The sequence below is a fragment of the Gillisia hiemivivida genome, assembly GCF_007997295.1.
In the GTDB taxonomy this organism is placed as follows: Bacteria; Bacteroidota; Bacteroidia; order Flavobacteriales; family Flavobacteriaceae; genus Gillisia; species Gillisia hiemivivida.
Genome location: NZ_VORY01000017.1, coordinates 1 through 57,671 on the forward strand (window position 1 = coordinate 1; position 57,671 = coordinate 57,671).

A 57,671-nucleotide genomic window follows, 5' to 3' on the forward strand; every position below is an offset into this window, starting at 1 on the left:
TTAAGAACTTCGTCTCTTAAAACTTACATCATATTCTCACTAATCAAGGAACTTTTTGTGCCGCTAAACGCGGCTGCAAATATACCAACTTTAAATTCATTCCGGCAAACTTATTTTAAACTTTTTTAAAGTTAATTTCTAACTCTAAAAACGCTTGAATCTCCCAGTATACAATGAACTTAGCCTCCAAATCAACTACTCGTTGATCGCTTAGCGGGTGCAAATATACGCCCTCTTTTTTCTTTACCACAAGCTTTTCTAGAAGTATTTTTGAAAATAATTTTAATCTTTTCTTAATAGTTTGGTACAACGGGAGTTACCGGGAAAGTTTTTTTCTTCATTTACGGGACTGAAAGGTTTTTAATATAATAAAAGGTATCAGTGATGCCCGCGCGTTAGGGATTGAAGCGGTAGCTCCCAATGGAACTTTGTGGAATTGGGACTACAAGCATAAAGCCCGGCCCCGAGTTTTACGAGGGGAAACGCCCAAAGAAATATGAGAAATAACCATAAACTACCTACCTGCAGTCCATTTATTGGTAAGCTCGTGGAAATTAAAATCCAACAGACTAGGTTGCGGCTCTAATATTTTAGATTGAAAAGAGCGTTGTAGGATATCTTCTATTAAATAGTCTTCTTGATTGGATTCTGGATGATACTCTTCTTTTAACGATATATCGAATAAACTGGCAGTGGAATTATACCAGAAGGCACGCCAACCACTTTTTAGTTCTTTAATAAGACTGTAGGCCGTTACTCCGGTTTGCCTATGGACAAGTTTAACCAGGATCTGACCTTCGGTGTGGGTCAACTTTTTAAGTTCTGCAGAAAATTGATCATCGATATAATTCTGCACTATTTTAGTATACCTCTTTCTATCTCGTTTAGATTTAATTTGATCCAACCTAGATTCCAACTCCAACAAACGTTCTGAAGCTAATTTGGCATAAGGATATACTTTTCGAGTCTTTCTCCTTAATATAAGGTATTTCCTGCGATCCAGATCTGACTTGAATTTTAGTTTACCTAGAATAAGCACCTCATCTAAATCTATTGTTTCACGGACTAGTGTATCACCCACAACAATAAAATACTCCTTTTGTATAGTATCTTGTTCTTGAATAGTGTCTCGCTCTGGATTCTTAGTTTGACTCCATGCATTTAACAGAAGAAAAAAGAAAATATATGTTAGCTTAAATTTCAAATCGCAATCTTTTAATTTTGAATACCATTTACTAAAACCATTCCAAATTTACAATTATTGCACTTGCATAAAATTTTATTCTTATTAAATTCGTACTAAATATTATGTATTCTAGCTCTTTTTAGCTTATACTACGAAGGATACTAGTTTCCAGAAAATTTTTAAAAACGGTAATTTAAAAGAAATAATAAAACAAACTATGACAAAGAAAGATCTGCTTGATGAAAAATCTATGGAGTTCCTTGAGAAATATCTAAACAACGCCTCCCCTACAGGTTACGAATGGGAAGGACAAAAAATTTGGATGGATTATCTAAAACCCTATGTAGATGAATTTATAACCGATACTTATGGTACAGCAGTGGCTGTTATTAATCCTAAAGCTAAATTTAAAGTTGTTATTGAAGGACATGCCGATGAGATCTCATGGTATGTTAATTACATTTCTGATGAAGGCTTTATATATGTAATAAGAAATGGAGGAAGTGATCATCAAATAGCTCCTTCTAAAAGAGTAAATATCCACACCAAGAACGGTATTGTAAAAGGTGTTTTTGGATGGCCTGCTATACATACCAGAAATAAAGAAAAAGAGGAAACTCCCAAATTGGATAATATCACTATAGATGTTGGTTGTACTACCAAAACAGAGGTTGAAGAATTAGGAGTGCATGTTGGTTGTGTGATCACTTATCCAGACGAATTTTTTATTCTTAATGACAACAAGTTTGTATGTAGAGCATTAGATAATAGAATGGGTGGTTTCATGATTGCTCAGGTGGCAAAACTTTTAAAGGAGAATAAAAAGAAACTTCCTTTTGGACTTTACATTACTAATTCGGTTCAAGAAGAAATTGGTTTACGTGGAGCCGAAATGATCACTCAGCTTATTAAACCAAATGTGGCAATTGTTACAGATGTAACTCACGATACCACTACCCCAATGATCGATAAGAAAACAAATGGATTTGCGAAAATTGGTGCCGGTCCAGTTATTTCTTATGCGCCTGCTGTTCAAAATAAATTAAGAGAGCTTATAATAGATACGGCTGAAAAAAAGGATATTCCTTTTCAAAGAAGCGCGTCTTCTCGTGCCACAGGGACAGATACTGATGCTTTTGCTTATAGCAATGGCGGAGTGCCATCGGCTCTTATTTCTTTGCCTCTACGCTATATGCATACTACCGTAGAAATGGTGCATAGAGACGATGTAGAAAATGTTATCAGATTAATCTATGAAAGTCTTCTAAATATTAAAGACGGAGATACTTTTAGTTACTTCGAATAAGAATTATTAGTTCTCTAAATCTTTTTAAAACGGTTGCTTCTATTATAAAGAAGCAACCGTTTTTGGTTTATTGAATTTTCACATATAATTATAATCTGTTTGTTTTGAAACCGTTTATATTTAAATAAAAAATCAATGACTTTAACAAAAGATGAAATTGATGATCTAATAAATGATCCTGAGGAGGCTGCAAGCATTGCAAACCTCATCTATATCTCTGAAGCTAATCTTAGTGTGACGCGAAAAAAATGTGGTCGCGGCTATACCTATAATAGAAATGGGAAGAAGATCATGACTGGCCGGGAATTAGATAGGTATAAAAGCTTGGTTATTCCGCCAGCATGGAGAAATGTGAGAATATCCCATCTCAAAAACGGACATCTACAAGTAGTTGGTTTGGATGATAAAAGTAGAAAACAATATATGTATCATCCCACCTGGTCTGAATTACGGAATAAAACCAAATTCTTTAAAATGATCACTTTCGGAAATGCATTAACCAAAATCAGAAAAAAGGTAGATGAAGATCTAGATCAATCTATCATGAATGAACGTAAGATCTTAGCTTTGATAATTCGCTTAATGGAAGAAACACATATTAGAGTTGGAAATGAATACTATGCTAAAGAAAACAAGACTTACGGATTAAGCACACTAAGAACCCGACACGTAAAAACTTCTAAAAGCAAGATGAAATTTGAATTCGTTGGGAAAAAAGGCAAGGAACATTCAATTACAATTACCGATAAGAAACTGATAAAACTGGTAAATCAATGTGAAGATATTCCAGGCTGGGAACTATTTAAATTTTATGATGAGCATGGAGAGAAACATTCAATTGATAGTGGAATGATAAACAATTATATTCAGGAAATTAGCGGGGATAGCTTTACAGCTAAAGATTTTAGGACATGGGCGGCTTCAAAAATATATTTTGAGACGCTGCATGAAATCGGATATAAAGAGAATGAAAAAGAAAATGCAAAAGCAATACTAGAAGCTATAGATGCAGCAGCAGAAGGGCTTGGGAATACAAGGGCGGTTTGCAGGAGCTATTATGTACATCCATTTATAACTGAAAATTATGAAAATGGAGAGATCGTTCCCTATTTTGAGAAAGTGAAAAATACAGATAAGAAGAATGATATATCTCTTTCCAGTTCAGAAAAGGTATTGTTAAACATGATAGGTAAATATCAAATAGAATTAAACGACATATCCCCATAATTTTCTATATATAAATCAAGAACCTCGGGGCAAGCCCACGAGGGATGTCCCGATGGTTCGGGAGGAAAATACTTTTAAAAATTCGAGGTAAGCCCGCCTGAATGAGATTCTTCTCGGGCAGGTCTCGGGGAATTAAACCCTCAATGAGGGATTAAAATATATTTGGCTGGCATACTTTTAGCAAGTTGAACTATTCAAAATCAAGTCTGGCATGTCAAAATATTTATATTTTATTATATTAATTTCTACTACTATGATCTCCCAGAACAGAAATTTAGAATGGACAGAAGAGTTTAATGGAAAAAAGATAAATACCGATATTTGGAATTTCAAGAAAGGCTTGGGCCATAATAACGAAGAACAATATTATACCTCCAGAGCTAAGAACATTCGAATTGAGGAAGGAATGCTAATTATTGAAGCAAGAAAAGAAAAATTTAAAGGATCTAAATATACTTCTGCTAGAATAAATACAATCGGCAACAAACTTTTTAAATATGGTAGAATTGAAATAAGAGCAAAATTATCTGAAGGAAAGGGAACATGGCCAGCAATTTGGATGTTAGGAGAGAACAGGCAACGAGATGGTTACCCTGCATCCGGTGAAATAGATATAATGGAACATGTAGGAAAATCTCCAACCGAGATTCATGGAGCTATTCACTATCCAGAATTAGATAATAAGAAATTGAATTCTTCAGTAAGTAGTTTTGAAATACCTTCTTCTAAAGACGGTTTTCATAGGTATGCTATTGAATGGGACCAAAAAAGTATCAATTATTTTATAGATGAACAGCTGTTTCACTGCTTTACTATTGAAGATGCCGAGAGAGAAGGGCGAGAGAATATCTTTAAAAAACCATTTTATCTTATTATAAATTTAGCTCTTGGAGGAAATTGGGCCGGAGAAATAGACGATTCCATTTTTCCAGCCCGTTTTTATGTAGATTATGTAAGGTATTATCAGTAGATAAACTTTGAAACCTATGTATTTCTATGTTTTAAGTAGTCCAAAACGTTGCTTTCTATGCGAGCTTCTATATTAGAAAGATCTGCTTTCTCGAATGGGAATCCTGTGATCTTTTCATAGAGTTCTATATACCTTTCTGAAACTGTATCTATATAAGCATCACTCATTTCTGGAACTGACTGACCTTCTAAGCCTTGAAAGTTATTTTGAATAAGCCATTGTCTCACAAATTCTTTAGATAATTGTTTCTGGATCTCTCCGTTTTTCTGAAGCTCTTCATATCCTTCAGCATAAAAATAACGGGAAGAATCTGGGGTATGAATTTCATCTATCAAAACAATTTCTCCATCTGCAGTTTTCCCGAATTCGTATTTAGTATCTACAAGAATTAGGCCTCTGGAAGCAGCAATTTCACTTCCTCTTTGAAATAGTTTGTTAGTATAATCCTCAAGAAACTTATAATCTTCTTTAGAAACAATGTGTCGCTTTAGAATATCTTCTTTTGAAATGTCCTCATCATGATCGCCCATTTCAGCTTTCGTTGCTGGAGTTATAATAGGATCTGGGAATTTGTCGTTCTCCTTCATTCCATCTGGCATAGAAACTCCGCATAGTATACGTTTTCCTGCTTTATATTCTCTTGCTGCATGGCCAGATAAATAACCGCGTATTACCATTTCTACCTTAAAAGGCTCACATTTTTTTCCCACCGCCACATTAGGATCTGGAGTTGCTTCCAACCAATTAGGAACTATATCTTGAGTTGCAGCCATCATTTGTGTTGCAATCTGATTTAAGATCTGACCTTTATAAGGAATACCCTTAGGCATTACCACATCAAAAGCAGAAAGCCTATCTGTTGCAACCATAACCAAAAGGTCATTTTCTAAATGATATACTTCTCTAACCTTTCCTTTATAAACTTTTTGCTGTCCTGGAAAATTGAAATTGGTATCTATTATAGTATTCTTCATGAAAATTATAAAATCTCAACAAAGAGATCGTTTTATTATTCTATTGAATTAAATTGAATTCTGAAATTAATTTTCAGCGTGTTCTATTTTCTTGTATGCTGCAATGATGCTTTTAACCAGCTTGTGTCTTACAACATCTTTATCATCTAAATAGACCATTCCAATACCTTTGGTATCTTTAAGTACAAGTAATGCTTCTTTTAAACCAGAAACTGTCCTCCTTGGTAAATCTATTTGCCCTGGATCGCCCGTGATCATAAATTTTGCGCTTTTCCCCATCCTAGTGAGAAACATCTTCATTTGAGCATGAGTGGTATTTTGCCCTTCGTCCAAGATCACAAAGGCGTTATCTAAAGTTCTCCCACGCATAAATGCTAAAGGAGCAATTTGAATAATTCCTTTTTCTATAAAAACCTCCAATTTTTCATGCGGAATCATATCTCTAAGCGCATCATAAAGAGGTTGCATATAAGGATCTAGTTTCTCTTTAAGATCTCCCGGTAGAAATCCTAGGTTTTCCCCTGCTTCAACAGCAGGTCTGGTTAGAATAATACGTTTTACCTGCTTCTCCTTAAGTGCCTTTACGGCAAGTGCCACGCCCACGTAAGTTTTTCCTGTACCTGCGGGACCAATAGCAAAGACCATATCATTCTTCATGGCGAGTTCTACCAACTTTCGTTGATTGGCAGTTTGAGCTTTTATTAGCTTACCTCCCACTCCATGTACTAAAGTTTGTCCGCTCTCTGAAGAGGATGAATACTCATCTCTTCCATTACTGGAAAGAACGCGTTCAATCACATTTTCATCTAGGGCGTTGTACTTAACAAAATGATCCATTAACATTGTAAATCGCCTATCAAACTCCTCTAGCATGTCTTCATCGCCATAAACCATGATCTTGTTACCACGAGCAACGATCTTTAATTTTGGATAATACTTTTTGAGAAGTTCAATGTGTTCATTTTGTTGTCCAAAGAAATCTCTTGGACTAATTTCGGAAAGTTCGATAATGAGTTCGTTCAAAAGCAGTAGGTTTAAAGTTAGATTTTTAAATCATTTATAGTTTTTACTGGAGTAACAATGTAAGATTTTACTTGATGAAATTTGTCTATTTTTATATAAATTTAATCAGGATTTGGATGAAATAAATTTATCTTCGCCTGTATTACAAACTTACAATAAATAACAAGCTTCACCTTTAAAAAAATATCAACAATTGCCTATGGCTATCATTACTTTAACGACAGATTTTGGGGAAAAAGATCACTTCGCTGGAGCCGTTAAAGGTACTATCTATTCAGAAATGGATGATGTACGTATTGTTGATATTTCGCATTCTATCTCGCCTTTTCATATTACAGAGGCTTCCTATATTATAAAAAATGCCTACAGATGTTTCCCTAAGGGAAGTATTCATATAATCGGGATCGATTCAGAATTAACTCCGGAAAATAAGCACCTTGCTATATTACTGGACGATCATTATTTTATATGTGCAAACAATGGTATTCTTTCTTTGATCGCTTCAGAAATCAAGCCTGAAAAGATCGTAGAGATCAATATCCATAACACGGTAGAAACCAATTTTCCAGTTCTGGATGTTTTTGTGAGAGTAGCTTGTCATATCGCTCGCGGAGGCACCTTGGAAGTAATTGGAAAGTCTATAGAAAAAATTAAATATTTAAAAGAGATAGAGCCTTATATAAATTCTGATAAAAATCAGATTGTTGGCCATGTGCTTTATATAGATAATTATGGGAATGTTGTAACCAATATTACACGGAAGATATTTGAAAATGTTGGGAAAGGCAGAAAATTTAAGATTATGGCACGAACGGCAAAATTTTCTAATATTTATACCACCTATAGTGATGCTATAGATTTTAAACAGGAGAAAGATAAACGCGAAGAAGACGGAAAAAAATTGGCCATCTTCAATTCTGCTGGATATATAGAACTTGCCATTTATAAAAGTAATCCTAGCACTGTAGGAAGTGCCTCTACCCTATTTGGACTAGAGCTTAGGGACACGGTAACCATAAAATTTGAATCTTAGATGTTTATACGAATAGTAAAAATGGGCTTTCAGCCAGAAAAAGTTGAAACCTTTTTAAGCGATTTTAAATCTATAAAAACCAAAGTGAGAGGTTTTGAAGGTTGTCTTTTTTTAGAACTTTACAGAGATAAAAGCAATACAAATCAGTTTTTTACGTATAGTTATTGGGAAAATGAACAAGCTCTAGAGAATTATCGAAATTCAGATCTTTTTAAAGTAGTCTGGAAAAACACCAAACAATATTTCAATCAGAAACCAGAAGCCTGGAGTGTAGACAAATTAGTGAGTCTAGACTAAGAATATAGGTTAGAAAAATAAGCAGCATTGATAGCCATCCTCAACAAAGAAATACGATCCTTTTTTTCGGCTCCAACCGGCTATTTAGTAGTTGGAATGTTTTTGACGCTTTGTAGTCTATTTCTGTTTGTTTTTACTGGCTCTTATAATATTTTAGATAACGGATTTGCAGATCTTAAACCATTTTTTGATCTCGCACCCTGGATCTTTCTTTTCTTGATCCCTGCCATCACCATGAAAAGTTTTGCTGAAGAAAAGAAGCAAGGCACCATGGAACTATTGCTTACCAAACCTATTGGCACCTGGAATCTAGTAACTGGGAAATTTTTTGGAGCTTTTATAGTGACCTGTATTGCCATTCTTCCTTCTCTATTATATGTTTTTACAATTTATAAGCTTGGTGATCCATCTGGAAACTTAGACATTGGCGCTACTTTAGGCTCTTATTTTGGGCTTTTGCTATTAGCTGCAACTTATACCGCCATAGGTGTATTTGCTTCAGCTTTTACTAGTAACCAGATCACAGCTTTTATAGTCGCTGTTTTTCTATGCTTCCTATTATTCTTTGCTTTTGAAGGAGTTGCCGACTTTAAAATATTTGGAGATTCCACTTATGGGATAGAGTATTTAGGAATGAGTTATCATTATAAAAGCATGAGTCGTGGGGTAATAGACACTAGAGATATCATCTATTTTATCAGTCTAATACTCCTGTTTATCTCATTCAGCTATTTCAAGATCTATTCAACAAAAACTAACACCTAGCTCTTGAAGAATTTGACAAAATATAAGTGGATTTTTATAGTGATCTTAGGATTGCTATTTGTGAATATCATTGCCTCCAAAGTCCATTCCAGGTTCGACCTTACTAAGGATCATAGGTACACCCTATCTCCTGCTGCTAAAACTATTATAGCTAAAATTGAATCGCCTATAATAATCGATGTTTTCTTAAAAGGAGCTTTTCCACCTGAATTCAGAAGATTACAAAATGAAACCAAGCAATTTCTAGAGGAAATGGCTGCTTATAATTCCAATGTAAAATTCAACTTTATAGATCCATTGGCAGAAGGTGATGATGCGAATGCTGTGGCTCAGGAATTTTACGAATTAGGAATGACGCCTGCACGTATTAGTGTGATGGAAAATGGAAAAGCAAGCGAATCTATTATTTTCCCCTGGGCAATAGCTAATTTTAATAACAAGACTGTAAAGATCCCATTGCTTAAAAATAAGTTGGGAACAACAGATGAGGAACGCGTAAATAATTCGGTTCAGCAAATGGAATATTCCTTTGCAGATGCCATAGGGCAATTGGTAGAGCCCAAAAAGAAAAAGATCGCCATTATGCGCGGAAATGGAGAGTTGGGAGATGCTTATATCGCCGATTTCATTAAAACTATTAGACAGTATTATTTTGTTGCACCATTTACTTTAGATTCTGTTGGCAATTATCCTAACAAAACTCTGGAAGATCTAAAAGAATTCGATCTTATAATTGAAGCTAAACCCACACAAGCGTATTCCGAAAAAGAGAAGCTGGTCTTAGATCAATACCTTATGAGTGGAGGGAAATCCCTATGGTTGGTAGAGCAAACTGCTATGGAAAACGATAGTTTGTTCAATCCGCGTGGAAGTGCTTTTGCATTGCCAAGAGATCTCAATTTAAATGACTTCTTCTTCTCTTACGGCTTACGCATTAATCCTGCCTTGGTGAACGATATTTATTCGGCGCCCATCGTTCTGGCGAGTGGAAATGGAAATGACACTCAGTTTTCTCCTTATCCCTGGTTCTACAGTCCGCTAACTACTTCTCCAAACGCACATCCAATAATCAATAATATAGAAGCGGTAAAATTTGAATGGGCCAATCCTATAGATATTTTAGGAAACGACATTGAAAAGACCGTACTCCTTTCTAGTTCTCCTCAATCCAAAATAGAAGGAACTCCACGAGAAATAAGTTTAAAATTATTGAATACTCCACCAGATCTTTCCACTTATACCGCAGGGGAATTACCATTGGCTGTATTATTGGAAGGAGAATTCAAATCTGTTTACAAGAACAGGGTAAAGCCTTTTGATCTGAATGAGGCTATAGATAATGGAAAACAAACCAAAATGATAGTCATCTCAGATGGTGATGTTATAAAAAATCAGCTTCAGAAAGGGCAGCCTTTAGAGTTAGGCTTCGATCGATTTACAGGAAACACCTACGGAAATAAGGAGTTTTTGCTGAATTCTGTAAACTATCTTTTAGACGATTCAGGATTAATAGATATTAGATCTAAAGAAATAAACATCGCTTTTTTAGATTCTGAAAAGACAGCTCAAGAGCGTGAAAAATGGCAAGTTATAAATCTTGTGATTCCGTTACTATTGTTAGGAATTGGTGCTTTTGTCTTTACCTACTTCAGAAAAAAACGCTATTTAAAAAATTAGACTTTTGGTTCATAACTATTAGTCAAGATTAAATATTAACAAAATTCTATACAATATTTTCAAGAAGCCTTTAATTTCAAGGAGTTGACATAAATAATTTCATTTTTTCTGTTAATAAAATATCACCTATTACACTTCAGTTTTTAAAGGATTAAGATATATTTGTATTGATTAAATAACCGTTAGATCCATGAAATTTATAGTATCCAGTACGTATTTATTAAAACAGCTTCAAATATTAGGAGGCGTTATTAACAATAATAACACCCTTCCTATTTTAGATAACTTTTTATTCCAATTAAAAAAGGACGAATTAACGGTATCTGCTTCCGATCTAGAGACTACTATGTCTTCAAAATTGAAAGTAGAATCAGATTCTGAAGGTTCTATCGCTGTTCCTGCAAGATTGTTATTGGAAACCTTGAAAACGTTCCCAGAACAACCACTTACTTTTGTAGTAGAAGATAACAACACCATAGAATTAAGCTCCAACCACGGGAAATATGCCTTGGCGTATGCAAATGGGGAAGAATTCCCAAATGCTGTGGAATTGAGTGATCCAAGCAGTACTATTATTCAAGGAGATGTACTAGCTATGGCAATTAGCAAGACCATTTTCGCTTCTGGAAACGATGATCTTAGACCTGTAATGAGCGGAGTGTTCTTTCAATTCTCTACAGAAGGTTTAACTTTTGTAGCTACAGATGCTCACAAATTGGTGAAATATTCCAGAGAAGATGTAACGGCTTCTCAGGCAGCAGAATTCATTATGCCTAAAAAACCTTTGAATCTTTTAAAAGGAATTTTAGCAGGAAGCGAAACCGATGTACTTATTGAATACAATGAGTCTAATGCAAAATTCATTTTTGAAGACACTCAATTGATCTGTAGATTGATCGATGGGAAGTATCCAAACTACGAAGCGGTTATTCCAAAAGAGAACCCGAATAAATTGGTGATAGATAGAAGTCAGTTCTTGAGCTCTGTAAGAAGGGTATCAATTTTCTCAAATAAAACTACTCACCAGGTTCGTTTAAAGATCGCTGGTGCCGAGTTAAATATTTCAGCAGAAGATATAGATTACAGCAACAAGGCTGAAGAACGTTTAACTTGTTCTTATCAAGGTGACGATATGCAAATTGGGTTTAACTCTCGTTTTTTAACCGAGATGTTGAATAACCTAAATGCAAATGAAGTTCAGTTAGAAATGAGTTTACCAAACCGTGCCGGGATCTTAACTCCGGTAGATGGATTGGACGAAGGTGAAAAGATCACTATGCTTGTTATGCCGGTAATGTTGAATAGTTAGAGGAGTGAAGAGTGAGGAGTGATAAAAAAAGTAAATTAAAAAAAAGTCTGCCTTTGTGGCGGGCTTTTTTTTAATTTAAATGTGAACTTTTTCTTTTCGTCATGCTGTCCCGAAGCTTCGAGAGTTTCAGTATCTCAGTAATTTCAGATGAGATCCTGCAATGAATTACCATTGACGTATTTTTCGTTGCCCCAAATAAGAGACCCTGAAACTAGTTCAGGGCGACGATACTGTTTTAACTGCCGTCATGCTGAACTCGTTTCAGCATCTTTCAAACGTCAATTTACTACGCTAGATAATTTTTTTTATCATGGGTCTACCATTTGACGTATTTTTCGTTGCCCCAAATAAGAGACCCTGAAACTAGTTCAGGGCGACGATACTGTTTTAACTACCGTCATGCTGTCCCGAAGCATCGGGAGTTTCAGCATCTTTCAAACGTCAATTTACTACGCTAGATAATTTTTTTTATCATGGGTCTACCATTTGACGTATTTTTCGTTGCCCGAAATAAGAGACCCAGAAACTGGTTACCATTGGCGTAATTCCAAGAATCTGAAATATACTCCCTTTGGTCGGTATTGATTTTTTTAATATTTGAGATTGTTCATTTTTTTGTTTGTCCAAATCCCGATAGCAATCGGGAGAAACAAAAGAAAAGGACACTTTTTTGTAGGTGTTTCCAATTACGCTGCCGCATAATTGGAATCGTACTTCCCCGGCTAAATTTTCTCCAAGCCCGCCTGAACGGAACGGGCAGGGCTTCGAAAATTTTACGCCAGGGAAGTACTACACTTGCAAAAAAGAAGTTTTTAAAAAAATAAATCAGCTAGAAACAATCATACGTCAAAAACCTACGCTAGATAATTTTTTTATCATGGGTCTCAGTATGACGCTTTTCTACTTTTAGAAATTGTTCTTTTAAGTTTAATATAATTCTGAAAAAATTACTTTATAAACTCAATAGAAAGTGGATAGTTAGGTATTTCCCCATTGCTAACCTTAATAGCATTTAAGATCGGGAAAAGGATAGCTACGATACCAATACCAATTAACAGAAATATACCTAATCCAAATAATAGGATCAATGGAATACAGAAAATGGAATAAATAAATATACTGATCTGAAAATTAAGGATCATTTTGCCATGGGCATCCATCCCAAAGACTTTATCTTTTTGGGTGAGCCAAATTACTAAAGGCACTATAAAACCACCTATCAATGTAACCAGGTCCAGTAACTGACTTAAATGTGTTAATACTAATAATTGATTGTCTTCTCTCATGATGTTTGTTTGATTGATGAATATATCCTATAAGTAGTGAATTTAAGAAATATGTTACAAGCTTAGGATTAAACAAGCTCTCATTTCTTTACTATCTTTGCCGCATGATTTTAAACGATACCATAGTAGCTTTGGCTACCCCATCTGGTTCAGGGGCAATTGCAGTGATACGTGTTTCTGGTCCAGAAGCAATAAATATAGTTTCCCCACTTTTCGTGGCAAAGTCTAAAAAAGAATTAAAAAAGCAGCCTACACATACGCTTCATTTAGGAAATATCATTGACGGAGCACGTATTATAGATGAAGTCTTGGTATCTATATTTCATGGGCCTAAGAGTTATACGGGAGAACATACAATTGAGATCTCTTGTCACGGAAGTCAATATATCCAACAAGAGATCATTCAGTTATTAATTCGGAATGGGAGTCGCTCTGCGGAAGCAGGGGAATTTACTTTAAGAGCTTTCCTGAATGGAAAAATGGATCTTAGTCAGGCTGAAGCTGTTGCAGATCTTATTTCTTCTGAAAATTCTGCGTCTCACCAAATGGCAATGCAGCAAATGCGTGGTGGCTTTTCTAATGAAATTCAGAAGCTGCGTCAGGAACTTTTAAATTTTGCTTCTCTAATAGAACTGGAGCTCGATTTTGCTGAAGAGGATGTGGAATTCGCTAACAGAGATGAGTTTCAGAATTTAGTAACTCGTATCCAACAAGTGCTTAAAAAACTGATCGATTCCTTTGCAGTTGGAAATGTGCTAAAAAACGGAATTCCTGTTGCTATTGTTGGGGAGCCGAATGTGGGTAAATCTACCTTGCTGAACGCACTGCTAAATGAAGAGCGCGCCATCGTTTCAGAAATTGCAGGAACTACTCGTGATACTATTGAAGATGAAATAAGTATTGGCGGAATAGGTTTCAGATTTATAGATACCGCAGGAATCCGTGAAACTCAGGATATAATTGAAGGCCTTGGAATAAAAAAGACCTTCGAAAAGATAAGTCAGTCGCAGGTGGTAATTTATCTGCTAAGTGCAGATAAGCTCGGTCATGCTGAACTTGTTTCAGCATCTCAAGAATCAGAGACCCCAAAATCTCCCGATGCCTCGGGACAGGGTGACGTTGCTTTTACAAAAAATATCCAAGTAGAACTCCGAAAGATCCATAATCAGTTTCCACAAAAGCCATTGCTTATTATTGTAAATAAAGTGGATACGCTAGAACCAAAAGAGTTAGAAAATTTACAACAAGAATTAGAAGTCATCTCTCGAGGAGTTGAGAAATCTCAATACCTACTGCTATCTGCTAAAACGGGAATGGGCGTAGAAGAACTACAGCAAAAATTATTGCAATTCGTGAATACTGGCGAGTTAAGGAACAATAATACTATTGTGACCAATAGCAGGCATTATAATGCGTTGCTTAGCGCTTTAGAAGAGATCAACAAGGTACAACAAGGATTAAATGATAATCTTTCTGGAGACCTTATGGCAATAGATATCCGCCAGGCTTTATATCATTTTGGAGAGATCACCGGAGAAATCACCAACGATGACCTACTAGGAAATATCTTTGCTAACTTCTGTATTGGCAAGTAAACAGTAAATCTTACTTGTATTCATTTGATATCAAATGACATCATATTCTTTTAAACAGGGGCTTCACAGCCTCTTCACTATTTAATTAGTTTTCTCATATTAATCTATTGTGCACCCCGTTATTAAATTTTACATACAAGAGTTACAAAGTGCATTCTAATTCCAGGCCATTCCATTAAGAAACTAAGTTTGAAATAGTAAAATACCACATAGCAGCTGGTTGATTACTTATTTCCTTTGTTTAAATCAGGTTTTTCCGCTGGAAAATAGAAATATTGAGAAATTAGTTTTAGTATATTTACAGAAATCCCTTAATAATTCATTTTATTCTATGGAAAAGAAAATTCTTATTCCTACCAATTTCACCAAACATGCATGGAATACCTTGGTGTATGCTTTAAATCTTTACAAAAACATTCCCTGTACTTTTTTTATTCTGAATGTTTATGAAGCTCCAGCAAGAATCTCACTAAGTAAAAACAATAACACCGAACTGGAAGCAGCAAAGGCTGAATCGGAAAAAGGATTACAGAAGATTCTTCAAGGTTTAAATTTCAGACAAGAAAACGAGAAGCATCAGTTTGAAACAATATCGCGAAATAAAGATCTCGATGAAGCCATGCAGGAATGTATAGATACGCACAATATAGATTTGATCTTAATGGTTTCCCGGGGCGAAAATGTTTCGATAAACGCCTCTTTTGAGAATGAAATTTCAGAAGTGACGGAAAAGGTAGAAAATTGTCCCTTTTTAGTTCTACCCGAACTAATGCAAGAATTACCAGAATCCAACAGAGAAATAGTTTTTCCAACCACTTTTAAATTTGCGTTTAAAAATAAAGATGTTGTAGCGCTTATAGATATGACTATTTATTTAAATGCCAGCATCAGGGTCTTGTATATTGATACCGATGGCAGGCCGCTCACTACAGAGCAGGAACAAAACAGAGAAACGCTGAAAACCCATTTTGCTGAAGTTGATTTCAGCTTTCATAAACTCACGCAAACTACGGCTACTATGGGTGTTCATTTATTTATTGAAAGTAGGGCAAGTAATTTTCTGGCACTTTATAAACGAAAGCAGGGGTTTTTCCGCAAACTCTTTCCAAAGCGAATTAAAGAAGACATCGATTTTAATCCAAAGGTGCCGGTATTGATTTTAAAGGAATTGGAATAGGTATTGAGTCGTAAAAATGAAATTTGAAGCCGCTAAGCTTGAAGAATATATATCCCTGGTTACATAGAAATAGCTTCTAAAATCTTTTTTTAGCTGAAGTGGTTAGAGTTGAGATATTTTTTTAGCTTTACTAGCTGATGTATCTTGCTTATTCGAGTTTCCCCTACATTTCGCGATTTCCAAGAATTTTTAAAATTTCATCATAAACTTAATTATCCATTAGATATATCATGAGTTCCTTAATTTAAACCGAGGTAATTATTTGGTTTTAATTATTAATTAAGGTTCATTAATCAATCCAACGCGAAGGTTTCAAAGATGAATTTACTTTCAAAATTAAATATCCTTAAAGTTTCATGTGCAATTATTGAGATGGAGGGTAAAATTCTTTGTGCGCAACGAAGTGAAATTATGAAACTTCCATTAAAATGGGAATTTCCCGGTGGTAAAAAAGAAAAGAATGAAAGCTATAAAGAATGTCTTAAAAGAGAAATTAAAGAAGAATTAGATCTTGAGATTGAAATAGTGGAAAGACTTCCATCATTTACTTATAGGTTTTTAAACAAGGAGAGAATCAAATTAATCCCATTTAGATGCAAAGCACTATCCCGGGATATCAATCTAACCGAACATCAAGAAATTAAATGGCTTGGTAAGGAACAACTTAAAAAATTAGATTGGGCTGAGGCAGATATACCTATTGTTAATTATTATATACAAAATTATAAATGAGTTTTGAAACAGGTCTCTACGAGCAATTAATAAATAATATTGTATCAAGTAATTTAAATAAAATTGATTCCGAGAAATTTCATATTAGTGAAACATTTCTAGATAAAGAGGAGGCAGCGCAATATTTAAGCATGTACTTAACGGGAATTATTAAGTATGCGCTTAATGACATTAAATCTCCCGATAAGATATTAAAGCAGATTGAACTAGCGAATAAAATAATTAACCTACTAACAGAAGAACTTGGGGATGTTGAATTCTCAAACAATTTAATAGTAAACGAAGGTAGAATTTTACAAGCTATATTTTCCAAACTTGACTTCCCGTATTCCAATCTAAATGATCGTTTAAAAGAAATCACACCATATACCCGATTAAGTCAAAGTGAATTATTTACTGGAAACAATGTTGGAATTTCTTTGGAAAGCGAATTAAGAAAAGAAATATTATCTGCTGATGAAATATATTGGTTAGTTTCTTTTATAAAATATTCTGGAATAAGAATTTTCAAAAAAGAATTAGAAGAATTTACAAATAGCGGAAAGAAATTAAACATCATTACTACATCTTATATGGGTGCAACGGATGTTAAAGCAATTGAATACCTTTCTACTCTACCTAATACAAGCATTAAGGTTTCATATAATTCTGAGCATGAAAGGCTACATGCCAAAGCATATTTATTTATTAGAAACTCAGGGTTTAATACTGGATATATTGGTTCATCAAATTTATCAAGGTCAGCATTAACAAATGGACTAGAATGGAACCTAAAGGTAACCTCTCAAGAAATTAGTCATATTATTGAAAAGTTTCAAAAAACCTTTGAGACCTATTGGGAAGATCCAGAATTCGAATATTACACCCAAGGCTTGGATAAATTAAAATTAAGTAAAGCACTTAAAAGACAAAGTAACTTTGGAACAAATCAAATCACAAGTTTCTTTGATTTAAAACCTTACCCCTATCAAGAGGAAATATTATCTAAACTGCAATCTGAAAGAGTTATTCATAATAGAAATAAAAATTTATTGGTTGCAGCTACTGGAACTGGAAAAACAGTTGTCTCTGCTTTTGATTTTAAAAGATTCAACAAAGAGAATCCTAATTCTAAATTTTTATTTATTGCTCACAGAAAAGAAATATTAGTACAAGCCCAAAGAACTTTCCAACATGTTTTGAAGAATGCAAACTTTGGGGAATTATGGGTAGATGGAATTGAGCCGGTAACTTATAATCAGCTTTTCGCCTCTGTTCAAACCATGAAAAGCAGAATGAGTAATTTAAATTTAGATAAAGATTTTTATGATTATATAATAATTGATGAAGTTCATCATATTAAAGCCAATAGTTATAGACCCATTTTAAAGACTTTTGAACCTAAAATACTTCTTGGATTAACAGCAACCCCTGAAAGAATGGATGGCGGGGATATCACTGAAGATTTTCATAACAAAATTGCTGCTGAAATTCGCCTTCCCGAAGCACTAAATCGGAAGTTGCTTTCGCCATTCCAATACTTTGCCCTTTCCGATACTGTAGATTTAACTAATATAAAATGGAATGGAAAATATGATATATCTGAGTTAACCAAGATTTACACGGAAAGTGACCGTAGAGTTGCTGATATAATAAAAAATTGCGAAGAATATTTGACGGATATAAGGGATGTACAGGCCTTGGGATTTTGTGTTAGTCAGGAACATGCAAAATATATGGCAGAAAAATTTGTGTCAGCAGGATTAAAGGCAGAGTATTTAGTTAGCAACAATAGTTCTTCTCGAGAAGCCATTCGAAATAAACTTTCTAATAAAGAAATCAACTATCTATTCGTTGTAGATATATTTAATGAAGGAGTAGATATCCCAGATATAGACACAGTTTTATTTTTAAGACCAACCGAAAGTCTTACAGTGTTTTTACAGCAATTAGGCCGCGGGTTGAGGCTTGCAGAGAATAAGGATTGCTTGACTGTATTAGATTTTGTGGGTAATGCTCGTCCAGAATATGATTTCGAGCATAAGTTTAGAGCCTTAGTAGGGAAAACTCATACGTCCATTATAAAGGAAATTGAAGATGAATTTCCTCACCTGCCTTTAGGTTGTTCTATTGTCCTAGAGAAAAAAGCTAAAGAAATCATCATTAGAAATATAAAAGAAGCGACTGAATTTAGAAGACCTCAGTTACTTCAAAAGATTAAGAACTTTAAACATGTAACTACCCTTCCTTTAACCTTATTTAATTTTTTAGAATTTCATAATCTAGATATCAGACAGGTTTACAGAAAAGGAAGCTGGAAAAGATTGTGCGCAGACGCAGGCGAAATAAAAGATTTTAAAGACCCACAAGAAAAAGAAATTACCAGCTGTTTGCAGAAAAAATTAATTCACTGTAATTCAATTAGTTATTTATCATTTCTTTTAAAATTAATTAAGGAGAATTTTAAGGATACTATTTATTCTAAAGAAGAAGAAATTATGCTTCTTATGTTTCATTACGATATATGGCAAGAATCTGGTTTGAAACTCAGATTTAAAACCATTCAAGAAAGCTTACAAACATTACGTAATAATGAAACTATGCTTCAAGAGATGGTTGAATTTGTAAAGCACTTAATCGATAAAATAGAATTTATAGAAAAGGACATTGATTTAAAATTTCCTTATCCACTTAAAATACACAGCAAATATAACAGAGAGCAAATTTTAGTTAGTTTAGGTTTGAGCACTTTTGAGAAGCAATCTTCTAATCGAGAAGGTGTTGCACTTCAAAAAGATCTCAATCTTGAAGCGCTTTTTATAACCCTAAAGAAAACTGAAAAAGACTACTCTCCGACTACGATGTATGAAGATTATGCATTAAGTAACCAGCTTATACACTGGCAATCGCAAAATAGTACCGCACCATTATCTCCAAAAGGAGCATCTTATATAAATCATAAAGTAGATGGTAAAAAAATTTTTATTTTTATAAGGGAACAAAATAGTGATGAATACGGATTCACAATGTCATATACATTTTTAGGAGAAGCAGATTTTATAAAATCAAAAGGAGAAAAACCTATGAATATAGAATGGAAATTAAATGAACCAATGCCTTCCTTTCTTTTAAAAGAAAGTCAGAAATTGGCAGTTGGATAATTTCCATTAGTTAAGATAATCCTTTATTCAAAAGAACGATAGTGGAAAAATTATGGTGGAAAACCTGCGTATAATTTCATCCAAATCCAAAACACCTAAACCAATAAGGTTATTAGGTGGTATAATTTCAATTTTATCTCTGAAATCTTTTAGCACTCCTAAATATTCCTGAAGGCCTAATAGTTTAATGCTGAAGAATCTTACAATAACAATAAGGGAGCAATAAAGCCAAGCCTTACTTCATTTCTGTTATAATTAGCTGCACCAAAATTTTCTATAGCATAATTGGTATGATCATAATACCTGCCGATATAAGCGAAGAAAAACCGGACATCAATATTTTTAAATGGACTGTAATATACGGTAGGCACCATTCCATAGCTCGTTCTAAGGTGGTTTCGGTCGCTTGTGAAGTCACTATAGGCGCTGCTGGTCATAAGACTTAATAATCCTGTAAACTTTGGACTGATACGGTATTCTGCTCTTAACCAGTTTTCTATATATCCCGAATCTTCAGCCACTGTATCGCTACCGAGAATATTTGTAACAATACCCTTCGTATCGATCTCTTCGTAGCTGTAATTAAAGTCATACATCAAAGTCAGGTTACGGTTTTGATATTTGTTACCTAAAGTAAAAAAATAGGTGCCTCTTTTTTTTACCTGATTGGAATAACTCAAGCTATAAATGGTTTGAAATTTTTCATTGAAAAAGCTTCCTCGCCAGTTTCCAACAAGTGCCACCGGCCAGTCAGGTTCTTGGATATTTTCTGCAACTACATCCCGATAAAGGTCGTCATAAAGCATGGTACGCGAGTTTAGCACCTGGAATCCGAATTTGTGATGTTTTGAATTTTGGTAAGTAATTCCGACTCCGGTAACAAAAGCCAGGGCATTGCTTTGAATATCATTATATTCCAGAACATCCATAGCCTTGAACTCGTATTCATAACCCCCGTAAAACGCATAGGTCTTTCCCAGTACAATATTAAGGGACGGACTGGCTTTAATGTCTATATAAGCCAATTCAATATTACTGCCCAGTCGATCCAAGGATTGCACATCGCCGCCTTTATTAAAGCGGTTTCTAAAATTAAAGTCCACCCTTTCGTGTAGTTTTGCAGAAATTCCTAGGGCTGTGAACCCATTTTCAAACTGTAAGCCGTTGTAATAAAGATCACTGCCCCTAAAGGTATATGCCTGAAACTCCATTCGCATATCGAATGTGATATTTATATTTTTTAAGAGCTTTTCCTTTTCTATGGAGATAACTGGCTCAGCCAGACTGTCGTTTACCTGCGAGGATCCCATTAGAGGAGTTAATAAAAACAGGCCTATAAAAAATGACTTTATCATAAAATAATAGCTATTTACGATTAAAATTTTAGCATCATTGTGGGCAGAAGTGTCAGCATTCTTAGATGCGTTTGGTTAAATAGTAAAACCTTAATTCTGAAGCACCCATTTAAATTTACTAAATTTTATTGAAATTAGAGTAAGCCAAATAATCGCTTCTTCATTTTTCTGAAGGCTTTTGTTTCCTTTTTTCGATCTGGTATCTAATGTTTAGGGCAATTTTTTTTAGACATAACATCTCAGGTTATGAGTTCTAGTTTAGAAATATTCTGTTGAAAGTCTATTACAAACCCTAGTTCCTCAATCTTTTCTTTGAGTTTCTTGATCTCGTCTTTCTTACTCATCCCAGGCTTCTATAGTTCTAAAGTACTGTGATTTTTGAGCCAGCAATCATAGGATGATCTGGAAACTTGATGTTTACAGGAAGTATGAATAATGGAGATATGTGCCGCGGTTTAACTTCGTAAAATTTTCGATTTCCTGCCAGCCAATTTTAGAAAAAGAACGTGCTCCCGGCTCCATCAAAACGCGGATTGACCACATTATTGAAAATAGACCCAAACCTGTAACGGATCCCAAAACTAGTATAAAATGAATAATTTGAATCGAGCTGTCTCCTTCTGGTTAAAAGATCTTCATTAGAAATATCTCCTTTAGCTATATTCAACTGGTCCCGTTGCAGCGCATAATAACCGCTAAAGTTAAGCGACAGACCCTTGTAAAGACGGAGATCTGCATAACCAGAAAATGTGAGCCTGTTCTTGGAAACATCATGAAAATAATGGCCGTAGGATGCTGAACCGCTTAGTTGCCCCCACTTTTTATTTAAACTTATATCCAGGGAAAGGTTGTGCTTAAACCTCAATTCTTCGGTTTCTAAATAAATGGTTTCTTCGATATAATCGAAATAGGATGGTCCTACTTTATACATCAAACCAACATAATTGCTGTTAGATTCTGAATAAGGAAAGAAATTATATTCTATTGCAGGAGAAAGAGTCCAGGAGGATCTATAATTGCTAAAATCTGATCTAAGAACTTCGATATAACCTCCGGCAGACCAATGATCACCAAGTGACCATACAGTAGTATTGTTTGCCCGGTAATTTTCGTTTGAAAATTCAAAGGCATCTTCCCCTTCCCCAAAACGATTTTTATTCACACTGTAGTTAAGAGATGTTGTAGTTTTAAACTTTTCAGTAATTCTGGATGCTGAAAATCCTGTGCTGAAACTGTTCCTAAAGTAATTCTTATCCCCATTAAGATAACCGTTAAGTCGCGCATTAAATACCCAAAGATTCCACGGATCTTCTTGTTCTTCTTCTGTTCCTTTTCCTGCTTCTCCCTCTTCTTCCTTGAAAGTTATTTGTAAATTTTTTCCTTGCTCTGTTCGGGCAAGATACTTTACAAGACCCAATTTTAGGGTCTGCACCATTTGTTGTCTTTCTTCGTCATCGGTAGCGGTTGCCTGCCTTACGAAAGAAAGTGTATCATTTACCCCAGTGAAAACTTCCCTTCCTGTAAACTGTAAGGTATATTCAAGGCCTCCACTTCCCGTTACCTGAGCATTCGATAAAATAAAAACATTAGACTGGAAACGGTCATTTACATAATCTACAAAGGGAATTTCACGTTTTATAAAATCTTGATCACAATAAGATTGACAGTCCAGAAAAACGCGGATCTTTTTATTATTGCTTTCTACCTGTGAAAAAGAGTATGACAGAGAAAATAAGGCAAAAGCCAGGATGATATATTGTTTCATTAATAATTTTGAGGGAAGTGATAAATTTTTATTTTTATACGAGTAAATATATCAAAAATGCATTAAAACCATCGATTGTATTGAAATTTATAATAAATCTTCAAAAATGGGATCTGCTGCTTAGAGTTTGATCTCTTAAAGCTTTTATTTCCTTACTTCGCGCCATATTAAAACCCAAAAAGTGATAGGAAGAGGATTGCACTTTAACTGGGTTGAATTTTTGATCTCCTGAATTCATGTTAGGATTATGATCGAGAGCTATGATTATGAGGAAAATTATGGACTTATTGTGTGAAATACTTACCGATAGAGAGCATTTCAAGAAATCTGCTGACTTCCCTGAAGATTTTTTTGGAGATTTTAATAGTCTTGGATTAATGAAAACCTTATGAGAAAGAGTCTTCGGTAGCCGGTTGCTGTCTAACGTCGTCTAAGGTTTTACTGCGTTGATTACATGTGAGTATGGATGTTTGAAATATTTTCTTTGCTCTATGATATTAGAGATTATTGAAATTTAAGTTTCTGATGTTATTATCTCTTTTATTGTTTCGAGAAATAAAGGCAATATAAAAAAGCCCTGATTAGAACAGGGCTTCTTTTCATTCATAGCAATTGTCTCTTGGAAATTATTCTATCGGACTTATTACAACGCTCATTATGGTTGAAACATTTGGATAAGTAAATCCATCATCAACAAGATGTACTACTCCATTCTCAGTTGGTCCTGTATTTGGAGCTGGCTGTCTCGGTTTTTGGAATTCCCCTACTCCCGGCTCGGCATTTACCTCAGTACCGGCATCCCATAATTTAAAATGTGACGTAATGTCTCCACTTATTGGCTCCTTATTGGAGTCAAATAGAGCTATCCCTTCTGGGTCCGGAGAAATAAATAAATCGTTGGACTGCACGAACATAGTGGCAAGGTTTAGGAAATCATTATGTTTTGCAGTAATAGTAAATTCGTAAGAGTCCCCAGGAAAGATTGGCCCTTTTGCGTTATCCCCAACTGGTATAGCAAAAATTCCCAAGGAACGAACCTTAGGATCATTTTTTAAGCTCATCGTCAACAATTCCGGAAAACCGTCCTCAGCAAGATTTTCCAAACCTTCTCCAGCTTCAACGCCTACCATAAATAGAGGGGCGCTATTCTTTTTTTGTACTACAAAGGTCCCAGGTGAAAGGATATTAACATATTCTTCTGTTCCTCCAAGGTTGGTAATCGTTACCTTAAATTCAGTAAACGCATTATTCTCGTTGGGTTTAGCTTTGGATTTAGCCTTGGAATTAGCTTCGCTCATGGTGCTGCTTTCTAATGCATCTTCTAAAACTGCGGTGTCTTTGCTGCAACTAAAAAAAAGAGTGCAAATAAAAAAAATGCTTAATAACTTTTTCATAATTTATTTTTTAATGGTTAATAACATCCTTAATTTACGAATCAAATGCCTCATTATAATGGCTTTAGCATCAATTTAGCACCACTTTAATATTACTTTAGCATAAAAGCTTTATCACAATCCAACAAAGATCTAACCGAGAGGAAAAATATTTGACTGTTACATTTATAACTTTTAAAGTTCTGTTTTTAACTTAAAAAAACATTGAGCCTTGCAAACAAATATTTTAAAATAAAGTATGAAGTAAATTTTGCCGAGCTATTAACAATAAATCTGGATGATGATCCTACTAAAGTCTTTTGTTGTGAAGACGTGACCAAAGGATATGTAAAAGCTTCTAACAAGGATCATGAACTTATAAATATAGTAGGCCTTTTTTTAGAACTTCCCTTTTCTATAATATTGCGATGATGGCTATGGCTGTCACTAATTGTAACAGCTTTATACGAATACTTAACTTTTTTCTGAAGATGCCATGAGTTCTAACTTATGTAAAAGCATAGGCTAATATGAATAAAAAAAGTGGCTATATGTGAATATATTTCTGCATCAGTTACAAAAACAGGAATTTCTAATTGGTTTTTTGTTTCATGCGTTAGAATACACAGTATTTCTGTTCGCAAAAAAAGATACATTTTTATTGTTTTTTTGGTGCGTTTTGTTAAGAAAAAATAAATGTGCTGTTTGTGCGGTAGACTTTTTTAGTTCGGATTTTTTTCAGCTTGTAGATAACGGACTTGATTAAAGAAAGTATCGTAGAGTTGGTTCTACTCCCGTCTATTGGTATTATTGGCTTTGTTCTTTTTTAATTGATTTCTAAAATATCACTTTTTTCACAATTACCCGGTATTAATCTAAGTCTCCTTTATCTTTTAAGAAGTCAAATATTATTTTATCAACTGCGGAAACTGAATTAATATCGGCATAGTTCAGCCATTTTATTTCCTCAATTTCATTATTCGCTTTTAGAGTTCCATTAAAGTCTGCCGAATAACAAGTCATTTTAACTATAATTCCATCTTTCATTCCATCAGATTGAGCTTTGAAAGTACCCAAGTATTTATAGGAGTCTGGAATGATCTCCACACTCAGTTCTTCTCGTATCTCCCTGATCAAAGTTTGTTCATCGGTCTCACCTACTTCTCTTTTCCCTCCCGGGAAATAATAGTTGTTCTTCCCTTTAGATCGAGTGCTTAAAACTTGACCACTTTTAATCTTTATCAGGGCTATTTTATCAATTTCCATGTTCATAGCTATATTTTTCAACTACCTATCTACAACAAATTATATAGTAACAAATATAATTTTTAAGATGGCTAATTCCCTGATACACCCTGTAGTTTATTTTCAATATACAGAATCAGCTCTATATTATTTGTGTTAAATAATACGAGTTTTTCTTCCTTTAGTATTTTACACTTTAAAATACTAAATGCTTCTTCTTAACAAGAAAAGAGAAATCACTAATACAAGAGCTTAACAAAGCGGAAATTACAGCAGAAATCCTTACCTTTGCATTTAATTAAAGGAAATGCTGATTTTTGTGAGACTTTCTTAGTCCTTTTGTAACTCAAAATCCATTTAAGCACTTAGATTGGCTGTCCAAAGAATAATTATTGGCTTGAAGAGTAATCATGTTCAAAAAAATTTCTTTTCCTCCTTTTTTTATTATATGTTTAATTATTAAACCTTTAGGCTACATAAATTGTAACCATAGAAATAGCAAATATGGGAAGACCTTCCACTAAACCAAAAGATTTAAGAGACGGATTTTATATAGAAGTTCGAAATAAAAATCAAAGAACGGCCATAAAAATCCGTAGAGATACTAAAGAGCAACTTATACTTGCTATAGAAGAGTATCGTAAAAACAAAGAAGTTACGGTTCTTGGAGAATCCAAGAAAGGTAAAATGATTGAAATTCCTGGGGTAAGCTAGAAGTTATTATTCATTTTTGGAGGTGTACATTCAAATATACACATACAATAAAGGAAGTGCCTTAAAGCGAATTCTTTATTTTTAGACCAAATTGAATCTATACCAAGCAAGATCAAAAAACCTATAGCTTTTCTAGCTTCTGCTTTTTGTAAATCAGCTCCGTCCCTGTAAGTTGCGGTTTCATCTTAAAACTGGAATCTCACGACCAAATAAATTTTGCTGATAAAAATAGCATTATATCAATTTCTGGTACTTAAAAAACAGCTTACAATTAAAAGATCATATTTGATTTAAAAATGATCACGAAGCGGGATGATGGATTTATACTTAAAGGTGCAAATCAAGAACCTCGAAGCAAGCCCGCCCGAACGGTACGGGCGGGCCTACGAGGTATGTCCCGATGGTTCGGGAGGAAAATACTTTTAAAAATTCGAGGCAGGCCCGCCTGAATGTTTCGGGCAGGCCTCGGGGAATTAAACCCTCAATGAGGGATTAAAGATCCTATCATTTAATCTAAGGTCCCATTTGCAATTTAGGATCTACTGTGAATGTTCTCGGTATCTCTTCATTGATCCTGAAGACAACACTATAATTTTCTATTCCTACAACCTTTTTGTTTTTAATTTTTGCGGTTACCACTCCTTTCTTACCTTCTTCTATATAAATATCTTCCATGATCTCTGCACCCGCATCTTCTTTTCTAAAGATAGCTAATACGTCTATGGTCAAACTACTGTTTTCATCTTGAGGCACTGCACTCCACTGAATTTTTTTATTCTTATAAACTTTAGTTAAAAAGTTCTTTGAATAACCAGACCGATTCTCTGTAGTATCTCCCACATTTACAAAAAGCACTTTAGAGTCTAAATTACTATTATTTATACCATCTGTATCTATCACTAAAACTACTTGTACATCTTTTCGCTCCACTTCTATGGTATTATTTTTTACAGTAATAGCCAGGTTATAATCGTTCACATTGTTCAATACGAGATCTTTAGATATCTCTAAAGAATTTTGTGATTTTGGTTTCTCATGTTTGAAGGAGATCAAAACGAGAAGAATTGTTAAAAAACTGGCAGTTCTAATTGTCCTTTTTAATAATGTAGTTGTTTTCATAATATTTGATTTTTGTTGGTTTTATTTTTATAAACAGCTATTAAAATTATTAACTCATTGCAGTGGGTATTCCATTAGTACTTTTTGTACTAAGATCCTTGACACACTCTACAAAATACATGGGAACCATCCCCTTATTCTTTACTTCTATCTTACCTCGTTCTATACAAGAAAAATCACCTTTAACCAATTGATAAGTGTTTTCTGAAATATTTATCTTCCCACTCTCAGAGCATGATTCCATTCGAGAGGCCATATTTACTGTATCTCCCCAAATATCGTAAGCAAATTTTTTGCTACCCACCACTCCAGCGATCAATGAGCCACTATTAATACCAATTCTAATTTCAAATTGAGCATCAAGTCCTTGGTGGTCTCTTTTTGATTTTTCTACAAAATCTAAAATTTCCAGCGCTGCATACATGATCTTTATAGCATGATCTTTAATAGGGAATGGTACTCCTGCTGCACACATATAGGAATCGCCAATTGTTTTTATCTTTTCCAGACCATGCTTTTCAATAATTTTATCGAATTTGGTAAAATAGAAATCTACACTCTTAACCAGTTCTTCTGGAGAGAGGCTTTCAGCATATTGGGTGAACCCTTCAAAATCTGTAAATAAAACACTTACCTCCTTAAATTTTTTGGCTTTTACTTTCCCGGTCTCCATAAGCTCTAATGCTGTTCCCTCCGGAAGAATATTTCGCAACAAACGTTCAGATCTATTTTTCTCTTTTTCTATGATCAAATTAGTACGTCTTATAAAATTGTTTCGCCTATACAATCCAAATACTAGAAGCATTAATAAGAATAATGCTACTAAAACCCCAATCACAATATTTTGTTGATTTTTTTTCTGCTGACTCAGTAGATCTACTTCGGTTTGTTTTTGTGAAATTTCAAAATTGGTACGCAAATTTGCCATCTCGCTTATAGACTCTAAATTCCTTACACTATCACGGTACGTGATAAAATCTTTATAATATTGAAAGGATTTTGCGGTATAGCCTATTTCTTCATATAGTTCTGAAAGTTTTGCGTAGGCAGCGGCTATATAATTCTTAAACCCATATTTCTTTGAGATCTCTAAACTTCTCCTAGCGTATTCAAAAGCTTTTTCTGTGTCTCCTTTTTCAGAATATACATTAGAAAGAGAAACAAGGAATTCTGCTATGGCATTATGTGCATTCAACTCTTGAAGTAGAACGATAGCAGTGTTTAAATTCTCTTCAGCCAGATCATCATTACCCAAACCAGCATTAATTCTACCAAGATTTCCTAAGCTATAGGCTCTTCCTAAAGGATAGTCTGCTTTTTCAAAAATAAGCTCGGCTTCTTTGGTGAAAATCTCAGCTTTCTCTAAATTCCCTAATCGTAGGTATTCGTCTCCTGCATTGAAAAGAGCGCTACCAAGCGGAATTGAATCCTTCCCTTTGCGCAACTCATCTATTCCTTTATTATAATATAGATCGGCATTAGCAGTATTTCCACTTAGGGAGTATACATTACCTATTTCTATATTGGTGTATGCAATTGCCTTGTTATCCCTAATTTTATTTGCATAATTCAGACTCTTGAAATACGCTTTTAAAGCTTCTTTAAAATCACCTTGTAAACGCAAGCCATTACCTAGTTGATGATAACCTGAGTATATCATTTCATCATCTCCAAGAGCCTTTGCATTTGTTATTAATAATAAAGAATATTTAGTTACACTATCAGGATCTACTTCATTATCTGCAATATTGGAGAGCATTTCCAAATCTGTCTGATTCTCTGAATTAGAGTAATAGACGCTTTTTAAACTATCCGATAACTCTGGATTTTGGGCGAAACTGTGCCAGTAACAAAACAAAACTGTTGTAAGAACCAAAAAGTAATGTTGTCTTCTCATCTTTAACAAATAAATTGTTTCCAGTAGATTGATCGCTTCTTTAGCATTTAATAATACATTCAAAATTCTAAGAAGTAGCATGTTTTATTTTATGCTTATAATGCTAATATATTATCATTAAAAATGTGGGGATGAGTTCTCAAAATTTCTTAGGGTATTTTAAATAGGTCGTTCATTTTTAACTTTCAGCCATAAATGGAAATTATAAAATATCTCAACCCTATCAAACATACTGACTCTCAAGGTAGTGAAGTTATAAATATGAAAAAAGAGATTTTCGGTAAACAGCTTTAAAACACTTCTAAATGCACGCTTGTTACTAATAAAATTTAAAATTTTAATATTTCTGAACTATTTTTATTACATGTTTTGATAGATAACATCAGTGGAACTGACACTTATAATATGAATTAAATTAAATTATAAAGCAGTTATTGTGGTAATTTAGTTACATTAGAAGTAGATATTCATGTGTTTTAGAAGATATTTGAACAACCCTATAGTTTAAATTCATTTTCAAGAGCTCTTAATTAGGTCTTTTACGAACCACATATTGTTTATACTATTTCAATTTCATATCTTGTTTATAAAAAAATTGGGACGCATAACAAAAGATTCGGTTAATGGATAAGTTTCTTCCTATTTATAATAAAGTGATTTCCAATTTGGAGCATAATTTACCTCCTTGGTTACATTATCACTGTTTAGAACATACACAACGTGTGTTAGAAAAGGTTATTTATATAGCAAAAAAGGAAAACGTAGGAGAACATGATCTATTTCTATTGAAAATTGCTGCGCTCTATCATGATATCGGATTTATTGTAGATAGAGAAAACCATGAAGAATTAAGCTGCATAATTGCTTCAAAGGAATTGATGGAATTTGAACTGAAAGCAGATGAAATTGACCAGATCTGTGAGATGATGAAAGCTACTAAGATCCCTCAAAATCCCAACTCTCATCTTGCTGCCATTCTTGCCGATGCCGATTTGGAATATCTTGGTACAGATGTTTTCTTGGAATGGAGTGAGAAATTATACAAGGAACTATTGTATTATCAGCCAGACCTAAGTGAGGATAAATGGAATGAAATTCAATATAATTTTATTTCTAATCATCATTACCACACTTCTTATTGCAAGCAAAACCGTGAGCCAAAAAAATTAAAAAATTTAAAGTTGTTAAAAAAAAAACTGGAAGGAATTAAGTAAAACACTCTTTTCCTTTTCTAAAGATTTCCTCTAGGTTTCTAACTCACTTATATAAAAAATGCAGCACTATCGTACTGCATTTTTTATTTAACTCTTTAAATGAGTATTATTTCTTTGGTGGCAAAGCAAATGCAACGGCTTCATGCTCAAAATGGTTTCTGTGTGCACCATCGCAAAAAGGCTTGTTCTGTGAAAGCCCACATCTACAAAGAGAGATAACATCTCTACCTGCAAGGTCATACACATTTCCTTCTTTATCTACTATTTCAAAATCTCCTGTAACCTTAAGAGATCCGTTATTGTTTACTTTAAGTGTTGTTTTAGACATAATGTTTATTTAGGTTGATTAAAACTCTAGAGGATTCTATAGTCCCTATTAAAAAATCAAAGAAAACGAAAATAGATTAGATTTTTACATCTAGCTTCTTAAATCTTGAATTCATTAATAACTTCTCAATTTTGGCTCCAGCCATAGAACTCCTATACTTATTAAAAATACTAAATAAAAATATAAAAGGGTAATAGGAATAGAATTGGTGTTTTTCGTATTTGTTGCGCCTGCCGAGTTAGAAATCCGATGATTTTGCTGAATCCTCTCATAAGAATTCAAAGTCTCCCAATCTTCTATGTTATAAACATAATAGTTGTACACACCAGTGCTATCCTGTTGCAAACTTAATTTCTGCCATCCAGATTGCTTAGGATACGTAGTCCCAGTCCAAAGCTTTGGGATATCAAACTCTTGGCGCAATGCCATCTCTGTTTTTTCTGAATTTAAAACAATCGGTGCTTTTTCTATAGTTCGCACTCGAAATTGAAAAGGTTCATTTGGGAAACCCATTTTTGATTGTGAAGACCACTCGGTTGAAGCGACAGCACTTTTGCTGAGTGCATTGATTATTTTTGTCCATAGTTGCTGATATGCACTTGTATTTCCATCCAATAGCAGTTCAAAAGTGTTTTCTAAAATACTACTCCCAACCTTCCCCTGCCCTATTCTTTTGTAGGCAGATAGAATTTGATTTCCAGGTTTCAGAATTGGTTCAAGTGTCAAGCTTTGTTTAAAAGTGAATGGATATTTAGTGACTTGCAAATTTCCATTTAGCATGGTTTCCTTGCTATTATCTTGAGTGTAATCAAATGAAGCTAAACCAGAGCTTGATCCGAATAGGGAAACATCTGGTTGAATAAAAAAGCCTAAGCCATAATCCCTCACCGATTTTTCTATTGCATTCTTTTGTGAAGTCGAAAGTGTTTTGAAAGAGTTAAAATCTATTATTAAAAGGTCATAACTTTCGAGTAGTTTTTCTGAAATGTTTCCTATAGTTGACCGTTCTGCATTAAAATATTCATATTTATACTTCCCCTTGGTAACTTGACTTCTAACAATCACTTTATGATCCATTTCTGCCAAAAAGTTTTTCAAATACTTCGTTTCAAAAGTTGGAAACCCGTTGATCATCAAGATATTTAAAGCCTCTTTTTCGGCTACTTTTAACGGAATTGGATTAGAAGATATTAAGTTACCCAAAGAATCTTTTTCAGTGATTCTAAAAATAAAATTTCCGGCAGATTTTAAATCGGTATTTAGCGAAAATTGTTGTTCAGTTTTCTTTAATAATATAACAGAATCAAGAACTTGTCTGCCTGCACCTTCTAAGACCAACCTATTTCCTTGAGTTGGATTTGAATATAAACCCTTAAAAAGGGTCTTATCTCCTACTGCCTGTTCTAAATCGTAATTGAATTTTATAATTCCGCTGAGAGGCTCCCCTTCCAAATACTTTACAGATTTCCCCTCTAATTTCCATAGATCGTAACTCTTAATCCCATGTCCAAGGATGAAGACTGAATCTGTGCCAATCAATTCTTTTATAATTGGAGTATCCAAAGTATAATTTAAAACCTTGATATTCTCGTGTTCTTTTTTAAGACTATCTAAAGAAGTTTGAGTGTAGTTTTCAGTTAATAAGATAAGATTACCCGAATTTTCAGTATTTAGAAGTGCTGGTCTTAAAGCGATCATAGCTAACGATAAAATGGCCAAGAAGGCCACCACAACTTTAATATAAAAACGAATACTTGAAAATTGAGAGCTTTCTTTCCAAATAAATACCACAAATAAAACAGCTGCTCCCAAAAGAACAGGCCAGCTCCATGTATCATTTAAAAAAGTAAATCTATCTATCATGCAGTTCCAATTCTTTTAGAAATATTTTGTTGATCTCACTTTCAAAACTCTTGTTCTTTGCAGGATTAGGGCTTGGTCTAGGCAAGGCAGATAATAATCCTTTTTGAACTTCATCAAAGATTGCTGATCTATCTTTAAAATCTTCTGCCAGCCATTTTAATTGTTGTAATGTTTTTAGATATTTCCCAGGCTCTTCAATGGCTTTCCCAGCCAATTCGTTTCCAGCTTTTTTAAAAAGTTGACGATCCTCATTCGTAATCTTATTTTTCTCTATTATCAACACTTCCAATCTCCGGATACTTTGTTTGATAAAGGGATATTTTTCTTCTAATCCAATCTCCTCGCTTTTTCTAAAGCTTAAGACATCTTCCAGTTTTCCAGTCAAACGTTTATCTTCTTTTATAGGTGGCGGATCAAAACCTATTCTATGCACATAAATTCTTGCGCTATTTTTAATTTCTTGGAGAAGTTTTAGAGCTCTATGCTGAAAAGGCAAAGATTTTTTAGGTTCATACAACCTCAAATGAAGTTCTGCATCCCACATTTCTGTCATCGCCTGCCTCAATTTACTTTTTAGAGAATTGCTGAAAAGTGTGGATTTCTCGGGATCATCGTGATTATGCACATATTCCTCTAAAGGAGTTTTGCTTTCCTCTTCTTTATTTTCAACAAGATTATGCTCGTTATTGCCATCATGGTCATGAGAATATTCTGCCAATGGATCCTCTTTTTCGCTATTCTCTGCTGTTTCTTCAGGCTCGATCGTAGAACCAGCTTCGGTTTCATCTCCCATAAACTCCCCATATTTTATCCGAAGTGCTTTCTGATCGAAACCAAGTGCATTGCTCTTAGCCTTGAATTCCTTTTTAGATAAGGAGCTGCGTTGCTTGATCAATTTTTCGGTATCGATAATCAGTTGCCGCTGACTTCTAAAATAAGCTGGCATTAAGTCGGCTCCCAAGGTGCCTTCCACTGCGAAATCGTAGGTTGTGGTATCTTTAATTACCGCAAAATAGGTTTCGCTTCTCGTTCGATTAGGCGTAGGCTCTTTAAGATCGGTTGCTTCTACATAAAAGTATAACTCATCCCCGGCTTCCATTTCTAGTTCATCAAGATCGATGGTTTTTGTAAGATCCAGTTTCCGGCCACCTTTTTTTAGCACTCCATCAAACTCCATTTTTTGTTCCCTGAATTTCACCGATTCTCCACTTCCTTTACTTACCGTTGCTATAATGTAAGCTTCCGAAATTCCATAATCATCAGTAATCGAGGTATTAAAACTAAGCACTTTGCGCTCCTCCAATTCGAAAGCTGAAAATTGATCTATTCCTTGAATTTCCACTACGGGCTCTTCATCCTTAATCATTTTTATAGCATACAAATTAGAAACATAAACTCCTTCCAAAGTATCTTCAAATCTAAAATTATAGAAACCGGAAGAATTCAGTTTTAGTGAATAAGTATAAGAAGCTTCTCTAGATACCATCTTGTAAATAGCTCCCGTTGTTTCTATAACTGGATTTTTGATTGATCCATCAAAAGAAAGTTTCCATGAAATTCGGGAACCTTCCAAGGCTTTAATATCCATTTTTGAGGTGATTCCCGTAGGGATTCCGGTATATGTTGGATAAGTGATGCTTACAAATTGTTCTTTTATCTTTGGGGCTTTAGTTTGCCCTGTAGTAGAATCTACCTTTTGAAAGACGATCTCTGTTCCTTCTGAAGGTTTATAAGGAATATTGTTCTTAGACATACAATTGAAATAAAAAAATAGAATTCCCAAAGCAATCATTACGAAACTACTAATCCCGGACTGCTTCAGCCGATTAGGTGTTTTTATTGTATCTATCTTTTCTTCTAATTGCTTCCCTACCTTTTGTTGCTGAAGTTGCGCTAAGCCGGATAATTTTTCAGAAGAAAGCAAAAGCAATCCTGAGCTATATTCCGCAGATTCCATTTGATGGTCTATATAACTACTTACTTTCTCTAAGCTGAGCTGCCAAGGTTTCTTCAGAAATGATTGGATAGAAAAGATCACAAAAAATATTAGAATGCTACCTAGGTAGTTTTCACTTAGAAAATAGATTAATATAGATGCTCCTATTGTAAATATTAAGATCTCTAACCAAAGCAATAATTGCCAACGTTTTCTGAAACTGATTAATATGTTTTTCCCAGCACTGCTCATTGTTTTCTATATCTGGCAAAAATTCGTTCGGTGATTATTAAGAAAACTAACAACAGCCAAAGCCACTTTGAAATACTAAGCAATCTTGGTTGGACATTTTCAGACACTATTTCGGTAAATTGAGTAGATAACTCCTTCTTGTCTCTAGTCCGTTTGTCTAAAGTTTGAACTTTACTTTCCAGATCCTTATTGAGATCCAAAAACTTCAGCAATTGTTCAGGAAAGTTTTCAGCTAGAATAATTTCAGTAGTTAAAAGCTTAGTAAGGTGAAAAGTTTGTTTTGAGCTACTAGGTTCAATCAAGGAATTTGCGAGACTATCGGGAAAATATAGTAAGGATCGCTGAGATGTGTTAAAACGAGGAGCTTCGCTAAGCCAAACAAGAGAATGATAGGAACTAAAATCTATGCCTGTGGTATCTTGAACTGCAAGCACCTCTAAAGGTTGCTCTAAATATTTGGAAATAGCCTTAAAAGAAGATTCCAAAAAGATCTTCGATGCTTCGAATTCCTCATCATAATAGATCAAAACAACTATGGAATCTTTTGCTTTTAATGGATGCCATACTTGTTCTTTGTTTGCAAGAAAGAGCAAACTGTCCTTATTTTTATTTAGCTGAAGCAAATCGCTATTTAAGGGAAGAATTTCTTCATTAAAACTTATTTTCTTTTGATCGCTTACTAATTCTAACACTACTACCTCATCGCCCTTTCTTACAACTTCCAGGATCTCATTTGCTTGAACTTCAGAATCCAAAACGATCCATTCTATATCTCGATTCATTAGAGGTCTTTTCCCTTTAAAACCCTGCAAATATCCATTTGTAAATACCACAATACTATCTGATCGTAAAACCTCCATTTCATTTGCTAGTTGCCAATAGTTAGGAATCGGAAATTCTGTATTTCCCTCTTTGTAAGTATCTAAATCAGGAAAACCCGTTTGTAATAATCGGATTGAAGAATTTTGCTGCAAGCTATCCACCAATGAATTAAGGCTCTCATTTTTCAACAAAGAGGGTTCAATTAGATAAGTAATGGGAATATTTTCACTATCTCTTTTAATATGTGGTTCTGCTAGAATAAAAACCAAGACCGTTATCATAAGCAGTCTTAAAAGCAATAATAATAGTTCGTTAAGCTTGATGGAGTTGGTTTGCTTAACATCTGAATTTTCTAAAAATTTGACACTTCCAACCTTGATCGTTCTTCCTTCCTTATTACTCCAAAGATGAATAGCCACCGGAACAACCAGTCCTAATAAAGCCCAGAGATATGAAGGATTCAGGAAACTCATACTAGATTAGTCTATTTCTAATTTTTAGAAAGGATTGTAAAGCTTCTCCTATTGGATCTTCCAGGTTAAAAAGATGATAACTAATACCATTTGCCAGCAAAGTATCTTTAGTAGCTTTCATCATGTTTTCCAGCGATTTCAGATAGTGTTTTTTTGCTTCTTTGGCATCTACTTTTATACGGTTTCCAGATTCCAGATCTTCAAAGGACACTGTTCCTTTATAATCGAATTCCAGTTCCTTCTTTCCCATGATCTGCATTACAATTACTTCATTCCTCGAAGTTTTTAACTGCTTAATAAAATTGGTGATTTCCAAATTATCTTCGTAAAAATCTGTTATAAAAAAAATGAGCTGCTTATGACTTCTATCATGCAATTTGTTGAGCGCCGTTTGATCTTCTGGCCAATGCCCTTCACTTTTAATATTAATAAGCTCTAAAAGGATCCTGTTATAATGCTGCTTCTGAATTTTTGGATACAGATTTTGTAGGTGCTTATTATTCAAAGTAAACAAACCCACAGCATCGCCTTGATTTTGGGAAAGATATGCCAGTGATGCTACAAGTACCCGAACATGATCCATTTTAGACAATCCGTTCTCTGTATGCAACATAGATTTGCTGGTATCCAAAATAAATTTTACTGAAATATTGGTCTCTATTTCAGATTGCTTAATATAGTAACGTCCAGATCTCGCCAGCATTTTCCAATCCAACAACCTCAAATCGTCGCCTGGCTCATAACTTCTATACTGACTAAATTCCATGCCCGGACCTACTCGTCTGCTATGGTTTAAACCAGAGAGATAACCATCTACTACCACACGAGCTATTAAAGCCAATCCCGAAACAGAATTGATGATTTCGGGTTTTAATAACTGGTGATAATCCTGTTTCACTTAATTCTTAGACTTTAAATTCGTGCTAGCGCTTTTCAGTAATTCTTTGGTGACCTCATCTGCTGTAATTCCTTCTGCCTCTGCTCTGAAATTCACTATTATTCGATGTCTAAGAACAGGTAAAGCAACATGCTTTAAGTCTTCTAAAGTAACCGATAATCTTCCGTTAATAAGTGCACGCGCTTTTGCAGTAAGGATCATAGCTTGACCTGCTCTGGGTCCTGCGCCCCAATTCACCCATTCCTTTACATAAGTATTATCTGTGGTTTCAGGACGGGTTGCTCTGGTAACTTGGCTCACAAATTGAATAAGATCATCACTTATAGGCACTTCCCTCACTAAATGCTGTAATCTCTGGATCTCTTCTCCAGAAATCACTTTATTTAGTTTTTCCTTTTTAGTGCCTGTAGTTTTCTTTAAAATAGCCATTTCTTCTACCTCATTTGGATACCCAATTTTTATATAAAAAAGGAAACGATCCTGTTGAGCTTCCGGCAATGGGAAAGTGCCAGATTGTTCTATTGGGTTTTGAGTAGCCAGAATAAAAAATGGTCTATCCAACTCATACGCTTTTCCAGAATAGGTAACTTCAAATTCCTGCATTGCTTCTAGGAGCGCTGCCTGAGTTTTAGGAGGAGTTCTATTGATCTCATCTGCAAGAATGATATTGGCGAAAATAGGACCTTTGTTGAATTTAAAAAATTTCTTTCCTGTACTATGATCTTCCTCTAATATCTCTGTCCCTATAATATCTGATGGCATTAAATCTGGGGTAAATTGAATTCTTCTAAAATCCAGATCTATCGCCTGTGCGAGCGTACGAATCATCAAGGTTTTCGCCAAGCCCGGTACTCCTTCTAAAAGGGCATGGCCACCTGCCAAAAATGTAATAAGCAATTGCTCTACAGTTTCTTCCTGGCCTATAATCACCTTTCCGATTTCTGCCTTTAGATCCTTCAATTTTTCGGAAAGATCTTTCACTTCTTGCTCTATCTGTACCAAATCTTTTTCCATAAAGTATGTATTAGGAGGTAAGTGCATACATCACTATGTTCACTCCAAAGCGAGTATTATCTATTTTATACCAGCGTTTATTTCTAAAATCATAATCCCATTCGCAGCCATAATCTTTATTACTATAGAGCACACCAATTCTTCCATTTATCTCTATAGCCTTTAAATATTCATGTACCAGATCGTCTCCCCAACCATTTAACTCTTGAGAGGTGGTAGGTGGACCATCTTCAAATTCAAAAAAGATATTATACAGTTCATGATCGTTCGAAATCTTTATTAATTCCTGTGGTCCAAAAATATCTTCCATTTGGCGCTCAAAAGATTTTGCGAAAAGTCCATCTATATCATGGTTGCAATCGTCTGCAAATACAAAACCTCCATTTCTAATGTATTTTTCGAAATTTTCTCGTTCCTTTTTAGTGAATTGCACCAACTTATGACCCGAGATATAACAAAAAGGACATTTAAAAAGCTCATCACTACTTAAAGGGATTATATTTTCCTGAATATCAACCTCTAAGGTGGTGTATTCTACTAAAGAATTCAGCAAATTAGAAGGCATACGCTGGTCTACATCCCAGTCTCCGGATTCGTATTGTAGTCTGGTGAAGAAAAATTTACTACTCAAGGTGATGTGTGATAATTATTAAAGTAAAACTATAATAAAAGTAACTAGCTCTTAGCTTTAAGACGCTTAAAAATCCAATTAGTTTAAAATGAAATAAAAGAAAAACTGGTTGTCTTGAAAAGTTCAAAAACAACCAGTTTTAATAATTATTAATTTTTTCTAAACCGCATCAGATAAACTAGTGAAAGTAAAATCTCTTACCTTCATATAAGGGATCAAATTTCCATCTACCCTCACTTGTTTTCCTAGAGTTTCTAAATTATTCAGCATAATAATAGGGCTCTCATTAAATCTGAAATTCTTTACCGGATACTTGATTTTTCCGTTTTCAATATAAAAAGTTCCGTCTCTGGTAAGTCCTGTAAATAGTAGAGTTTGTGGATCCACGCTTCTAATATACCATAGCCTGGTAACTAAAATTCCTTTTTTAGTATCTCTAATAAGGTCCTCTAAACTCGCTGTTCCGCCTTCCATAATAATATTGGAAGGATAAGGCACTGCATCAACTCCTTTCTGCTCTGCCCAATAACGGCTATACGCAAGATTTTTTACAACTCCATTCTCAATCCATTTAGTCTTCTTTAATGCTTGCCCATCTCCATTCCAGGTAGCAGTGGGCACATCGGGATGCAAAGGGTCAGAATAGATATTCACGCGTTCATCTACAATCTTATCTCCTAATTTGGTGCCACCTTCTTTAGACATAAAACTTCTACCTTCATCTGCAGTTCGCGCATCTAAGGCACTAGCCATATTTCCTAACAGATCTGAAGCTGCTGCCGGTTCGAGTATTACGGTATATTTCCCAGGCTCTATAGCTTTGGCTTCCATAGACATGATAGCTTTCTCTATAGCTACGTTAGAAGCTGCTGCTGCATCGAATTTAGACACATCATTATAATCCCTAGATACCCACCCGGAACCAGTGCCGTCGTTGGTACGCATGGTAACGGTAAAATCCATACTTGTTGATTTATTATAAGCAAATAAACCTTTTGAGTTGAGGATCGCATTAAATCCTGCTGAATCATTTAAAAATCCTGCAGCGGTGACATCTTTTGCTGCCGCCGGAGTGATGCTTTTATTAGCTACTTCTGCCCTGAATTCTGGAGTGATCTTCGCAGTTGCTTCTACAAAACTCACAGGTTCATCATAGGTTTGTGGTCCCATAGGTGCCATAAATTCTGGATTCTCCGGGGAGAGTTGAGCTAATTCTTCAGCTCTTCTCACTACTTTTTCCAAAGATTCATCATCAAATTCATCTATAGTTGCAGTTCCAGATTTCTTTCCGAAGCTAGACTGCACTACTAAGGTTTGATTGGATCTATGTCCAGAGGTAGAAACTGTATTTCTTGCGTAACGGATGTTTCCGCTTTCACTACCTCCCATGTTTATTTCGCAAACATCGGCCTTAGAAAAGCTTAACGCCTTTTCCATAATCTTCCGAGCTTCTTCTTTTGTATATATTGCCATAATGTTGTTATTCTTTAGAGTAAAATAAAAGATTAAATACTTCTACCAGTGTTTATCACATTAACGTCGTTAAATCTTGATGTAGAACTACCATGAGATACCGCACTTACTTGTGAAGGTTGACCTTTCCCATCGAAAAATGAACCGAAAATGCGATAATCACTCTCATCACATATCTTAGTACAAGAATTCCAGAATTCCTGAGTATTAGATTGATATGCAACATCATCTAACATTCCTACAATCTCTCCATTTTTGATCTCGTAGAAAACTGTTCCTCCAAACTGGAAGTTGTAACGCTGCTGGTCTATGGAATAAGAACCTCTCCCGGCGATATAAATCCCCTTTTCTACATCCTTGATCATATCAGTAATAGAGTACTTTTCTTTTCCAGCCTCTAAAGAAACATTTGGCATACGTTGAAATTGCACATCATTCCAGGATTGCGCATAACAACATCCATGAGATTCATTTTGATCTATCATATGAACCTGATCACGAATAGCTTGATAATTTTTAAGTACACCATTTCTTACCAGATCCCACTCTTTTGTTTTCACACCTTCATCATCGTATCCTACATTTCCAAGAGATCCCGGCATTGTTTTATCTGCAACCAAGTTTACAATATCACTACCATATTTAAAGTCGCCAGATTTCCATTTATCTAAAGTGGCAAAACTGGTTCCTGCATAATTGGCTTCATAGCCAAGTACACGATCCAACTCTAAAGGATGGCCAACAGACTCATGAATAGTTAATCCTAAGTGATTAGGTTCTAAAACGAGGTCATATTTTCCGGCATTTACAGATTTTGCAGTAAGCATTTCTTTTGCCTGTTTAGCTGCCAGCGTAGCATCTTCTACTATATCGTAACTATTTCTATATAATTTAAGACCCGCAGGGCCTTCTATTTTTTCTGAAGCAAGACCATCCATATATTCGTATCCCATTCCCATTGGTGCACTCATAGCCTGGCGCGATTTAAATTTTCCGGCAGTTGGGTCTATTGCCGTTACGTCAAAGGTTGGCCAAATACGGTGAATATCCTGGTCTATATAAGAACCTTCTGTAGAAGCGAAGTATTTTTGCTCATTCACCATAAAAAGGGCAGAATTTACATAGTTTGCTCCATTATCCATTGCCGCAGCATTCGCGTCTAGCAATAGTTCCACTTTTTCTGAAACAGGTACATCCTTGAAATCTTTTTTAATGGGGGTTTTCCACGAAACTTCTCCATAAGATTCTACAGGAGCAAGAATTACGGGATCTCTCTGAATTTTAGAATTGGCTTTGGCAATTGCTACCGCTTGTTGAGTTGCTATTTTAATACCATCTTCGGTCACACTATTAGTGGAGGCAAAACCCCAAGTACCATTAGCGATTACACGAATACCAATCCCAAAAGATTCGGTATTAACTACATTTTGCACCTTATCTTCTCTGGTAAACACATATTGATTTAGATATCTGCCGATTCTTGCATCAGCATAGGTTGCTCCTAGAGACCTAGCAGCGTTAAGTGCAGTGTCTGCCATCATCTTCTTTGTGGCGAGATCCATTCCTGGATCTAACAAGGCTTCTACCGGAATTGAATTTCCCAAGAATAGCGAAGGCATCATTAATGCTCCTGTTCCTAATCCTGTTAATTGAACAAACTTTCTTCTTTCCATTTAATTTTGGATTTTCTGATTGATAATTTAAATTCCCTTTTAACCAAAACTATAGGTGTTCCCCCTGATGGAAAATTGATGAAAACACACAAAATTTAAGATACAGAACCCAAATAGATTATGACATTCGAGTTATTTTAAAAAAGAATATCTTTTTATGATCCCTAATTTAATAAAAATTTAAGAATAATTACAATTTGATTATGAGAAGATTGAAAAATGCAAAAAAATGTTGTTACCACCTTAATTATTGATTATTCTCAAAATGTACGGATTTTTTAGTAACGTTTAATGAACTACCTCGAGGCAGAGCTATCAAGGTATCAGAAACAAGATCGCTGCGCTACAAGAGCCAAGAAACAAGACTTTTTTTGTCTTGGCTCTTGGTTCTTAAATCTTGATAGTATTCTTGATTGTATCGATGCTACACCCGAAGCATAGCCTCGGGTAATTCTATTGATTAAGATAAAATTGAGTTAGATTTAAATTTAAAATATGAAATCTTCTTCTTTAGAGAAAAAATATTCTAAAAAGACTTACTTATAATGATCGTTCTTCAATTAGCGTCCTGACCTTTTATACTATTTAAAATGGGAATTAAAGTCCAAATGTTTTCTGAGGTTCCATCCTCAGAAGTGATCGTTATAGTTTGATATTCCTTACCAATTGAGTTAAGATTCAATAATGATCCAGACTCAATGGAACTTTTAGCTCCATAAGGAATATCGAAATATACTTTAACTTGCGAAAGGTCTGTATTACCAGCAAATTTTATATAGATCTCATTGTTATCCCAGTTAACAACAGCTCCTGAAATTTCGCTATCTGCCTTTACATTATAAATACCAGAATTCCCTAATGGAATTCCATCTGCTTTAGGATCTCCTAAAACAGCGATATCTTTAACATCCATTGAATAATTTCTAAGTTGAATAGCGTTTACATAGAATTCTGAAGTTTCATTATCATTATCTGAAAACAGTAGAAAGCCTTGATCTTGTCCTCCAGCAAAAACGTTATATACAGACCATCTTCCTCCAGATATTTCATTCTCCCCAATGAATATTCCGTTAATGTATTTTTTAATTGCTTTCTCTGTAACTACTATCCCTAACCTATACCAGGTTTCAGGTTTTAGCGGATTGTGATATTCGTTGCTTACTCCTATTCCGCCAGAATCTATAAATAATTCGGCGTCGTTATCATTATCTGGGTTTGTTTGATATAAACTTATGTAGGTATCACTGCTTTCTTTTGGAATATAAATATCCATTATTAGAGAATAGTTATAATGTAGATTTGCCTCTAGACCTGAAGTAAAATTAGTAAAAACGAACAATCCGTTATTAGGATCGAAAGCCGGGATTTTAGCTACGGGAGCTTCCTTCCCATTTATAGATTTAATATTGAAAGAAGTAGTAGTTCCAAATTGTACTGACTGATGTGCATATTCTTTATTATAATTTAAAGGACGAAGCTGGCTACCCACACCTGTACTATATAAATTCCCTTTATCGAAATTCCAGTTTCCAGTAGTTGCTATTATAGGTTTGGTATCTAAGTCTAATCCTTCGCAAATAGATTTTAATGCAGAAGTTGCAATATCAGATTCTACACCGTCTACCCCGGCATTTTTCAATTTCTTGATCTCCCCAATATTATTAGAGGTAAACACCCAAACCTTTGCATTATTCTCATGAACTTTAGCCAGAAAAGTTTTAAATTTTTCATTGGTTTCATCTAAAGCAAACGTATAATAAGTCTCAAAGATCACACAACCTAAAGCTACCATTTCTTGATACCAACTGTCATCATTCACATTTTCCGGCAATCCTCCAAAGTAGATGAATGAAGAATTTGGACAGTAACTTTTAAATTTCTTAGCCTCTTCTATGGAAGCTACAGCCGGGAGCATTCTCTTAGGATCCACATTAGAGTTTTGAAGCACCCTACACATGAGTTCATGGTCCGTTTTCTTAGTATCCAGATAAAGATAAGCATCATATTTTTCGGCTAAAATCAGAGCCTCTTCCAAAGTTGCTATTTTGGTATTGGTAAACTGATCTCCTTTCCAACTACCAAAATCCAGTTGTAATAATTCATTATAAGTGGAAGAAACAACATAACCCTGTCCGCTACTTGCCCTAAACATAGTTGGCTGATCATGATACAAGACATATACATCATCTGAAGTTATATTAATATCGATCTCACAATATTTAACTCCTCTTTTAAATGCTTCTTCTATACTTAAAAGTGTGTTTTCAGGGTATATATCTGAATAACCTCTATGCCCAATCACTTGAAAATCGCAATCGGAATAATTGTAAGTGGGAATAGACTCTTGAGAGAATAATAATGGTATTCCAAGGAGAATATAAATTAAAGCTAACAGTCCCTTAGGGATCATAATTACTAATTTTGAACAATAATAATTTTATTAATCTAAATATGATCATAAGTTGAATTTAATCAGACAAAAGATCTATTTAATCGATTAAATGCATATTTGTTTTAAATCATAACAAATGGAAGAAAGAATGAATTCTTGTTTTAAACTATAGCTTACTAGCTTATAAATTATTGAAGAAATAAAATTAGTCCTTTTGTTTTTTGCCAGAATTTGATAATCCTGCCCTACTCATTACACCCCAACTATTTTTCCCTCTTAGAAGATCAAAATTACCCATAACCGCAGACCACATAATGACCGGATGATATATTATTGGCTCCAACATCGCAGTACCTATAAGCCTAAAAATATAGCTTGGCTTTTTATACTGTTGAAAAGAATATTCTTCGAAAAACAAAGCAGTCACAGAAAATAATATTGCAAAACTATATACCGCTAAAAAGAAAGACAAAAATACCTGCCAACTTACTTGTCCTAATATAAAGAGAATAATAAAAAATAAAATTCCTGTAAATTCTATAAGAGGTGCAAGCCATTCAAAAAAGAACCAAAATGGAGTGCTTAACATCCCTAGTATTTTATACTTTGGATTAAACATCATTTTTTTATGGATCCATAAAGTTTCTGCAGTTCCTCTAGTCCACCTGTTTCTTTGGCGTTTAAGAATTTCCCAGGTTTGCGGCACTTCTGTCCAGCATAAAGGATCTGGCACAAAGCCAACGGTGTATGGTACATTACGCTCTTGCATCATTCGGCGCATTCTTACCAATAATTCCATATCTTCTCCAACTGTGTTGGTATCATAACCGCCAGCTTCAATTACAATTTGCTTATCGAACATGCCAAAAGCGCCAGAGATAAGTAACAAACCATCTACTCTAGACCAAGCCATTCTTCCCATTAAAAATGCTCTGAAATATTCTAAGACTTGTACTCTTGCAACAAAAGAATCTGGTAATTTAACTTCTATAATTCTACCATCCTCTATAACGCAAGAATTTGCGACTCTAATAACTCCGCCAGAAGCAATCACTTTATTCCCGTTATTTAAAAATGGCTTAATCAGTTTAAGCATTGCATCATTTTCTAAAATACAATCTACATCTATACAGCAAATCACACTATTTTGGCAAATATTAATCCCCGTATTTAAGGCATCAGCTTTACCGCCATTTTCTTTATCTACAACCGTAAGATTTTTAAATGCTTTATTCTTGGACTTATAAATACCTTTAATATCCTTTGTTTTCACGAAGTTGTGATAAAGAATATCTTTTTTTTCAAGTTCATATTCTGCGAAAAGTAATTCCATGGAATTATCGCTGCTCCCATCATTTATAATTACAATTTCGAAAGAAGGGTAATTAATAGTTAATAAGGAACGAACATTTTCAACAATATTTAAACCCTCGTTAAAAGCAGGTGCTAAAATGGAAATGGCTGGGAGATTTAGAGACTGAAGCAGGGCTATATCATCTTCAAAGTTATTCCTGCGCTTATAATCTCTAATTTCTATAATAGAATAGATTGCGGTAAATAAATAGCCACTAATAATAATTGACCCATAAATCAAAAAAAACCAACTTGCTATTTCAGTGAACTGACTTAAAACTGAACCCATTTATATTTCGAATCTCTTCTCTAGCATGAACTGCGAATATATGAGTTCTTTTTTTTCTGGAAGAAAGCCTAGTTCAATATTATGATATTTTATTCTCAATTCCCAATCTGTGGTAGCTAATTGGTCCCCTATCTTCTTTAAATCCTCATAATTGCCTAGTTGTTCTACGGAATTTAAGATCTCTAATTTTATTATTCTGCTATTACCCTTAAAGTTAGGGATTATCAATTCTAGCAGTGCAATATGTTCCAAATTAGTAAGGGAAGAAATTGCCTCGCGCTTTAAAGTGTCGTTTTTAGATTTAAGAAAGGGAATCAATTCTGGAATGTTTTCGAATTGATTATACCTCGCAATCATTCTAATCGAAAATTCCACCACACTAGTAAGATCATGATATAACCATTGTGAAAAATCTGGCGCGGGACCTTTATAAAAATTCTTCAATGCGTTTTCTATATAAATTTGCTGCCATGTGGTTAAAGGCCTCACTGTTTTATCCAGAAACTTTAAAGGTTGTTCTTCTGCCAGCTTAAGAAAATATAGTTGAGATTGTTGTCTAACCTCATTTCGAGACTCGTTGAGATAAGCTTCAATTCTATGGTTGGGAACTTCAATACAAAGCTCAGATAATGCGTTTATTGCTCTAGCAGTAGTAAACCAGCGCCCATCCTCTAGATCTAACAAGGTGAATTCTACCAGACCTAATTTATTGAATAATGTTTCTAAATCTTTTGCAGATTCTCCCTTAAGATTCTCATGAAAATGGAGTATTTCTTTTATAGTAACCTTGATTTCTAAAGAAGTCCTTAAATGATTCTCTTTAAAATTTTTAATCTCTAATTCCTTATCAAAGTCTTCATCAAACAAATAGGAATTCAAAAAATCTATTAATAATGATTGTTGCTTTCTCTTTTTTTCATTTCTGTAGATCTTAAAAATCCTAATCCAAATAATAGAAATAAAAAAGATGATGGCTAAAGACAGAAAAAAAAGCGCGAAAACTATATTCAATTTCATAATCCACGGCAATGAATCCAGGTCCAAATGAAAATTGAATGTATCAAAATTAACCATAAAAAAGTGATTGATTATAAGTAGGGTAATCTAAAAAAAACATCAATTAATAGTTCTTAGTAAGCTCTTAATTTTTATTCAATAAACGTCTTACTCTCAAAGATAACTCATTTGGGCTAAAAGGTTTTGTTATAAAATCGTCTACTCCCATATTGAAAGCATCCATGATTATATTTTCCTGGGTTGAAGTAGATAATACGATTATAGGGGTGTTGGGAGTGTTTTTCTTGATGTAACTTATTAATTCATTTCCAGTTACAAATGGCAACATAAGATCTGTCAATATCAAATCGAATTCATTATCTTTTAATAACTTCATCGCTTCTCTACCATCGTGTGCTACCATCACATTATTGCCATCTTTAGTAAGTTTAAACTCTAAAGATTTAATTACCATTGGGTTATCTTCTATCACCAAAATTTTCTTCATTATCTCAAGTTTAATTCGGGAAAGTCGCTGATTAATTGCTTATTGATGTTTGCAAATTCTAAATTGAGCTCTTCTATAAGTTTAGGTACATCCTTTTCATCAACTGCAGAATCTAATAAGCGGCAAATTCCTTTACCTTTCTCATTCTCGATCATATCAAAGGATGGTTTTATTCCATGTGCTATTTCCCGTATTCTAAGATAATCTTTTTGAGTTAAACCTTCATTTAAATTTTTTAATTCAGTATTTACTGAGGCACTAAAAACCTTTAATAATTCCATTATAAACTCTTCATCTCCCCCAGAGAGGTCATTTAAATAATTTAAAGAATAATAATCGTTTTTCTCTGGAGCTATTTCTATAGATTTCTCTAAAGTTTTCGTGATCTGTAAGATTGTAGTGGCAGCTACAAAAGGTTTCTTAATGATCCCTTCTGCATATGCTAAGACTCTTCTTTCTTGAACAATAGGAATTTCACCAGTGGTTATTATAACAGGTAAGGCTAGGCCTAGTTCTTTTTTAATATAATCTGCTATTTGATAACCACTAATTGGAGTAGAATTTTCTTCTATTATCAGAAGATCTGCAGTACTGTTATCATTTAGCCATAGAATTACTTCTAATCCATCTTCGCAAATAACGACTCGCCATTCTTGCTCAAGAGAGATTTGAATAAAATTTTCTCGTTCTAATAAATTGCTTTCTACTAATATAACAGTTGCATACTCCCTTTGGGAGGATTGTAGGTTTTTCATAGGGCGGGCGATTTGGGGCTTAAATTACCTTGTCCAGATTTTTAAATTAATTCTAATACTATCTGTATTTCTTTTTTAATATCATTATTTCGGGATAAAAGTACAGATTTATCATGAGTATCTATGTGCTCAAGGCTTAAAGATAAGTCTTTTAACACATAAAAGCAGCAATTTAACGAAGACCCCTTAAGGGCGTGTGCTACTTTTCTTACATCTTCTATTTCTTCAGCTTCAATTGCTAAATCCAATTTATTTTGAATATCTATTAAATTAGCTTTCACCATTTCCATTAATTCAGCATAAGCTTCCTCATCACCTTCAAGTTTATCCATTAACTCTTGTTTGTCAAAATGAAGACTATTGGTAGCGATGGGAGCTGTTTCAATTTCTTTTTTTTTTAGATGATGAAATAAGATATTTTCTAAGAATATCACTTATAGTATTAAACACAACTGGCTTAGTAACATAATCATCCATCCCAAATTCCTGACAACGCTCTTTTTCTCCTTTAACTGTCCTAGCCGTTAAGGCAATAATTGGCAAATGCTGCCCTTCCTTTTCTAATTCTCGAATTTCTGCTGTTGCTTCAAAACCACTTAAAATTGGCATTTGAACATCCATAAAAATAAGATCTATTTTTTCCGACTTAAACATATCTACTGCTTCTTGACCATCATTTGCTTCTAAAATATTACAATTTGGCAGCGCTTTTTTAATGATCGTTTTAGCAAGAAATTTATTTACAGGATTATCTTCTGCAATAAGAATATTAAAAACAATGTCAGTTTCTTCAATTCTATGTACTACATCATTAAAAGTGGTTTCATTTTGAGGAGCCTTAATGTTTTTCAACATATTAAATAATTGATCTATTTGAATAGGCTTGGTGATATTGAACTGAACTTTTAGGTCACGACAAGCTTGATGGATCTTTTCGTCATCTGCAGAACTATGTAAAAGGATGAGAGGTAGATCTTCTGAAGAAAAATTTAATTTTTTTCTTATATGCCCAATCAATTCTAAACCATTCATATATGGCATATTAAAGTCTACAATGGCTAGATCAAAATCATTAGTATTCTCTAAGGCTTGAAGTGCTTCAATACCATTGGCCACCAAATGAGATTCTATATTCCCTATAGCAAGCATTTCTTTGAGAATCACCCTATTATTTAGATTATCGTCTATTACAAGTACTTTATTTATTTTTTTAGAATTTTCTTGCAGCGAGTTATCTCCTTCTTCTGTTTTAAATTTAATTTGAAACGAAAATTCACTTCCAACCTCTAATTCACTGCTCAATTCCAGTTTACTATCCATTAGTCCAAGCAGTTTATTACTAATAGTGAGGCCTAAACCTGTTCCTCCATATTTTCTAGTAGTAGATGAATCTTCTTGATCAAAGGCGTTGAAGATCTTTTTTAGATTATTTGGAGCAATCCCGATACCTGTATCACGGATAATAAAAGTATAGATCATTTCATCTTCACTTCCTGTAACGGGCACAGCATCAATCTTAAGTTCTACTTCCCCTTTTTCGGTGAATTTTACGGCATTTCCTAAAAGGTTGGTAATTACCTGTCTTATTCTTACCCCATCAGTATAAATAAATCTATTGATATCTGAAGAAATATTTAGAAGTACCTCCAGATCTTTTTCGTGAGCCTGATGTTTTATAATGTCTATTGTTTGACCACAAAGATCTAATAGATCGGTTTTTTCAATACTAATTTCTAATTTACCAGCTTCAATTTTAGAAAAATCCAAAATATCATTTATTAGATCCAGTAAAGAATTAGCTGAATTATAAACAGTACTCATGTATTGTTTTTGACTAGGATTGAGTTCGGTTTTCATTAACAGGTCTGTAAATCCTATTACACCATTTAATGGAGTTCTAATTTCGTGGCTCATATTGGCCAAAAACTCAGATTTGGATTTGTTCGCCATCTCTGCTTTCAACTTTGCATCGACTAACGAATTCTCCATTTTCTTTCTTTGGGTAATATCTTGGATCGTAGAAAGGATGATTTTCTTTCCAGCAGCATCCTTCAATTTCACGCCAGAAATTAAAACAGGGAACGAAGCACCTCCTTTTTTAAGAAATACAGTTTCGCAGGCTTCTTTAGTTCCCTCCTTTAGAAATTTTTCTAGTTTTTCTTGATTTTTCGTAAAACTCTCTTGTGCAACTAAATCCTTGAAATTATGAGATGTAAATTCCTCAAGGTCATATCCAACAGATTTTAAAAGTGCCTTATTAGCATTCAAGAATTTTCCAGAATCTACTTCAATGACTCCAATTCCAATAGGAGAAAGTTCGTATAAGGATCTAAATCTAGCTTCATTTTCAAGGATCAGTGCTTCGGCTAATTTTCGTTCGGTAATATCGCTTTGGGTTCCAGTCATTCTATGTGGATTACCAGAAGCGTCCCGCTCTATTATCTTTCCTCTATCTAAGATCCACTTGTAGGATCCATTTTTACAACGAACTCTTTTTTCTATATTATATTCTTTTGCTCTACCTTCAAAATAGTCCTTCAATGCCAAATCTGAGCCTTCTCTATCATCTGGATGAATTCTATTATCCCATTCGTTAATATCTGTTAAAGATTCTTCGGTGTTAAAGCCTAACATAATTTTTGCCTGATCAGACATATATTGTTTCCCCTCTGGAATATCCCAGTCCCAAAATCCATCTCCAGATCCTTCTAAGGCGAAATGCAATCGTTGTTCACTTTCCTTTAGATCGTCTTCTATATTTTTAACCAAAGAGATATCTGTAGCAATACCTAAAAAACCAATAAGCTCTCCTGAATTATCTTTTACAGCTGTTGTAACCAGCTGTACTGGGAACTTACTCCCATCCTTCCTTATATAGGTCCATTCATGAGAATCAAATTTGTCATGTTTGGCATTAAAAGTAAGTACCTCGAAACCATTTAAACCTTCTTTTTTCTCCAAAGCAAGATCCCCGGCCCTCTTAGATAATTCTTTATCATCATGAAAAAATAACACCTCTTTCTTATCTACCACCTCATTTGAGGAATAGCCCAATAAATTCTCTGCCCCTTTATTAAATTTTTTGATGATCCCATTTAGATCTGTTTCAATTATAGAAACCTGTGTAGTGGCATCCATTAATGTTTCTAGATCATTTAAACTGGTTTTTAAATCTTCCTTAACTTTAACACTATCTGTAATATCATTTATCTGGGCAATAAAATATAGCGGAGCTCCATCTTGATCTCGCAGCAAGGAAACACTAATTAAACCATAAACAATATTTCCATTCTTATGGATATATCTCTTTTCAGTCTTATAAGTTTTAATTTTATCTGAGAACAATTGCTGAAGGCTTTGTAAATCTAGATTTTTTTCTTCAGGATGAGTGAATTCAGTAAAACCCTTCTTAAGAAATTCTTTTTGGGTATATCCTAGCAATTTTGAAAGTATCTTGTTTACTTTAAGCCATTTCCCATCCAAAGATATCATCGCCATTCCATTAGGAGAAAATTCGAATGCACTTTTAAACTGCAATGCATTTTCTGAAGCTTGTTTCTCCAATAATTTTCGAGAGGTAATATCCTCTACTTGAGTTACAATAAGGTCTGTGCTTTCAGAATTTGTTCGAATAATTGAAGTGTTTACATCACACCAGAGAATTTCCTTGCTTTTGTTATAAAATCTTAATTCTAGTTTATAATTATCTATTTCTCCAGTTAACAACTTTTCTCTGTAGGAATTTCCTAACTCCAGATCATCTGGATGAATATGTTGCCTAAATGTTAATTTTGAAATTGCCTCAGCATCAGATTTTTCGAATCCGAAAATCTTATAGGATGCCGGATTAGCCATTAGAATCTTGTTTTTCGTGTTTACCAAAATTATCCCAATAGGAGAACTCTGGAATACTTGCGCAAACCTATCTTTGTTTATTTGAAATTCTATCTCTCGCTTTCTATCCTTATCTATATCTTGAAAAGCGCCGTAAATCCTTATACACTTACCATTTTTCATTTCGGGCTTTCCAAAAGCCCTCACCCAAATCTCATTTCCTTTTGCTGTGACCACTTCCAATTCTGTATCAAATGGAATTCCCTCGGTTACCGCCGTGTTAAATAATTCAGTAATAAGATCTCTACTCTTACCTTCTTTATAAAAATTGATCCCAGTTTCTAAGTTCGGTTTGAAATCTTCAGGAACTTCATGAATATCTTTAGTAACCTTTGTCCAGATCATAGTCTCTTTTTCAAGATCCATTTCCCAACCTCCAGTTCTGGTAAGTTCATTTACTTCTTCAAAAATTTCCGTGAGTTTAATTAAATAATTATTTTCATCTAAATAGAGTTTGTTTTTTTCATTCTCTTTGGTAACATCTGTAAAAATTATTAAGATCTTAGGTGTAGCATCATTATCTACATTAATAAGCTTCGATCTTCCCTCTAAAAGAACAGTTTGCTGATCCTTCTTTTTGAATCTAAAGGATGATTCAAAATTGATATTAGAATTTGTGTTTTCCTTTAAAAGATGGAAAGTATTTATTGCTTCTGTATCTGCTGTTACCTCTTCTAACTCCTGAAAACTGCTTTTTTCAGCATGCTTATAACCCAGAGATTTCCAAAAAGAATCGCTTATCCATAAATTTTTGGGGTCGTCTATACTTCCATACCAAATACCATTAACGACATTTTCACTAATCCATTGAAATATCGTGGGATCGTTCTTGAGAAGATCGTAAAATTCTAATTGAAAATTCGGATGGGGTATCTGCATTAGGGTTGTATTATAAGCTTATTTATAAATTTTTAAAGGTCCGAAAAAAAGTATTAACCTTCAAGGGTCGATCATTTCAAACTTTTATGTTCATACTTTTTCAAAGGAACAATTGAAAAATAAAATTGACCAATCAAGAACCTTGGGGCAAGCCCACGAGATATGTCCCGATGATTCGGGAGGAAAACCCTTTCAAAAGTTCGAGGCAAGCCTCGGGGAATTAAACCCTCAATGAGGGATAAAATCGGTTTCAAGGGAGAAATCAATATAGCAAAAAAATACAAACCTTTACTACCTCATTAAAATTCGTTTCTAAGAAAATAGATATCTTTGTTTTAATGAGATATTCCAGGAAATCCAAGAGTTGTAATTAATATGATAAAATTATATAGAAGGACCTCTAGGCTTATTCTGGTACTATTACAAATTGCATTTGTTACCGCTATTTTTTATGATGTTCTAAATGAATTTTCAGTATTAGTATTTATTGGAGTTATTGGTTTTCTTGCCTTATTTAGTTTGGTTAAAATGGCTCATGAATCTCATGAAAAACCTACAAAAAGTTACATCCTAATCTTATTTGTAACACTAGGAGCCCTATTTACCTTTATAATAAATTTGAAATTTGAAACTGGACCTGTTATCGCGGCTGCATTTATAGGAACTCTTGCCACCTTGACACCAACTTTTTTCAGAAACAAAGAAAATAAAATAATCAAAGAGATCCCACCTGCAGTTTATTGTGGGACATTTGTAGGGATGACCTCTGCAGGTATTGGTGCTGCATATTGGTTTATAATTCTATCCGGCTTTATTGCGGGAATTTTATACGTGCTTGCAACAAATACTTTTGTTGGGGTTGGAGGTAAATTAGGAACTATCGCATTTGGAGGCGTTGCATCTGTCTTTCTATTAAGTCTAATAATACGCTAATAATGGAAACTGCAATAATCTTAATAACATCTATACTCGGAGTTGTTTTGACCTTTTATGTTAGCACTAAAATGGAGCATGGAGAGGTGAGAGCTTCTGCAGGTCTATCCTTAACAGTAGGCATATTCTTTTATTTATTTCCAGCAATACTTTCTCCTTATCTCATTCACAATATACCATTGGCCTTTATGGGAGCATCATTTGTTGGTATGGTTTCAGAAAAAATAATTCATAATTATTGGGTACTTGCTCTTGCAGGAATTATGTATTCTATTCTATATTTAAATACAGGAAGTTATTTTGAAGGATTTGGGGGAGCTTTAGGAACTACCGCTTCCATTAGCGTAATTGTAATAATGGGAATTGGCCTTCTTCAGAAAAGATTCAAAAAAATTATAGGGGCAAGTAAGTGATATTTAAAAAAGTTAGTAATGAGTATTGAAAAAGCATATGATTTATGGTCTTACAGTTATGATGACATGCAAAATAAAACTCGGGATCTTGAAAAATTAGTAGGAAAAGAAATGTTTGAGGACACCTATTATGAAAACAATTTAGAATTAGGTTGTGGTACCGGTAAGAATACCCAGTGGTTAATTGAAAAGTGTAATTCTCTGATCGCTTTAGATTTTTCTGAAGAAATGATGAATATAGCAAAGCAAAAACAACTCATGATAAAGTAACTTTTAAACAACAAGACCTCACACAAGATTGGAGACAAGTTGCCAACAGTTTCGATCTAATAACTTGTAGTTTGGTTTTGGAACATATAGAAGATCTTAATGCTATTTTTGAAAAAGCTTCTAAAGTTTTAAAAAAGGAGGGACAGTTTTATATTTGTGAACTTCATCCCTTTAAACAATATTCTGGAAATAAGGCTAGTTTTAATGATGGCAATGCTAAACAGGACTTAGAAGTATATACGCATCATATCACCGATTATACTGGTGCTGCCTTTAAAAATGGTTTTAAGCTGTTGCATTTAAAGGAAGATTTTGATGAAGATAATAAAGAAGGTATTCCTAGATTGGTGAATTTTGTATTCAAAAAAAATATCTGAATAGAGAAATTTACTTTCTAGAGAACAAGCTTTGTTCTAATAACAACAAATTATTCATTTTAAGTTTCTCCAAAACGCTTATCCCGAAGCTAGTATGGTATTTATGAGTGCTTAGGAAATCTATATTTAGGGTTTTCCAATCTTCATCTGAAAGTTCATACCCAAAAAGTAGCTCCACTCTTTTCTAAGTAAAGAAATCTTTTGGAAGTAATTAGCTGCAGAAAGGTGCGCAAAATCTGCATCACAAATAATTTTCTCTAGAAGGCTTTCGGGTTGCTGCGGCATTCTCGTTGCCGAGATGCATTTTAATACAGATGGAAGGTAATCGTTATTGTAATTTCTCTGTACTAAAAATTCTTCAGCAATATGCATACTTATCTCTTCATGCCCTTTATAAATTTGCGAATATCCTGTATCGTGAAAAAGTGCTGAAATTGCTAATATTTCCTTTTCTTCAGCAATTATGCTTTCTGCTTCTGCAATTAATAATACATTTTTATAGACTTCTAACGTATGCTGTAAATCATGAAACTGATAATTAGAACATATACTATTGGAAAGTATCGTTTCGCAATATATTCTAGTTTCATTGATTATTTTAGACATCGCAGTATTAAATTTTGCTAAAATTTATAGGTAAATCCCAGTAGATATTCTCCATTTCCAGAACTCATAGTTAATTCCATATGCTCTTGCTGATAAGGCGTGGTAAACAAATAAGTACTGCCAATTCCAACTGCCGCTCCAGCTAATATATCCCAGCCATCATGTTTTTGTGCGTTAATCCTACTGAATGCAGTAAACCCCGCGGCAGCATACATGGGAATACTGTATTTAAACCCATATCTTCTATGAATAAACGAAGCTCCTTGGAAAGTTGTAGAAGTATGGCCAGATGGAAAAGCATTATCTCCATTATTGTTAGGTCTTGGTTTATTCAAAGCTACTTTTAAACCGTAGGTTACTGCAGTATTGGTTAATAATGCCTTAGTAAATTGCCAGGATCCTTCTTTGTCTTTAAGGACTAAGGTTGTTCCTAATGCTACTGCAGGAACTGCAAATAGAAAAACATCACCTGCAGATTCAATGGATTTATTCTGAGCATTTATATTAGAAAACCAAAGCAATAAAAAAATTGTGCATAGGTAAACTGCATTATTCGATTTCAACATTGTAACACAAATTAATTAAAGATAAAAGTCGGGGAATTCGCGCTACCCCGGCTCAAAACTAAAAAAGCTATTTTATTAAACACTAATCCTTTTCATTAGTTTTGTCTTTTTAACATTTTTTATATTCTTATTTATCACGACTTCCATTTTCTAAAAAGTATACAGAGTACTTTATCTCAATCATTTTAAATTCCACATCCCATTAGCCTGCATAAAATATTGCTAAAGCAGAGACATAAAGACAAGAAGAACTTATATCGTTACCACAGATTGCAGTAGCTTCGAACTCATTTAATTTTTTACGCATGGTAAAAATTTTTAATCAAAAATCAAGAACCTCGGGGCGAGCCCACAAGCTATGTCCCGAGGTTTCGGGAGGAAAATACTTTTAAAAATTCGAGGCAAGCCCGCCTGAATGAAATTCTTTTCGGGCAGGCCTCGGGGAATTAAACCCTCAATGAGGGATTAAATTTTAAAACTAAAGAAAATATGAAGTTTTGGTATAAAAATCAACTTAAATATCTTTCTTAAAGTTAGAATTTAATTTCTTCACTAATACCTCACTTTAGATTCAGTTTAGATTTATTCCATACATTTGTTAACAATTCTAGAGAAAACCATCCAATCTATATTTAATGCCTGAAGCACTTACTGTAATTGTACCTCTTTATAACGAAGAGGAGAACCTGAAACGTGTAGAAAAAGAACTTTCTGAGTACATAAAAATCGCACATGTTCCTACACAAGTCTTATTTGTAAATGATGGTTCTAGGGATAATAGCCAAAAAATAATTGAGGATATTTGTAACTCTAATCCGGATTTCAAATTTATTAGTTTCGTAAAAAATTGTGGATTAAGCGCTGCAATTAAAGCCGGATTTGATCATGTTGAAACTTCTTTAACTGGTTATATAGATTCCGATCTTCAAACAGATCCGATGGACTTCAACCTTTTACTAGACAATCTTGAAGGTTATGATTTAGTCACGGGTTATCGTAATAACAGAAAAGACTCTTTTGTGAAAAACATGTCTTCTACTATCGCAAATGGGATTCGTAGAACCTTTACAAATGATGGTATGGATGATACCGGTTGTCCTTTAAAAGTTATCAAAACCGATTATGCCAAACGTATTCCTATGTTTAGAGGATTACACCGATTTTTACCGGCTATGATCTTGCTTCAGCATGGAAAGATAAAACAAGTACCTATAAAGCATTTTCCAAGAATGGCCGGAACCGCTCATTTTGGAGTTTGGAATAGATTATTGGGCCCCTTAATGGATTGCTTCGCTTATGTTTGGATGAAGAAGAAATATATTAATTATACGGTAGGTAAAAAAGGATGAGCACTTGGCTAGTTTATACTGTTGGTTTTTTAGCTCAGTTACTTTTTTCTGGACGATCTGTATTTCAATGGATCTTATCTGAAAAAAGTAAAAAAGTATTAACCCCTTCCCTATTTTGGAAAATGAGTCTGGTAGCTTCTTTCTTGATGTTCTTCTATGGATATTTAAGAAGTGATTTTGCTATAATGTTAGGACAGACGCTTACCTACTTCATTTATATTCGTAACCTCCAGCTACAAGGAGAATGGATTAAATTTCATAAGTATCTAAGAATTTTACTTTGGATATTCCCTGTTTTAATTGTTATTCTTGGATATAATAACAACATCTACGATGTAGACAGATTATT

Annotated in this window: 46 protein-coding genes and 1 pseudogene (1 of these 47 running past the window's edge); 19 read left to right on the forward strand and 28 right to left on the reverse strand. The window is 34.2% G+C overall.

The features are described 5' to 3' along the window. Positions 1 to 514: 514 nt before the first annotated feature. On the reverse strand, positions 515 to 1,204 hold the full coding sequence (locus ES724_RS12470) for a DUF4294 domain-containing protein (protein ID WP_081661877.1): 690 nt from the start codon (positions 1,202 to 1,204) through the stop codon (positions 515 to 517). A gap of 199 nt (positions 1,205 to 1,403) precedes the next feature. Here ES724_RS12470 and ES724_RS12475 point away from each other — a divergent pair, with 199 nt between their 5' ends. From ES724_RS12475 to ES724_RS12485, 3 genes are all read left to right on the forward strand, one after another. Further along, the gene (locus ES724_RS12475) at positions 1,404 to 2,492 is read left to right on the forward strand and encodes a M42 family metallopeptidase (RefSeq protein ID WP_146933412.1); all 1,089 of its coding nucleotides are present in this window, start codon (positions 1,404 to 1,406) and stop codon (positions 2,490 to 2,492) included. A 135-nt stretch (positions 2,493 to 2,627) separates the two neighbouring features. After that, on the forward strand, positions 2,628 to 3,719 hold the full coding sequence (locus ES724_RS12480) for a DNA topoisomerase IB (RefSeq protein WP_146933414.1): 1,092 nt from the start codon (positions 2,628 to 2,630) through the stop codon (positions 3,717 to 3,719). Between the two features lie 211 nt (positions 3,720 to 3,930). Continuing rightward, positions 3,931 to 4,689 (forward strand): glycoside hydrolase family 16 protein, encoded by a 759-nt coding sequence (locus ES724_RS12485; protein WP_146933416.1) that lies wholly within the window; start codon positions 3,931 to 3,933, stop codon positions 4,687 to 4,689. 14 nt (positions 4,690 to 4,703) lie between these two features. Here ES724_RS12485 and ES724_RS12490 read toward each other — a convergent pair whose 3' ends face one another. Together ES724_RS12490 and ES724_RS12495 are read right to left on the reverse strand one after the other, a co-directional pair. Further along, on the reverse strand, positions 4,704 to 5,663 hold the full coding sequence (locus ES724_RS12490) for a phosphoribosylaminoimidazolesuccinocarboxamide synthase (RefSeq protein ID WP_146933418.1): 960 nt from the start codon (positions 5,661 to 5,663) through the stop codon (positions 4,704 to 4,706). Between the two features lie 66 nt (positions 5,664 to 5,729). Next, positions 5,730 to 6,686, reverse strand: a complete 957-nt coding sequence (locus tag ES724_RS12495; protein WP_146933420.1) for a PhoH family protein — start codon at positions 6,684 to 6,686, stop codon at positions 5,730 to 5,732. A 199-nt stretch (positions 6,687 to 6,885) separates the two neighbouring features. On the opposite strand from ES724_RS12495, the gene ES724_RS12500 reads away from it, so the two are divergent. From ES724_RS12500 to dnaN, 5 genes are all read left to right on the forward strand, one after another. Continuing rightward, positions 6,886 to 7,719 (forward strand): SAM hydrolase/SAM-dependent halogenase family protein, encoded by an 834-nt coding sequence (locus ES724_RS12500; RefSeq protein ID WP_146933422.1) that lies wholly within the window; start codon positions 6,886 to 6,888, stop codon positions 7,717 to 7,719. Beyond that, positions 7,720 to 8,016 carry a putative quinol monooxygenase gene (locus ES724_RS12505; RefSeq protein WP_146933424.1) on the forward strand — a complete coding sequence of 99 codons (297 nt, stop codon included), beginning with the start codon at positions 7,720 to 7,722 and terminating at the stop codon, positions 8,014 to 8,016. 27 nt (positions 8,017 to 8,043) lie between these two features. Next, positions 8,044 to 8,781 carry a gliding motility-associated ABC transporter permease subunit GldF gene (gldF, locus tag ES724_RS12510; protein WP_146933426.1) on the forward strand — a complete coding sequence of 246 codons (738 nt, stop codon included), beginning with the start codon at positions 8,044 to 8,046 and terminating at the stop codon, positions 8,779 to 8,781. 3 nt (positions 8,782 to 8,784) lie between these two features. Beyond that, positions 8,785 to 10,458, forward strand: coding sequence for a gliding motility-associated ABC transporter substrate-binding protein GldG (gldG, locus tag ES724_RS12515; protein ID WP_170249895.1), 1,674 nt, complete (start codon positions 8,785 to 8,787; stop codon positions 10,456 to 10,458). 190 nt (positions 10,459 to 10,648) lie between these two features. Further along, positions 10,649 to 11,767, forward strand: coding sequence for a DNA polymerase III subunit beta (gene dnaN, locus ES724_RS12520; protein WP_026838919.1), 1,119 nt, complete (start codon positions 10,649 to 10,651; stop codon positions 11,765 to 11,767). Positions 11,768 to 12,714: 947 nt separating this feature from the next. On the opposite strand, the gene ES724_RS12525 is transcribed toward dnaN, so the two are convergent. Continuing rightward, a complete protein-coding gene (locus ES724_RS12525) occupies positions 12,715 to 13,053 on the reverse strand; it encodes a DUF4870 domain-containing protein (RefSeq protein ID WP_146933428.1) in 339 nt (112 codons plus the stop codon). Positions 13,054 to 13,157: 104 nt separating this feature from the next. Here ES724_RS12525 and mnmE point away from each other — a divergent pair, with 104 nt between their 5' ends. The 4 genes from mnmE (at position 13,158) to ES724_RS12545 (ending at position 19,697) form a co-directional block, all read left to right on the forward strand. Continuing rightward, positions 13,158 to 14,648 (forward strand): tRNA uridine-5-carboxymethylaminomethyl(34) synthesis GTPase MnmE, encoded by a 1,491-nt coding sequence (gene mnmE / locus ES724_RS12530; RefSeq protein WP_146933430.1) that lies wholly within the window; start codon positions 13,158 to 13,160, stop codon positions 14,646 to 14,648. Positions 14,649 to 14,979: 331 nt separating this feature from the next. After that, a complete protein-coding gene (locus ES724_RS12535) occupies positions 14,980 to 15,825 on the forward strand; it encodes a universal stress protein (protein ID WP_146933432.1) in 846 nt (281 codons plus the stop codon). A gap of 318 nt (positions 15,826 to 16,143) precedes the next feature. Continuing rightward, complete coding sequence (locus ES724_RS12540) at positions 16,144 to 16,557, forward strand: (deoxy)nucleoside triphosphate pyrophosphohydrolase (RefSeq protein WP_146933434.1); 414 nt, start codon at positions 16,144 to 16,146, stop codon at positions 16,555 to 16,557. After that, a complete protein-coding gene (locus tag ES724_RS12545) occupies positions 16,554 to 19,697 on the forward strand; it encodes a DEAD/DEAH box helicase (RefSeq protein ID WP_146933435.1) in 3,144 nt (1,047 codons plus the stop codon). Before ES724_RS12540 ends, ES724_RS12545 begins: the two co-directional genes overlap by 4 nt. Before the next feature lie 200 nt (positions 19,698 to 19,897). Here the strand turns inward: ES724_RS12545 and ES724_RS12550 are convergent, their stop codons facing one another. The 4 genes from ES724_RS12550 to ES724_RS12565 form a co-directional block, all read right to left on the reverse strand. Beyond that, positions 19,898 to 21,052 carry a porin gene (locus ES724_RS12550; protein WP_146933437.1) on the reverse strand — a complete coding sequence of 385 codons (1,155 nt, stop codon included), beginning with the start codon at positions 21,050 to 21,052 and terminating at the stop codon, positions 19,898 to 19,900. Between the two features lie 493 nt (positions 21,053 to 21,545). After that, positions 21,546 to 22,817, reverse strand: a complete 1,272-nt coding sequence (locus tag ES724_RS12555; protein ID WP_146933439.1) for a hypothetical protein — start codon at positions 22,815 to 22,817, stop codon at positions 21,546 to 21,548. Positions 22,818 to 23,443: 626 nt separating this feature from the next. After that, positions 23,444 to 24,211: a spondin domain-containing protein gene (locus tag ES724_RS12560; protein WP_146933440.1), complete on the reverse strand. Its 768-nt coding sequence runs from the start codon at positions 24,209 to 24,211 to the stop codon at positions 23,444 to 23,446. Positions 24,212 to 25,060: 849 nt separating this feature from the next. Next, positions 25,061 to 25,456: an NUDIX hydrolase gene (locus ES724_RS12565; RefSeq protein ID WP_026838185.1), complete on the reverse strand. Its 396-nt coding sequence runs from the start codon at positions 25,454 to 25,456 to the stop codon at positions 25,061 to 25,063. A gap of 483 nt (positions 25,457 to 25,939) precedes the next feature. Between ES724_RS12565 and ES724_RS12570 the strand changes: the two genes are divergently transcribed. After that, complete coding sequence (locus ES724_RS12570; RefSeq protein WP_010228566.1) at positions 25,940 to 26,149, forward strand: hypothetical protein; 210 nt, start codon at positions 25,940 to 25,942, stop codon at positions 26,147 to 26,149. A 513-nt stretch (positions 26,150 to 26,662) separates the two neighbouring features. On the opposite strand, the gene ES724_RS12575 is transcribed toward ES724_RS12570, so the two are convergent. After that, complete coding sequence (locus ES724_RS12575; protein ID WP_146933442.1) at positions 26,663 to 27,268, reverse strand: hypothetical protein; 606 nt, start codon at positions 27,266 to 27,268, stop codon at positions 26,663 to 26,665. Between the two features lie 49 nt (positions 27,269 to 27,317). Further along, the gene (locus ES724_RS12580) at positions 27,318 to 29,246 is read right to left on the reverse strand and encodes an adenylate/guanylate cyclase domain-containing protein (RefSeq protein ID WP_146933444.1); all 1,929 of its coding nucleotides are present in this window, start codon (positions 29,244 to 29,246) and stop codon (positions 27,318 to 27,320) included. 542 nt (positions 29,247 to 29,788) lie between these two features. Here ES724_RS12580 and ES724_RS12585 point away from each other — a divergent pair. After that, complete coding sequence (locus tag ES724_RS12585; protein WP_146933446.1) at positions 29,789 to 30,379, forward strand: HD domain-containing protein; 591 nt, start codon at positions 29,789 to 29,791, stop codon at positions 30,377 to 30,379. A 106-nt stretch (positions 30,380 to 30,485) separates the two neighbouring features. On the opposite strand, the gene ES724_RS12590 is transcribed toward ES724_RS12585, so the two are convergent. From ES724_RS12590 to ES724_RS12665, 16 genes are all read right to left on the reverse strand, one after another. After that, on the reverse strand, positions 30,486 to 30,707 hold the full coding sequence (locus tag ES724_RS12590) for a CDGSH iron-sulfur domain-containing protein (RefSeq protein WP_026838181.1): 222 nt from the start codon (positions 30,705 to 30,707) through the stop codon (positions 30,486 to 30,488). A 114-nt stretch (positions 30,708 to 30,821) separates the two neighbouring features. Then, entirely contained in the window at positions 30,822 to 32,570 is a 1,749-nt protein-coding gene (locus tag ES724_RS12595) for a hypothetical protein (RefSeq protein WP_146933448.1), read from the reverse strand. Beyond that, the gene (locus ES724_RS12600) at positions 32,560 to 34,758 is read right to left on the reverse strand and encodes a DUF4175 family protein (RefSeq protein ID WP_146933450.1); all 2,199 of its coding nucleotides are present in this window, start codon (positions 34,756 to 34,758) and stop codon (positions 32,560 to 32,562) included. Before ES724_RS12600 ends, ES724_RS12595 begins: the two co-directional genes overlap by 11 nt. Further along, positions 34,755 to 36,053 carry a BatA domain-containing protein gene (locus ES724_RS12605; protein ID WP_146933452.1) on the reverse strand — a complete coding sequence of 433 codons (1,299 nt, stop codon included), beginning with the start codon at positions 36,051 to 36,053 and terminating at the stop codon, positions 34,755 to 34,757. The genes ES724_RS12600 and ES724_RS12605 overlap by 4 nt, the downstream gene beginning before the upstream one ends. A gap of 1 nt (position 36,054) precedes the next feature. Next, the gene (locus ES724_RS12610) at positions 36,055 to 36,951 is read right to left on the reverse strand and encodes a DUF58 domain-containing protein (RefSeq protein ID WP_146933454.1); all 897 of its coding nucleotides are present in this window, start codon (positions 36,949 to 36,951) and stop codon (positions 36,055 to 36,057) included. Beyond that, the gene (locus ES724_RS12615; protein ID WP_146933455.1) at positions 36,952 to 37,965 is read right to left on the reverse strand and encodes an AAA family ATPase; all 1,014 of its coding nucleotides are present in this window, start codon (positions 37,963 to 37,965) and stop codon (positions 36,952 to 36,954) included. A gap of 10 nt (positions 37,966 to 37,975) precedes the next feature. After that, the gene (locus tag ES724_RS12620; RefSeq protein ID WP_146933457.1) at positions 37,976 to 38,596 is read right to left on the reverse strand and encodes a DUF4159 domain-containing protein; all 621 of its coding nucleotides are present in this window, start codon (positions 38,594 to 38,596) and stop codon (positions 37,976 to 37,978) included. Positions 38,597 to 38,755: 159 nt separating this feature from the next. Next, on the reverse strand, positions 38,756 to 40,069 hold the full coding sequence (locus ES724_RS12625; protein WP_146933459.1) for a TldD/PmbA family protein: 1,314 nt from the start codon (positions 40,067 to 40,069) through the stop codon (positions 38,756 to 38,758). Positions 40,070 to 40,101: 32 nt separating this feature from the next. Next, positions 40,102 to 41,742: a TldD/PmbA family protein gene (locus ES724_RS12630; RefSeq protein WP_026838174.1), complete on the reverse strand. Its 1,641-nt coding sequence runs from the start codon at positions 41,740 to 41,742 to the stop codon at positions 40,102 to 40,104. A gap of 556 nt (positions 41,743 to 42,298) precedes the next feature. Beyond that, complete coding sequence (locus ES724_RS12635; RefSeq protein WP_146933461.1) at positions 42,299 to 44,152, reverse strand: glycerophosphodiester phosphodiesterase; 1,854 nt, start codon at positions 44,150 to 44,152, stop codon at positions 42,299 to 42,301. Between the two features lie 187 nt (positions 44,153 to 44,339). Continuing rightward, positions 44,340 to 45,776 carry a glycosyltransferase family 2 protein gene (locus ES724_RS12640; protein WP_146933463.1) on the reverse strand — a complete coding sequence of 479 codons (1,437 nt, stop codon included), beginning with the start codon at positions 45,774 to 45,776 and terminating at the stop codon, positions 44,340 to 44,342. Beyond that, positions 45,777 to 46,850: a HEAT repeat domain-containing protein gene (locus tag ES724_RS12645; RefSeq protein ID WP_146933465.1), complete on the reverse strand. Its 1,074-nt coding sequence runs from the start codon at positions 46,848 to 46,850 to the stop codon at positions 45,777 to 45,779. It abuts the gene before it with no gap. 67 nt (positions 46,851 to 46,917) lie between these two features. After that, on the reverse strand, positions 46,918 to 47,280 hold the full coding sequence (locus tag ES724_RS12650; protein WP_146933467.1) for a response regulator transcription factor: 363 nt from the start codon (positions 47,278 to 47,280) through the stop codon (positions 46,918 to 46,920). Continuing rightward, positions 47,280 to 48,035, reverse strand: coding sequence for an Hpt domain-containing protein (locus tag ES724_RS12655; RefSeq protein WP_146933469.1), 756 nt, complete (start codon positions 48,033 to 48,035; stop codon positions 47,280 to 47,282). Before ES724_RS12655 ends, ES724_RS12650 begins: the two co-directional genes overlap by 1 nt. A 41-nt stretch (positions 48,036 to 48,076) precedes the next feature. Next, entirely contained in the window at positions 48,077 to 48,367 is a 291-nt protein-coding gene (locus ES724_RS12660; protein WP_146933471.1) for an Hpt domain-containing protein, read from the reverse strand. Positions 48,368 to 48,416: 49 nt separating this feature from the next. Continuing rightward, positions 48,417 to 52,808 (reverse strand): PAS domain S-box protein, encoded by a 4,392-nt coding sequence (locus ES724_RS12665; RefSeq protein ID WP_146933473.1) that lies wholly within the window; start codon positions 52,806 to 52,808, stop codon positions 48,417 to 48,419. A gap of 375 nt (positions 52,809 to 53,183) precedes the next feature. Between ES724_RS12665 and ES724_RS12670 the strand changes: the two genes are divergently transcribed. The 3 genes and pseudogenes from ES724_RS12670 to ES724_RS12680 all read left to right on the forward strand — a co-directional run bounded on the left by ES724_RS12670 (position 53,184) and on the right by ES724_RS12680 (position 54,801). After that, positions 53,184 to 53,741: a hypothetical protein gene (locus ES724_RS12670; RefSeq protein ID WP_146933475.1), complete on the forward strand. Its 558-nt coding sequence runs from the start codon at positions 53,184 to 53,186 to the stop codon at positions 53,739 to 53,741. A gap of 2 nt (positions 53,742 to 53,743) precedes the next feature. Then, the gene (locus tag ES724_RS12675) at positions 53,744 to 54,154 is read left to right on the forward strand and encodes a hypothetical protein (protein WP_146933477.1); all 411 of its coding nucleotides are present in this window, start codon (positions 53,744 to 53,746) and stop codon (positions 54,152 to 54,154) included. A 111-nt stretch (positions 54,155 to 54,265) separates the two neighbouring features. Continuing rightward, positions 54,266 to 54,801, forward strand: a pseudogene (locus ES724_RS12680) (class I SAM-dependent methyltransferase). Between the two features lie 126 nt (positions 54,802 to 54,927). Here the strand turns inward: ES724_RS12680 and ES724_RS12685 are convergent. Both ES724_RS12685 and ES724_RS12690 read right to left on the reverse strand, forming a co-directional pair. Beyond that, positions 54,928 to 55,407, reverse strand: coding sequence for an HD domain-containing protein (locus ES724_RS12685; RefSeq protein WP_146933478.1), 480 nt, complete (start codon positions 55,405 to 55,407; stop codon positions 54,928 to 54,930). A 17-nt stretch (positions 55,408 to 55,424) separates the two neighbouring features. Beyond that, positions 55,425 to 55,973 carry a phosphatase PAP2 family protein gene (locus ES724_RS12690; RefSeq protein WP_146933479.1) on the reverse strand — a complete coding sequence of 183 codons (549 nt, stop codon included), beginning with the start codon at positions 55,971 to 55,973 and terminating at the stop codon, positions 55,425 to 55,427. A 635-nt stretch (positions 55,974 to 56,608) separates the two neighbouring features. On the opposite strand from ES724_RS12690, the gene ES724_RS12695 reads away from it, so the two are divergent. Then, positions 56,609 to 57,322, forward strand: coding sequence for a glycosyltransferase (locus ES724_RS12695; RefSeq protein WP_146933480.1), 714 nt, complete (start codon positions 56,609 to 56,611; stop codon positions 57,320 to 57,322). Further along, a protein-coding gene (locus ES724_RS12700; RefSeq protein WP_146933481.1) for a lipid-A-disaccharide synthase N-terminal domain-containing protein crosses the window boundary here: on the forward strand, positions 57,319 to 57,671 show its 5' portion. It continues 298 nt past the right edge of the window; the window shows 353 of its 651 coding nt (coding positions 1–353); the start codon lies at positions 57,319 to 57,321; its stop codon lies beyond the right edge, outside the window. Before ES724_RS12695 ends, ES724_RS12700 begins: the two co-directional genes overlap by 4 nt.

Excerpts from the sequence above, each read along its gene's own strand:
- ES724_RS12475 (WP_146933412.1), top strand. The coding sequence starts at position 1,404 with ATGACAAAGAAAGATCTGCTTGATGAAAAATCTATGGAGTTCCTTGAG.
- ES724_RS12480 (WP_146933414.1), top strand. The coding sequence starts at position 2,628 with ATGACTTTAACAAAAGATGAAATTGATGATCTAATAAATGATCCTGAG.
- ES724_RS12485 (WP_146933416.1), top strand. The coding sequence starts at position 3,931 with ATGTCAAAATATTTATATTTTATTATATTAATTTCTACTACTATGATC.
- ES724_RS12490 (WP_146933418.1), bottom strand. The coding sequence starts at position 5,663 with ATGAAGAATACTATAATAGATACCAATTTCAATTTTCCAGGACAGCAA.
- ES724_RS12500 (WP_146933422.1), top strand. The coding sequence starts at position 6,886 with ATGGCTATCATTACTTTAACGACAGATTTTGGGGAAAAAGATCACTTC.
- ES724_RS12505 (WP_146933424.1), top strand. The coding sequence starts at position 7,720 with ATGTTTATACGAATAGTAAAAATGGGCTTTCAGCCAGAAAAAGTTGAA.
- dnaN (WP_026838919.1), top strand. The coding sequence starts at position 10,649 with ATGAAATTTATAGTATCCAGTACGTATTTATTAAAACAGCTTCAAATA.
- ES724_RS12525 (WP_146933428.1), bottom strand. The coding sequence starts at position 13,053 with ATGAGAGAAGACAATCAATTATTAGTATTAACACATTTAAGTCAGTTA.
- mnmE (WP_146933430.1), top strand. The coding sequence starts at position 13,158 with ATGATTTTAAACGATACCATAGTAGCTTTGGCTACCCCATCTGGTTCA.
- ES724_RS12535 (WP_146933432.1), top strand. The coding sequence starts at position 14,980 with ATGGAAAAGAAAATTCTTATTCCTACCAATTTCACCAAACATGCATGG.
- ES724_RS12540 (WP_146933434.1), top strand. The coding sequence starts at position 16,144 with ATGAATTTACTTTCAAAATTAAATATCCTTAAAGTTTCATGTGCAATT.
- ES724_RS12545 (WP_146933435.1), top strand. The coding sequence starts at position 16,554 with ATGAGTTTTGAAACAGGTCTCTACGAGCAATTAATAAATAATATTGTA.
- ES724_RS12550 (WP_146933437.1), bottom strand. The coding sequence starts at position 21,052 with ATGATAAAGTCATTTTTTATAGGCCTGTTTTTATTAACTCCTCTAATG.
- ES724_RS12555 (WP_146933439.1), bottom strand. The coding sequence starts at position 22,817 with ATGAAACAATATATCATCCTGGCTTTTGCCTTATTTTCTCTGTCATAC.
- ES724_RS12560 (WP_146933440.1), bottom strand. The coding sequence starts at position 24,211 with ATGAAAAAGTTATTAAGCATTTTTTTTATTTGCACTCTTTTTTTTAGT.
- ES724_RS12565 (WP_026838185.1), bottom strand. The coding sequence starts at position 25,456 with ATGGAAATTGATAAAATAGCCCTGATAAAGATTAAAAGTGGTCAAGTT.
- ES724_RS12570 (WP_010228566.1), top strand. The coding sequence starts at position 25,940 with ATGGGAAGACCTTCCACTAAACCAAAAGATTTAAGAGACGGATTTTAT.
- ES724_RS12575 (WP_146933442.1), bottom strand. The coding sequence starts at position 27,268 with ATGAAAACAACTACATTATTAAAAAGGACAATTAGAACTGCCAGTTTT.
- ES724_RS12580 (WP_146933444.1), bottom strand. The coding sequence starts at position 29,246 with ATGCTACTTCTTAGAATTTTGAATGTATTATTAAATGCTAAAGAAGCG.
- ES724_RS12585 (WP_146933446.1), top strand. The coding sequence starts at position 29,789 with ATGGATAAGTTTCTTCCTATTTATAATAAAGTGATTTCCAATTTGGAG.
- ES724_RS12590 (WP_026838181.1), bottom strand. The coding sequence starts at position 30,707 with ATGTCTAAAACAACACTTAAAGTAAACAATAACGGATCTCTTAAGGTT.
- ES724_RS12595 (WP_146933448.1), bottom strand. The coding sequence starts at position 32,570 with ATGATAGATAGATTTACTTTTTTAAATGATACATGGAGCTGGCCTGTT.
- ES724_RS12600 (WP_146933450.1), bottom strand. The coding sequence starts at position 34,758 with ATGAGCAGTGCTGGGAAAAACATATTAATCAGTTTCAGAAAACGTTGG.
- ES724_RS12605 (WP_146933452.1), bottom strand. The coding sequence starts at position 36,053 with ATGAGTTTCCTGAATCCTTCATATCTCTGGGCTTTATTAGGACTGGTT.
- ES724_RS12615 (WP_146933455.1), bottom strand. The coding sequence starts at position 37,965 with ATGGAAAAAGATTTGGTACAGATAGAGCAAGAAGTGAAAGATCTTTCC.
- ES724_RS12625 (WP_146933459.1), bottom strand. The coding sequence starts at position 40,069 with ATGGCAATATATACAAAAGAAGAAGCTCGGAAGATTATGGAAAAGGCG.
- ES724_RS12630 (WP_026838174.1), bottom strand. The coding sequence starts at position 41,742 with ATGGAAAGAAGAAAGTTTGTTCAATTAACAGGATTAGGAACAGGAGCA.
- ES724_RS12635 (WP_146933461.1), bottom strand. The coding sequence starts at position 44,152 with ATGATCCCTAAGGGACTGTTAGCTTTAATTTATATTCTCCTTGGAATA.
- ES724_RS12640 (WP_146933463.1), bottom strand. The coding sequence starts at position 45,776 with ATGGGTTCAGTTTTAAGTCAGTTCACTGAAATAGCAAGTTGGTTTTTT.
- ES724_RS12645 (WP_146933465.1), bottom strand. The coding sequence starts at position 46,850 with ATGGTTAATTTTGATACATTCAATTTTCATTTGGACCTGGATTCATTG.
- ES724_RS12650 (WP_146933467.1), bottom strand. The coding sequence starts at position 47,280 with ATGAAGAAAATTTTGGTGATAGAAGATAACCCAATGGTAATTAAATCT.
- ES724_RS12655 (WP_146933469.1), bottom strand. The coding sequence starts at position 48,035 with ATGAAAAACCTACAATCCTCCCAAAGGGAGTATGCAACTGTTATATTA.
- ES724_RS12660 (WP_146933471.1), bottom strand. The coding sequence starts at position 48,367 with ATGGATAAACTTGAAGGTGATGAGGAAGCTTATGCTGAATTAATGGAA.
- ES724_RS12665 (WP_146933473.1), bottom strand. The coding sequence starts at position 52,808 with ATGCAGATACCCCATCCGAATTTTCAATTAGAATTTTACGATCTTCTC.
- ES724_RS12670 (WP_146933475.1), top strand. The coding sequence starts at position 53,184 with ATGATAAAATTATATAGAAGGACCTCTAGGCTTATTCTGGTACTATTA.
- ES724_RS12675 (WP_146933477.1), top strand. The coding sequence starts at position 53,744 with ATGGAAACTGCAATAATCTTAATAACATCTATACTCGGAGTTGTTTTG.
- ES724_RS12685 (WP_146933478.1), bottom strand. The coding sequence starts at position 55,407 with ATGTCTAAAATAATCAATGAAACTAGAATATATTGCGAAACGATACTT.
- ES724_RS12690 (WP_146933479.1), bottom strand. The coding sequence starts at position 55,973 with ATGTTGAAATCGAATAATGCAGTTTACCTATGCACAATTTTTTTATTG.
- ES724_RS12695 (WP_146933480.1), top strand. The coding sequence starts at position 56,609 with ATGCCTGAAGCACTTACTGTAATTGTACCTCTTTATAACGAAGAGGAG.